We start from the raw sequence: 56,559 nt of genomic DNA on the forward strand, positions 1-56,559 counted from the left end.
CCCCCCCCCCCCCCCCCCCCCCCCCCCCCCCCCCCCCCCCCCCCCCGGGCTCCTACAGGAGGGTATTCACCTAACTGCCTTTGTTGCCTTTTTCATGCGCCGGGTCGTAGACCTTGGTCAGGTCACCCCCCAGGCGGAACGTCTTGAACGGTTGCATGCCGTGCTTGCGCTCCACCACATCCGGGGCGCAGGTGTAGAGGGTGCAGAAAGGTTCGAGCCAGGCGAATTTCATGTCCTGCTTCAAGTCCTTCATGTCCTGTTCCTTGCCGTTCTTCTGCTCGAAGATGTCCGGGTCTTTGACCCCGGCCAGCACCTTGTCGCCCAGGCGCTTGAGTGCGCTGTTGTTTTCCTGGCGCAGATCCACACCGTTGACCAGGGCAAAACTGGCGATCATCGACAGCGGCGGCAGGGCGTAGTTGTGGTACGACAGGGCGCGTTGCTGACGCTTCAATTCGTTGGGCAGGAAGCCCTGGTCATCGACCTGGTTCACGCCGACCTTGTATTCCTTCACCGCCCAATCAAACAGGTCGCGACGGTTGGTGGCGACGGACGTTGCCATCACCGACCACGCAGCCCAGTAGGAGTGGTTGTTGGTTTTTTCCAGAGGCAGGTTGTCCCAGTCGCTGACGACCTGATCGGCGAGTTTGTTGAACCATGCCTCGATCAACTGCGATTCCTGCTGGTGGTTGGCCAGCGGGTGGGAGTCGGAAAACTTCAGGCGCACATAGGCCGACGCCATGCTGCCCAGCGCCCATTTGCGCATGGACTTGCCGGTGTGGTTGAAGTCCTTGGACATCAGCGCATCCGCCTTGGCCCAGCTGGTCAGCCAGTTCAGGGTGCATTCCAACTGCTCCGGGCGACCGTCGCGCATGAACTGCATCACGCGCTTGCTGGTGTCTTTTTCCAGCTTGGTGATGTCGGCCGTGCTGTCGCGAAAGGCTTTTTCAGATTGCACGTTCAGCGTGGCGCGAGCTTTGTCCGAACCTTCGTACTTGCTGCGAAATTGCAGCGAACCGGTGTACGGCGCCGGCATGGCGTCGCAGTCATTCTTGAAGTCGCCGGTCTTGAACGCCTCGATCGGGGCGAAATAGCCCTGAGGCGGGCGCAGTGGCGCGGCGGCGTTGACCGAGCCTGCGAAGATCGCAAGGCCCAGTAACGTAGGGATCAATAACTTCTGCATAGGTAACCTCATTGCCCAGTTGAAGCGGTCTGTTGACCACCGGCTGGGAATACGTTGCGTGTGCAAATTTTCGCTTCAACCTTCTGCGCGGCCTGGCCTGCTTCGGGGCCCTGGACTTCCACGGCCAGCAAGTTCTGCGAGGCCCAGTCTTCATCGGTGCGCAGTTCGAAGGCGAAACGCCCGTCTGTATCGGATGTTTCGGGTTTTTCGATCTTCAGGTCCTCGTGGCGCCCGTTCATGTACCAGAGGGTGGCTTGCAAGGTTTTCACCGACGGGTCGGCGAAGCGGATATCAACCTGGTGACTGGCGTTACGCAGGTCTTTGTTCGAACTGTTGACCAGCAATTCGTTCTTGCCGGGTTTCAAGGTGGTGCTGGAGGTCATCTGCGCGGTCTTGCCTTCGCAGCCGTTGTCGAGCAACGCCATCATCTGGCGGTAGATGGTTTCCTGGTCCAGGCGGTACAGCGGCGAGAATTCCCAGATGAGGATTTTCGGCGGGCTCTTCTGGAATTCATCGCTGCCCAGGTACTGGATCATCGAGCCTTCCAGGCCACCGCCCGGGAAGGCGACGTTGAGGATGTCAGCGCCGATTTCCTGTTCCAGGAAGCCCGCGAAGTTGTAGTTCTTGCCGCTGTGGCTGGTGCCCACCAGGGTGATCTGCGGGTTGCCCGAATCGCCGAACAGGTCGCCGTCACCCGCTTCGCCCTTGGGCTCGGTGGTGAACTGGTCCATGTACTGGATCGCGTAGCTGGTGCCACACAGTTGCCCGGCCATATTGTGCAGGGTGCCGGTCTTGCCCATGCGCCCGGAGCGCTTGGTCTCGAATTCGCGCTTGGGAATGTCGGCGAACTCAGGCATGGCGCGCACTTTTTCACCGACGATTTTCGCCGTGCGTTGGGCGCCGTACGGCGTCCAGTGTTGGTCACCACGGAAGTAGAAATCGTGGGCCGGCAGTTCATCCGGCAGTTGCTCGTTGGTCAATGGCGACAGGTCCGGCACCACGTAGCCCATTTTGGCGAAACGGCCGAGCATGGTTTTGTAGTTGGCCAGGGCCTTGTCGAAATCGAACTTGGCTTTTTCTTCAGGATTGAGCTTGTTGCGGTTCACCAAACCACGGGTCGGCTGGTAGACCACCACCAGTTCCACGCCCTTGGCCTTGAACGCATCGTGCAGTTGCTGCATGCGCTTGTAGCCGGCCGGGCTGGTGTCGAACTCGGTGCGCAGGTCTTCCTGGGTACGGAACAACCAGTCGCCCTGGGCTTGCACCAGGGTGGTGAAGTTCTGCTGGTAGCGCGTGGTGTAGTTGCGCGCATCGTGGGCGGCCGGGCACAGGCTGCAGCAGGGTTCGGCAGTAAAGGTCGGGGCCTTTACTTCATCGGCGCGTACGCCCTGGCTGGCCGCCAGCAGGCCGAGGGTCAGACCCGAGAGGCTCAGCAGTTTGATCATGTTTGGGTGCATAAGGGTCATCCTCAGTCCTGCATTTCGGTCTGGCGTTCGACAGGGTCGATCAGCACGGCTTTCTGCTGGCGCACCAGCAGGTCGAGAATTTCTTCCTGGCGATCACCAAGAACGCCGGAGAAGCTGATGCCACTGGATTTGGTCGGCGCCAGCATCGACACGCGGTACAGCTCGATGCTCAACGGCGAGTCGATCGACAGCGGCCCGCTGCCGTTACCGGCCAGCTCGCCTCCCACCAGGATCAGCGAGACCTTGGCGTCGAACGGGTCGAGGGCGATGTCGCGGTCGGTGTCGGTCAAGTCCTTGATGTGGCCGTACACGCCGGTGAGGCCGTTGGCCATGGCGGTGTTTTCGTACAGCTTGATGTTCACGCTGTTACGCACGCGGATGCCGTGGCGACGGTTGCTGATCACCTTGTTGCCCCACAGCAGGTTGTCGCCGCTCTCATAGAGGGTGATGCCGTCGGTGTGGTTGCGGTAGATCTCGTTGTCGGCGATCAGGTTGTTCACGCTGTTACGGTCGATCACCAGGCCCGACAACTTGTTGTCGTAGCTGCGGTTGTTGAAGATGAAGCTGTCGTTCACTTCCCGCGAAATGATGATGCCGTGCTTCTTCTTGGTGCCGTACACGGTGTTGTCCGCAATGATCAGGCCGTGGGAACGGTCGTGGGGGTCAATGCCGTAGACGATGTTGTCTTTGTAGGTATTGCCCTTGAGCACAAAGCCGGTGGTTTCGTAGCAGTAGAAGCCGTACCACATGTCCGAGAACTCGGAATCAATAATCCAGCCAGTCGGCTCCGGGCGCTTGAGCACCTTGGCCATGTTCGGCGTGTACTGGGAAATACTCACCCCGTACGACTTACTGTTGGCGTAGCCGAAGCTGGCCATCTTGCTGTTGGCGACGTAGGTTTCGGTGCCGCCCCAGGCCAGCAGGAACGGGCGGAATTCCTTGGGCGACTTGAACAGCGCCGGGCCGTTGGCCTTTTCGCTCCAGCCGGTAATTTTGGTGTCACGCACAAACAGCTGGCCGTCGTTGATCAGGAACGAACCGGCCTCTTGGGACAGGTGCAATTCCTGGGTCTTCTTGTCGATTTCCAGGATGCCTTTGCGCCCGACCACAATCGGAAGCTTGGCCAGGAACACACCCGGTGAGGTTTCGCTGAAGTACTGCTTGGGCACCTTGCCCAGCAGGTCCTTGAGGTTCATGTAGCCGTCATCGACGAAGATCGCCTGGGGAATGCCGTGCTGGCGCACCACCCATTCGGCCATCTTGTTGTCACCGCCGATAAAGTCCTTGAGGGCGTCTTCCTGCATCATGCGGCGCAGGCTGATTTTGCCCGGCTTGGTCCGCACGATTTTCTTTTCCATCGCCGCAGCGGTGTAGCCGGACAGATCAGGCAGGGCCGGTTTATCCATTTCCAGTGGCGCCGTCGGCGGGCTGGAAATGGTGTAGGTCTTGGCCTGTTGCAGCTCTTTGGCGATGGTCGGCGCCTTCACCGCCGCACCGTCGGCAAAGGCCGAAGTGCTGGCCAGCAGCATGGCTGCGACCAGCAGGCTGACCGAGCCTTTGAGGGCTTGAGGGTTCATCGCGCAGGCTCCCATCAGAATTTCCAGATCACGTCGACAAAGGCGCGGTGCATGTACGAGTCCACCTGGCTGCCATAGGCGTCACCCGGTTTGAACACGCCTGCACGAAAGCGCACCAGGGCCGACGGTTCGTCGATCGACTGGCTGAGCGCGGCCGGCAGCAGGCCTTTTTTGAAGTACTTGGTGACGACCAGGTCCATCTCTTGGCCCAGGTCTTTTTTGCCGTCTTCAAGGGGCAGGGAGGTGCTGGACAGGATCGCGCCGGTCACGTCATCGGTGTTGTTCTGCACCGCATCGATGCCGTTGCTGCCCACTGGCTTGTTGCCGTCGACACGCCAGAACTTGTGGTACACCAGGCTGGCGTCGTAGTCCTCGCGCAGCTGCCAGGAACCGAAGAGGCTCATGGACTGCATGTTGTTCATCTCGCCACGGAACGCTTCGCCGAAACGGTGCAGGCGCGATTGGGTGCCGGTCCAGTTGGAGCGGTTGCTTTGCAGGCCGTTCTGTTCGTACTCGGCGCTGGCGCGGGCATAGGCCGCGCCTACTTGCCATTGCGGGTCCAGACGCAGGCGGATACCCAGGTCGGTGGCCCAGCCGTTCACGTCATCGCTGCGCTTGGCATTCGTTGGGCGGGTGCCGTCGGCGTTCAGCGCGTTGACCGTGTCACGGTTGCCCTGCATGCCGGTGACGCTGGCCCAGTAGTTGACGGTGTTGGTGTTACGCCAGTTGTAGGCATCGCTGTTGGCTTCGATGCCGAGCCAGGTCAGGTCGCCGTTTTCGCGCTTGTCCAGCGGGTCGGAAGCCACACCCGGTTCGGCGTAGTCGAGCTTGCCGTCGTCATGGGTGTGGTGACCGCGCAGGCCGATCCACTGGCCCGGCGTCCACTGGTAGGCAGCGTCGGCGTAGAAGTGTTGGCGGTCTTTGTCCTTGGGCGACAGTTCCTTGAGGTCGGTGCGGTATTCGCTGAAGCGTTCAGCGGCGCCGATATTGGCCTTGAGCAAGGTGGTGTCGAAGGTCCAGTTCAGCGCCTCGATGTTGGTGTCGCGCCATTGGCCGTCGTCATTGCGCAGGCGCTGGCGACCGAACTTGAGGATTTCGCCGGGGTAGGGCGTGAAGCCGCTGTAGCCGACCCAGAATTCGCGCAGGGCCAGGTAGTTTTTCTTGGCTTTGCGGTCATCGTTGCTCGACTGTTCTGTGGTGTCATCGGCCGACTGTTGCAGGGTGTCGGTCTCGATGATGTCGCTGGAGGTCACGGCCTGGCCCATGGCGTAGGCGCTCCACGCGCCGCTTTCGCCATAGATCCACGGGCGCAGGTCGAGGCCGATGCCGTTGACGTCGCCGCCTTTCTGGGTGCCGAGGTCGCGGTCATCTTCGGACTGCGCGGTGGCTTTGACTTCCAGGCCGAAGTTCTTGGCTTCGGTGAGCGCAGCCAGGGTCGGGCACGACCACAACAAGGCGAAGGTCAGGCCGATACCGGCCTTGACGAATGGGTTGAGCTTCATAGGGATTCCTCGCCGTCTTCTTCATCCAGGGCGTGCAGTTGCAGCGTGCTCTGGGCCAGGGTGCCGCGGGCGGCCAGCTCTTGTTGCACCAGGCGTTGGCCCTGGGTGCGTTGCTCCGGGGTCAGCGGGGCTTCGAGTTGCGTGGCCAAGTCGTTGGCCTCTGGCGTGTCCTGGGCTTTAGCCAACTGGCTGAAGACATAGGCGTTCAATGGGTCGGGCTTGGTGCCCTTGCCTTGGGAAAACAATTGGGCGATGGCGAAGTCGGCGCTGTTCTGGCCATTGCGCGCAGCGGTCAGCAAGTGATCCAGGGCTTTTTGCGGGTAAACCTTGCCCAGGTAGCCACGGCGGTAGATCTGGCCGAGGTAGTAATCGGCGGCCACTTCCTTGCCCACGGCTTTTTCGAAGTGCGCTTCGGCGGCCTTGGCATCGGCCGGCACCCACTTGCCTTCGTAGTAGAGCTTGCCCAGCAACAGCTCGGCGCGCGGCTGGTCGGCGGCGCGGCCGTTGTCCAGGTACTTCATCATCTGGTCGACGTCGCCCAGTTCCGGGAAGTCGTAGAGCAGTTGCGCCAGGCTGACCCAGGACGCCGGGTAGCCAGGGGCGATTTTTTCCAGCAGGGCCTGGGCGGTTTTCTCGTCTGGCTTGCCCAGGGAGGCATCGCCGAGTACGCGAGCAACGCTGTCGACCCGTTGTGCAGTGACGGTGCCACGGCTGTAGCCGGCTTCCATTTGCTTGAGCAGTTCGGCCTGTTTTTCCGGCTCGGCTTTTTTCTGGTAGACCGTGGCCAGCTCGACGTAGCAGATATCGGTGGTGTTCAGCGCGGCCTTGCAGATGCGCTCCACATCATCCAGGTGCTGGTCGTAGGTGCCTTGGGTGCGATACAGCAGCACCTGGGCCAGACCGGCTTCCGGATAACCCGCGGCCTGCCACTTGCTGATCTGCTGCTGGGCGTTCACGTTCGGGAAACTGTGAGGGTATTGCAGGTAGAGCATCGCCAGCGGGATCAGGGTGTTGCCTTCGCCATTGGCAAAAGCCTTTTTCAACAGGCCTTCGGCTTCGTGTTGCTCGGCTTCGGTGGCACCGGGCTTGGCCACCAGCAGACGGCCGAGGCGAGCCTGGGCACGCGGCGACGTGTCAGCGGCGGCGCGGTAGGTGGCTTCGGCCTGGCGGATCTGCTCGGGGTCACGGGTGGTCACCTGGATATCGGCCAGGCCCACTTGGGCCTCGCTGTAACCCAGGTCAGCCAGTTGCTGGTAATTCTGCTGGGCGGTGACGGTGTCGCCACGCTTGAGCGCTTCATTGGCCAGGCGCTGGTCGGGCAGGCCGGCGCAACCGGCGAGGCTGACGGCCAGTGCCAGAGCACAATACACGGCGGCTGCATGCGATCTGCCTTGTGTGGGAGCTGGCTTGCCTGCGATGCGGGCACCTCGGTGTATCGGGTGTACCGAGTCGATGCCATCGCGGGCAAGCCCGGCTCCCACAGAGGGGAGTGGTGTGTTTGGGAGAGTCATCACAGGCATGTCCTCTGCTTACAGACCGTTGGCCATGGCTTTATCGATCAGCCAGTTCAGCGAAGGGCCACGGTCGCTGGTCACTTCCACCGGGCGGCCGGCGTAGGTGCTGTCCAGCGGTGCGTCAGGCTTGATCTGTACGCGGATGTCGGAGGACAGGTCGGCGCTGTTCAGGCTGGTGCTGCTGACGATGGTGCCGGTGCGGATCTGTTCTTCGTCGGCCACCTGGAAGCTCACCGGCGTGCCTGGGCGCACGTCAGCGAACTGGCGATAGGTGAAGCGCGCTTCCACGTTGGCCTGGCTGCCGCGTGGCACCAGTTGGAAGATCACGTCGCCTTTGCTGGCGTATTGGCCGTCGGCGACCATTTGCTGGGCTACCACGCAGTCGCACGGCGACGTCAGGGTGCCGGTCATTTGTTTGCCGAACAGCTCTTCAACCTTGGCCGGTTGCAGTTGGTCTTCGTCCAGGTGGCCCTTGAGCACATCGAGCATGCTGGTGCTGAAGGTGGCGAGCGGCGCGCCTTTGGCAGCCACGGCGTCACCTTTGAGCAGGCTCTGCACGGTGCCGTCGCGTGGCATGGTCACGTTCATGCCGGGCACGCTGACCAGGCCGGCCTGGGCGTGGCTGACGAAGTACATGCCGTACACCGACTTGAACACGAAACCGAACGCGGCCAGGCCGACGATGAAGATACCGGCGCTGAAGGTCACCGCACGCAGGCGGCCAAAGGCGGTCATGCCACTGCCACTGTCCTTGACCTTGCGCGCCTTGGTGAAGTTGTCGCGTTGCAGGGTCGCCAGCACGTCGCCCATGGTCACGATGTCACCGGACAAGTGCGAAGTGATCAGGTGGCGCAGGGTGGAAATATCCTGGGGTTCCAGGTTCTGGAACTGGCAACCGGTGCGGCCGGTCTGGCGGTCGTAGGAGCGGATTTGCAGTTCCACGTCCATGGCCAGGCCCAGGTTGTCGATCACAAACTGCAGGCGGCCCTTGTGCACTTCGCCGACGGTCAACGGCTGGGTGGAGGTGAAGGCCAGGCCGCCGGCAGACAGGTCGATGACCCGTGCTTCGGTCGGTGTGCGGTCAGTGTTGAAAAAGCGCAGCTTGGCCGGGATTTTCACGCGGGCATGTTGGCGCTGGGCTTCGGATTCGTGGACAACGTTGACGTTTGCTTGGCTATTCATCGGTGTAATTCCTAGGTTAATTCAGGCTTGGCAGGGTCAGACCATCATCAGCAACACGGCGACGAAAATGCTGCCGGCGGAGAAGGTCATGGTCCGAGACGACCAGGTGTTGAACCAACGTTGAAAGCTGGCCAAATCGCGGGTCAGTTTGGTGTCCTGGCGGGTCCAGGACTGTTGATCAAGGCGGAAGAACACGTAGATCTTCACCAGCGCGCCCATGATCTGGTTGTAATAGAGAATCACCGGGTAGGCCGGGCCGATCTTGTGGCCGGAACACGACAGCAACAGGGTGAGAATCAGGCGGGTGATGCCGATCCACAGCAGGTAAGCGAGGATGAACGCGCCGCCGTACTTGAAGGTGGCGATGAACGCGACCGTCAGGCCGAGCAGGGACGTCCACATCGACACACGCTGGTCGAACAGCACGATGCTGGTGAACAGACCGAGGCGGCGCACACCCAGGCCCAGGGCGCGGGAGTTCTGGCGCAGGTTGTTGCCGTACCAGCGGAACATCAGCTTGCGGCTGGCCTTGATAAAGCTTTTTTCCGGCGGGTGTTCCACGGTGTTGATCGCGGCGTCCGGTACGTAGAAGGTGTCGTAGCCCAGGCGCATCAGGCTGAACCAGCTGGACTTGTCGTCACCGGTGAGGAACTTGAAGCGGCCCAGGCGCCAGTGTTGCAGCGAGTCGCTTTCCACGTCGGCGATAAAGCCCGGGTCAGTCACTACGCTGGCACGGAACACCGACATGCGACCGGTCATGGTCAGCACGCGCTTGGACAGGGCCATGGAGCACATGTTGATGTGGCGTTGGGCGAAGCGCAGCTTGTGCCATTCGCTCATGATGTAGCCGCCACGCACTTCGCAGAATTCGTTGGTGGTGAGGCCACCGACGTTGCCGAACAGCTGGAACCACGGCACGGTCTTGCGCACGACGCCTTCGGCGAGCACGGTGTCGCCATCGATCACGGCGACCACGGCGCGGTCATCCGGCAGGTGGCGGGAGATGGCACGGAAACCGAAGGCCAGGCCGTCACGCTTGCCGGTACCGGCGATGCGCACGAAGTCGAGCTTCACGTGCTCCGGTGGGTTCATGCGTTCCCACAGGCTTTTCACCAGCAGTTCATCGGACATTTCCACCAGCGAGCACACCACGGTGGTGGGGAAACCGCATTCGATGGCTTCGCGGATCACCGAGCTGTAGACCTGCGCGGTGGTCAGCGCGTCGATACGAAAACTGGTGACCATCAGGAACACATGGGACGGGTCGGCGGCCTTGCCCAGTTTGCGCACTTTGCGGCGCAGGTGCGGGTAGACCACGTACAAAAACAGCATGCCGCGAAAGAAATGCGTAGCACCCATCGAGTAGCGCCAGATACCGACGGCGCCAATCAGGAAAATAAAATTCTTCGACTCCGAGTCGAACGTACTCGCCGGCAGCAGCAGGGCGAGTCCCATCAGCAGGCTGAGGAAGAACAGCCAGCCGGCGGATTGCAGTAGTACATGTTTTAACTTGGACATAAGCGTCATCCGAAGGTGAAGGAGGTTCCAGGCGGCAGGCGCTGGGGATGGAAACGCCTGCCGCCTGGAACTTGCCGTTGCTGTTACCAGCAAATGCCTTCGGTACGACCGGTCGCACAGGTGGCCTTGGACATGAAGCCCACCAGGTCGATCACTTGCTTGCCGTGCGGAGCGTTCTGCGCCAGGGCGCGGAATTTCTCGTCGCGGTTGCCGAGGATGATCACGTCGGAGTTGTTGATCACATCATCGAAGTCCGAGTTGAGCAGGGACGACACGTGCGGGATCTTGCCCTCGATGTAGTCCTTGTTCGCGCCGTGGACACGGGCGTATTCGACGTTGCTGTCGTAGATGCTCAGGTCGTAGCCCTTGCCGATCAGCATTTCGGCCAGGTCAACCAGCGGGCTTTCACGCAGGTCGTCGGTGCCGGCCTTGAAGCTCAGGCCCAGCAGCGCGACTTTGCGTTTGTCGTGGCTGGAAACGATGTCGAAGGCGTTCTGTACCTGGGACTCGTTGCTGCGCATCAGCGAGTTGAGCAGCGGCGCTTCCACGTCCAGAGAGCCGGCACGGTAGGTGAGGGCGCGCACGTCTTTGGGCAGGCACGAACCGCCGAAAGCGAAGCCTGGGCGCATGTAGTACTGGGACAGGTTGAGGGTCTTGTCCTGGCACACCACTTCCATCACTTCACGGCCATCGACGCCGACGGCCTTGGCGATGTTGCCGATCTCGTTGGCGAAGGTCACCTTGGTGGCGTGCCACACGTTGCAGGTGTACTTGATCATTTCGGCAACGGCGATGTCCTTGCGGATGATCGGTGCATCGAGTTCTTCGTAGAGCGACTGCAGGACATCGCCGGAGGCTTTGTCGAACTCGCCGATCACGGTCATCGGTGGCAAGTCGTAGTCGGCGATGGCGGTGGACTCACGCAGGAATTCCGGGTTGACCGCGACGCCGAAGTCGACACCGGCTTTTTTGCCCGAGCAGTCTTCGAGGATCGGAATCACCACGTTGGCCACGGTGCCTGGCAGCACGGTGCTGCGCACGACCACGGTGTGGCGGGTGGTTTTGTCACGCAGGACAAAACCGATCTCGCGGCACACGGCTTCGATGTAGTCGAGTTCCAGGTCACCGTTTTTCTTGCTCGGCGTACCGACACAGATCATCGACAGGTCAGTGTCACGGATGGCGTCGGCGAAGTTGGTGGTACCGCGCAGTCGACCGGTTTCGATCCCCTGGCTCAACAGTTCACCCAGACCCGGTTCAACGATTGGCGATTTGCCCGCATTGATCAGGTCGATCTTTTCCTTGGAGATGTCTACGCCCACCACTTCGTGGCCACGGGCAGACAGGCAACCGGCACACACTGCGCCAACGTAACCCAAACCAAATATGCTGATGCGCATCGCATTTACCTCTTGTCATTGAAGACGATTTTAATCATGCCAATTAGATGGCCGGAGTTCATGTTTGCAAGCGTCACTGTTGCCGCGGAAGTTAGACGAATAGACGCCGACTTACCGCGTACAGGCATGTTAAATAGCGAGTGACTAACTATTGCACTCAAGTTGTGCGCAACTTGGCCTTGTTATTGGGGCTTGCCCTGAAATGCAGCCGGGCTACCTTTGAGAAGGGCCCGACGCCGGTGCCGCAGGGGCTTGATAGAGGCTTAAAGCCCTTAATTATCAATCACCTGGGTGTCACCACCGACACATTTAGGTAAGCGCTGCGTTGGCCTATAGGGGATAGCAACCAGTCCTTATCGCCGCCCTCAACTCAATTCAGTTGATGATATGACCCGTGAGTCAAAGTTGATGGGGCAACTTTGCTACTTCCTTGGGTCGCTATGTAAGTCATCTCCTACAGAAACAGAGAATTTCGTTACCGGTGGTATGAGCCGTGCGTTTTGGCGAAGTTCCAGGCCGCTCATCCTGTTTCCGGAAATTTCTTGAAATATTAGGAAAGATGGCACTAGTACTATAGTGATAGCACTTGCTATTTGGGCCAGTAGTTGTGGGGAGTTGGTGCGGGGAGATAGTTTTGTGCCACTACTGTTTAAAAAAAGTGGTGCCACTACGAAAAAAAATGAGAATTGTCGAGTGAAAGATTCGTTAGGAATGCGTCAAGATATTTTTTGACGCCAAAATGATGACGGTTCGGTGGGCGAAATGCGGTTAAAAAATGTGGGAGCTGGCTTGCCTGCGATGGCGGTGTTGAATTCACCGACGCTATCGCAGGCAAGCCAGCTCCCACATTCGAACATCTGTGCTTTCGAGGGCTTTATTCCGGTGCGTGATCGCGCAGGAACACCAGGTTGTCGGGCTTGGACTGCTCGGCATTGAAGCGATAGCCCTGCACGTCAAACTCCATGAGCCTGGCCGGGTCGTTGATGCGTTCTTCGATCACGAAGCGGCTCATCATGCCCCGGGCCTTCTTGGCGTAGAAGCTGATGATCTTGTACTGGCCGTTCTTCAGGTCCTTGAACTCGGTGTTGATGATCCGCGCGTTCAGGGCCGTGCGCTTGACCGCCGAGAAGTACTCGTTGGACGCCAGGTTCAGCAGCACGTCATCGCCTTGCTCGGCCAGGGCGTCGTTCAGCCACTCGCTGATACGGGTGCCCCAGAAGGCGTACAGGTCCTTGCCACGGGCGTTGGGCAGCTTGGTGCCCATTTCCAGGCGGTACGGCATCATCAGGTCCAGGGGGCGCAGCAGGCCGTACAGGCCCGAGAGCATGCGCAGGTGGTCCTGGGCGTAGGTGAAATCGGCGTCGCTGAAGGTTTCGGCGTTGAGGCCGGTGTACACGTCGCCCTTGAACGCCAGCAGCGCCTGCTTGGCATTGGCCGGGGTGAACGCCGGGGTCCAACTGCCGAAACGGGCAGCGTTGAGGCCGCCGATCTTGTCGGACACGTGCATCAACTCGCTGATCTGCGCCGGGCTCAGCGTGCGCAGCTGCTCGATCAGTTCCTGGGAGTGGTCCAGAAATTGCGGCTGGGTAAAGCGCTGGGTCGCAGGCGCGGTCTCGAAATCGAGGGTCTTGGCGGGTGAAATCACCGTCAGCATGAAGTCGTCTCCTTAAATCGTGGGGGGATTCTAGGGGGTTGAGGCGTTCGACTCCACCTATGGCAACGATAGAGATCGAAACTGTAGGAGCCGGCTTGCCGGCGATGGCGTCCGCAAGATCACTTCAAGTCTCCAGGGCCTCATCGCCGGCAAGCCGGCTCCTACAGGGGGCGTGGTGGATCGGCTATAGTGGCCGACGACTCTGGAAAGGGAGACCCTTTGTGCGAATTGCGCTTTTATTGTCCGCCTGCCTGTTTTGCCTGGGCGCCCAGGCCGCACCTGTGGACGTGGCCAGCCTGGACCGCGGCACCTGGCCTGAAAAGCTCAGCAGCCCCGCGCTGTTCGATGTGGCCTCACGCGCCGAAATCCTGATGTTCGCCCACAGCCTGCTGGCCAGCGAAAGCCAGGACGAAACCGCGCTCAAGCAGCGCCTGGGGTTGAAGATCATCAACCTGGCGTCCATCGACGACCTGCGCCGCCAGCTGTGGCAACGTTTGTTGGAGAACTACACCTTCGCCCAGCAGAGTTGCGAGGAGGACGCCTCGTTTTGTTACCTGGTCGAGAACATGGACGACCTGCGCGAGCAGGCTGGCAAGTTCCAGGTCAGCGAAAACTCTTTCTATATAGGCTGGGCCGGCCCGAGCCATAATTTCCACGAACGCTACCTCGATGAGTTGCTGCGCAAGGCCGCGCTGTTCCCGCAGATCAGCAGCGAAGTCGCGCGTTTTGGTGACCATGAGCGCAATGGCGATGAGCTCAACGACCGCTTGTTCTTGCTGACGTTCGACGGCGGCCCGGCGCCAGTCAGTGGCAACACCGACTGGCTCACCGATTACTTGCGCAAACAGAAGATGAACGCGACGTTCTTTGCCCTCGGCAGCAGCCTGCAGACCCGTGTGGAGCGCAGCTCTGCCGCTGATGTGCAGGCCTTGTACCAAGGCCAGTGCGTGGGTATTCAGGGCTGGCAGTACCGTTCCCACAGCCATTGGGTCGACTGGCAAAGTTCGATCACCCGCACGGCGTCGCTGGTGCAAAACCTGATGCCGGAGAACTACGTACCGCTGTTTCGCCCGCCCTACGGTCAGCGCCGGGCGGACAGCCAGGGGTTTTTCCAGTCCCAGGGGCTGCAAGTGGCGTTGTGGGACATCGACTCCCAGGATGACCCGGGCAAGCTCAAGCCCGACGAGTCGGCGCAGCGCGTGCTGACGTTGATGCTGCTGTGGCGCAAAGGGGTGATTGTGTTCCACGACACCCAGGACAAGGCGCGGGTGGCATTGCCTTTGTTGATGCAGGCAACGGCGCAAAGCGGGCTGGGTTGGCAGGACTGCCGTGAGGCGTTTCGCTGAAAAGACGAAGTGCCCGGCCCTGTTGGGGATGAGGCATTTCTGGGGCGATTTTCGAGGGTGTTTCGATGCAGGCGGACTTCCGACTTTAACGGGGTCGCTGGCACTCGGCTAGTGCTATTCGTCATCCTGAAAAATAAACTTCAAAAAAGCGTCAAAGTGCTTTTTCCTGTCATGGCTTTTGCGGTATTACGAAGTCAGATCGCCGAAACCTGCAGCACAGGTGGCGTCTTCCAAGACTCCTCATGTGGGCACTGCGCTTGACGTCACTTCAGGTGCAGTCGGTGGTCGAATCGAGGCGCAGCACCGCCCAGGTATTGCGTCGACTGGCTCCCACAAAGGTGACCGAGTATGGATGATCATGGACGTAACCCTTCTTCCGACCAGCCAATCCTTTATGTGCTTGATACCAACGTACTGATCCACGATCCAAACGCGCTGCTTAACTTCGAAGAACACCACGTCGCCATCCCGATGATCGTGCTTGAGGAGCTCGACAAACTCAAAAGCGGGCACCACAGCGTGGCCGCCGAATGCCGCCAGGCCATTCGCCTGATCGACAAGACCTTGGGCGAAGCATCGCCCGAAGACGTTGAAGTCGGTGTGCCGATCCAGCGAGGCAAAGGCGGGCCCAAGGGCTTGTTGTCGATTCTGATGAGCAAGCGCAGCGAGCCCAACAGCCTGCTGCCGGAAAACCTGAACGACAACAAAATCATCAACCAATTGATCGACCTGCACGCTCGCGACAAGGACCTGCGCGTGGTGCTGGTGACCAAAGACATCAATATGCGCCTCAAGGCACGAGCGTGTGGGATCGCTGCCGAGGACTACAGCACCGACCAACTGGTCGACGACGTGTCGATGCTCTCCCGGGGTTATCACATGATGACCGGCTCGTTCTGGGACCGCGTCAGCAAGGTCGAAACCCGTCAGGACCATGGCCGCACCTGGCACCAGGTTCAGCTGATCGACAACCTGCCGGCCGTGCACATCAATGAATTCATCGTCGACGAGCAGGGCTTCGTGGGCTGGATCAAAGAGATTCAGGTCGACAAGCTGCTGATCCTCGACCTGCATCAGGAACCCCTGTTGCACCAGGAAGCCTGGGGCCTGAAACCGCGTGATATCTACCAGAGCCTGGCGCTGTACGCGCTGCTCGATCCGGACATCCACCTGGTGAACCTGACCGGTGCTGCCGGTTCCGGTAAAACCATTCTCGCCCTGGCTGCCGCCATCGAGCAGACCATGGTGACCAAGCGCTATCGCCGCATCATCGCCACCCGCAGCGTGCAAGGCCTGGACCAGGAAATCGGTTTCCTGCCCGGCACCGAGGCGGAAAAAATGGAGCCGTGGCTGGGGGCGATCACCGACAACCTCGAAGCCTTGCACATGGATGACGAAAACACCCATGGCAGCGTCGACTACATCCTCAGCAAAGTGCCGTTGCAGTTCAAATCCCTCAACTACATTCGAGGTCGCAGCTTCCAGCAAAGCCTGATTTTGATCGATGAATGCCAGAACCTCACGCCGCACCAGATGAAAACCATCATCACCCGTGCCGGCGCCGGTTCCAAAGTGGTGTGCCTGGGCAACCTGGCACAGATCGACACCCCTTACCTGTCCGCGACCAGCTCCGGGCTGACCTACCTGACGGAACGCTTCAAAGACTTCCCGAACGGCGTGCACATTGCGCTGCAAGGGGTTCCACGTTCGATCCTGGCTGAATACGCCGAATCCCACCTGTAACCGATCCATAGGGACCGGGCTTTTTGTGGGAGCTGGCTTGCCTGCGATAGCATCACCACGGTGTAGCTGATACACCGCGGTGCCTGCATCGCAGGCAAGCCAGCTCCCACATTTGTTATGCGTTAGGTTTACAATCGCTGCTCCTGATCAGGAGTATCCCTGTGCTGACTCATCTCGATTCCCAAGGTCGCGCCCACATGGTCGACGTCACCGACAAAGCCGTGACGTTCCGTGAAGCGGTGGCCGAAGCGCGGGTGCGCATGTTGCCCGAGACCCTGAAAATGATCGTCGACGGCGCCCACCCCAAGGGCGACGTGTTTGCCGTGGCCCGCATCGCCGGGATCCAGGCAGCAAAAAAAACCAGCGACCTGATCCCCCTGTGCCACCCGTTGATGCTGACTGGCGTCAAGGTGGAACTCAGCGCCGACGGCGTGGACGCGGTGCACATCCTGGCGCGCTGCAAACTCTCCGGCCAGACCGGCGTAGAGATGGAGGCCCTCACGGCCGCCAGCGTCGCCGCACTGACCATTTACGACATGTGCAAAGCGGTAGACCGCGGCATGACCATCGAAAATATCCGTCTGCTGGAAAAGCTCGGCGGTAAAAGCGGGCACTTCAAGGCGGACCAGGCATGAGCATCAACGTATTGTTTTTCGCACGCTACGCCGAGGCGGTGGGGTTTGACTCGCTGGAGATGGAGGGCGACTTTGCCACCGTCGATGCCGTACGGCAGGCCCTGGCCAGCGACCCTGAGTTTGCGGTGCTCAACGAAGCCAGCCTGATGTGCGCGCGCAACGAAGAATTGTGCGGCCTCGATGAGCCCGTGCAAGCCGGCGATGAAGTGGCGTTCTTCCCGCCCGTGACCGGAGGCTGACCATGGCCATTCGTGTGCAGGCCCAGGCGTTCGATCCCGGTGCCGAAGTCAACGCGATGCACGCGGCCAATGTCGGCGTCGGCGCGGTGGTGAGCTTTGTCGGCTATGTACGCGACTTCAACGACGGCTTCGATGTGGCGGGGATGTTCCTCGAGCATTACCCCGGCATGACCGAAAAAGCCCTGGCCAAGATCGCCGTGGAAGCCGAGCAGCGTTGGCCGTTGCTCAAGCTGGAAGTGCTGCACCGCATTGGCGCCCTGGAGCCGGGCGAGCCTATCGTCTTCGTGGGTGCCGCCAGTGCCCATCGCCAGGCGGCGTTTGATGCCTGTGCGTTTGTGATGGATTACCTCAAGACCCGTGCGCCGTTCTGGAAAAAAGAAAACACCAGCGCAGGCCCGCGCTGGGTGGAAGGGCGCAGCAGCGATCACGCTGCCGCAGACCGCTGGAAATAACCCCGTAGGAGCCGGCTTGCCGGCGATAGGGCCCTTGAGCCTTGTGCCCAACCAGAGGGCCTCATCGCCGGCAAGCCGGCTCCTACAGGGTGGGTTTCAATCGGGCCGGCGACAGCATCGCCTCGGTCAACCCAAGCCCGGTCAGTGAGTCGGGCAACGGCTCCCCTCGCACCAGCGCCGCGCTGGCCTGCCCCATGGCCGGGGAGGTCTGGATGCCGTAACCGCCTTGGGCGGCCACCCAGAACAACCCTTCCACGTGTGAATCAAACCCGCACACCAAGTCGCCGTCACTGACAAAACTGCGCAGCCCTGCCCACGTGCGGGTCGGGCGGCGGATGGTCAGGGTGGTGGCTTCTTCGATGTGGTAGATGCCCATGGCAATGTCCAGTTCTTCGGGCTGCACGTCGTGGGGGTCTACCGGGTCGGCGTTGGCGGGTGAGCCAAGAAACATGCCGGCGTCCGGCTTCATGTAGAACGAACCGTCCAACGCCGCCAGCTCGGGCCAGGCGTTGATATTCACATCCCCGGGCGGGGCGAAGATAAACGCGCTGCGGCGCTTGGGTTGCAGGCCGATCGGGCGTGCACCAACCAAGGCGCCGATCTGGTCGGCCCAGGCGCCGGCGGCATTGATCACCACCGGCGCGGTGAACATGTGGTGCGCCGTGTGTACTTGCCAGTGGCCTTGGCTGTCGCGGTGCAGCTGTTGTGCTTCGCTGTCGGTGTGGATCTCGCCCCCATTGCGCCGAATACCGCGCAAGTAGCCTTGGTACAGCGCGTCGGTGTCGATATCGCAGACGGTCGGGTCGTAGATCGCGCCGTGTACTTTTTCCGGGCGCAGGATCGGCATCATCTCCAAGGCGTCATCGGCGTCCAGCAAACGGGTAGCGGGCACCAAAGCCTTGGCGCTCTGGTAGTGGCGCTGCAGCTCCTCGGCGTCACCCACCAGGTCGACGATGATTTCGCCACGGGGTGTCAGCAAGGGATGCTCGGTAAAACCGGTAGGTGGGTGGTCGAAGAAGGCGCGGCTGCCGAGGGTCAGGGCGCGTACCTGCGGTGTGCCGTAGGCGGCGATGTAGAGCGCGGCAGAGCGGCCGGTGGAGTGGTAGCCCGGCATGGACTCACGCTCCAGCACGATGACGCGGGCGTGTTGTGACAGCCAGTAGCCGGTCGAGGCACCGGCAATGCCGCCGCCGATGATGAGGTAGTCGGCGTGGTTCATGGTTCCTCCTGGAATCCTCATTTCTAAGCAGGAACCCGATCCACTGCAGGAGCCGGCTTGCCGGCGATAGCTACCCCAAGGCCAGCGGCGATCTTGGGGCCCTCATCGCAGGCAAGCCAGCTCCCACACAAGCCAGCTCCTACAGGTCGAGTGCATTCCAGCCTTTAAGGGCGTTTGCGCTCTACGGCCCGCAACAGGTGCGTCGGCGGCGTCTCGCAACTGATCTTGCGGCCCAGCAGCGCCTCGATCGACGGCAACTGGTATGAGTCATCTTCACCGGCAAAGCTGATCGACACACCCGCAGCGCCCGCCCGACCAGTACGGCCGATGCGGTGTACGTAGTCATCCGGCACTTCCGGCAGGGTGAAGTTGATCACGTGGCTGATGCCGTCGATGTGAATGCCGCGACCGGCCACATCGGTGGCCACCAGCACGCGGATCTTGCCTTCGCGAAAACCTTCCAACGTCTTGATGCGCTTGTGCTGCGGCACATCGCCCGACAGTTGCGCGGCGTTCACACCATCGCGCACCAGGCGCTCTTCGATGCGACGCACTTCGTCCTTGCGGTTGGCAAACACCATCACGCGCTCCCAACCGTTGTCGTTGACCAGGTTGTAGAGCAGCTTGTATTTGTCGGCGCCGGCCACGGCGTAGATGTGTTGCTCGACGTTTTCGCTGGCCACGTTTTCCGCTTCGATCTCGACGATGGACGGGTCAGTGGTCCATTGCTTGGCCAGGTTCATCACGTCATCGGTGAAGGTGGCGGAGAACAGCAGGGTCTGGCGCTCGGATTTCGGCGGGGTCTGGCGAATGATCTGGCGCACTTGCGGGATAAAGCCCATGTCGAGCATGCGGTCGGCTTCGTCCAGCACCATCACTTCGACCATGTCCAGGTGCACGTCGCCGCGCTGGTTGAAGTCGAGCAGGCGGCCCGGGGTGGCGACCAGGATGTCGCAATGGCGCGCTTCGAGGTGCTTGAGCTGCTTGTCGAAGTCCATGCCGCCCACGAACGTCATGACGTTGAGGCCGGTGTACTTGGTCAGGTCGGCGGCGTCCTTGGCGATCTGCACCACCAGCTCCCGGGTCGGGGCGATGATCAGCGCGCGGGGTTCACCCATGTAGCGCTCTTTCGGCGGCGGCGTCTGCAGCAGCTGGGTGATGATCGAGATCAGGAACGCGGCGGTCTTGCCGGTGCCGGTCTGGGCGCGGCCGATGGCGTCTTTGCCGGCGAGGGTGAAGCCCAGCACCTGCGCCTGGATCGGCGTGCAATACGGGAAGCCCAGGTCCTGGATGGCGTGCATCAGTTCCGGGGCGAGTTTGAAATCATGGAAGCGGGTCTTGCCTTCCTGGGGTTCGACGACGAAGTCTTCGAGTTTCCACGGCTTGACCGGTGGTTTTGGCGCACGTTCGCGGCGTGGCTTAGGCGCTGGCGGCGCGGCTTCAGCGGGTTTTGCCTGCTCTGGCGGTGTCACCGTAGGCGTTTCAGGCTGAGCGACAGGTGCAGTCCGGTCGGGCTGTTTACCGTCATTGCGGCTGCCAGCAGTGGGGGCAGGGGCAGTGGGAACAGGCGCGAGCGGCTCGGCCTCGCTTTTGCCGAACATCTTCTTGAGTGCTTCGAGCACGGTGATCTCATTAATTGGTTAAGGAATGTACGCCGGCCAGTGTAATGCAAGAATCGGGCGCGGCGTAGTGCGTCTGTCATGTGGCTACATAATGTGTGGTTTTCAGCCCAGGCGAGCGGTCAACCAAGCACCTATATCGCGTATCTCTTCGGGTAACACTTCGTGGCCCATTGGGTATTCCTGCCATGTCACGGTGACACCACGGCTCTTCAAATGCTCGTAGGCGCTGCGACCCATGGCGTTCTGGACCACGTCGTCGTACTGGCCGTGCAGGCACAGGGTTGGAATGCGTTGCTGGCTGGCGGACAACTCCAGCTCGTCACCGAAGGTAGGCGCGTAGGTGGAGAGGGCGATCACGCCACCCAACGGGCCTTCCCAATTCAAAAATGCGGTGTGGTAGACCACGGCGCCACCTTGGGAAAAACCGGCGAGGAAAATCCGCGAAGCGTCTATTCCGGTTCTCTTCTGCGCTTCGATCAAATCCGTGACGGTTTTTGCCGACACTTCCAGCTCTTCCAGGCTGATGGAGCGGGCCGGGCTCATGGCCTTGATGTCGTACCAGCTCGGCATCTCGTAACCGCCGTTGATGGTCACCGGGCGGGTCGGCGCCTGGGGCAAAACGAAGCGGGTAGTCAGCAAGCTTTCCTGCAGGGCTTCGGCCACCGGCAGGAAGTCGTAGCGATCGGCACCCAGGCCATGCAACCAGATTACGCAGGCGTCTGCGGGCTTGGCGGGCTGAAGAATCAAGGGTTCGGTCATGTCTGCTCCATATATGTGCGCGCGCTCCGATTGAGTGCGTCGGAACGGTGCGCGACGGGTTGATCTGTTAAGAGAATGTCGCACGGTTGAATCTTTTTCTATTGACCATGGGCTGAAACGACTCAGCCAGCACTCTGGTACGGGCCTTGCTATGTGTAGGTCGATGTCAGAACTAACCCAGGACGGTAACACTATCAGTGACTGCCGCTTGTGGGATAGCAACTGGAATTATTGCGAAAGCCTCATGCCGCTCGACCTAAAAAAAGCCAACACAGGTCGATATCGCCTCATAAGGGTGCGCTGGGGTTCGAGCTCCGACACAACAAGAGCAAAACTGGAGGTTTGAATGAAGGTATTGAAATCCACCCTGGCCATCGTGTGTGCGGCGGCCGTGCTGGGTGTTAGTGGTTTCGCCCAAGCCGGCGCCACCCTGGACGCCGTGCAGAAGAAAGGCTTTGTGCAATGTGGCGTGAGTGACGGCCTGCCGGGTTTCTCGGTACCGGATGCCAGCGGCAAGATCCTGGGGATCGACGCTGACGTATGCCGCGCTGTAGCCGCTGCCGTTTTCGGCGACGCTACCAAGGTCAAATTCAGCCAGTTGAATGCCAAGGAGCGTTTCACCGCGCTTCAGTCCGGCGAAGTCGACATCCTGTCGCGTAACACCACCATGACCAGCTCCCGCGATGCGGGCATGGGCCTGAAATTCCCAGGCTTCATCACCTACTACGACGGTGTTGGCTTCCTGGTAAACAACAAGCTGGGCGTGAAAAGTGCCAAGGAACTGGACGGTGCAACCATCTGCATCCAGGCCGGTACCACCACTGAGCTGAACGTTTCCGACTACTTCCGCGCCAACAACCTCAAATACACCCCGATCACCTTCGACACCTCCGATGAAAGCGCCAAGTCGCTGGAATCCGGTCGTTGCGACGTGCTGACCTCCGACAAGTCGCAGCTGTTCGCACAGCGCAGCAAGCTGGCTTCGCCGAAGGACTACTCGGTTCTGCCGGAAACCATTTCCAAAGAACCACTGGGCCCAGTCGTGCGTAACGGCGACGACGAGTGGCTGGCCATCGTGCGCTGGGTTGGCTACGCCATGCTCAACGCTGAAGAAGCCGGTATCACTTCGAAAAACGTTGAAGCTGAAGCCAAGTCCACCAAGAACCCGGACGTTGCACGTCTGCTCGGTGCTGACGGTGAATACGGCAAAGACCTGAAACTGAAAAAGGATTGGGTTGTACAGATCGTCAAGCAAGTCGGTAACTACGGCGAAGTCTTCGAGAAAAACCTCGGCAAGAGCACCCCGCTGGAAATCGACCGTGGCCTGAACGCGCTGTGGAACAACGGCGGCATTCAATACGCACCACCTGTGCGCTGATCGCTGATGGTTCTGTCACCCGGTGGGCCAACCGCCGGGTGATGTTCTGTTCCATTCTTTCCGGGGCACTTCATGCAAAATCAAATCGGCGCACCAAAGCAGAAGCTCAGCTTCAGCGATCCCAAAGTGCGTGCGTGGCTCTTCCAGATCATCACGATTGTGGCGGTGGTCTCGCTGGGCTGGTACCTCTTCAACAATACCCAGACCAACCTGCAACACCGGGGCATTACCTCGGGTTTCGACTTTCTTGAGCGCAGTGCCGGCTTCGGCATCGCGCAGCACCTGATCGACTACACCGAATCGGACAGCTACGCCCGCGTGTTCGTGATCGGTTTGCTCAACACCTTGCTGGTGACCGTGATCGGTGTGGTGCTGGCAACGATCCTCGGGTTCATCGTCGGCGTCGCGCGCCTGTCGCCGAACTGGATGATCAACAAGCTGGCGACGGTGTATGTGGAAGTGTTCCGCAACATTCCGCCGCTGCTGCAAATCCTGTTCTGGTATTTCGCGGTGTTCCTGACCATGCCAGGGCCGCGTAACAGCCACAACTTCGGCGATACCTTCTTTGTCAGCAGCCGTGGCTTGAACATGCCGGCAGCACTGGCCGCTGACGGTTTCTGGCCGTTCGTGGCGAGCATCGTGGTCGCCATCGTGGCCATCGTGTTCATGGCCCGCTGGGCCAACAAGCGCTTTGAAGCCACCGGCGTGCCGTTCCACAAGTTCTGGGCGGGCCTGGCGCTGCTCATCGTGATCCCGGCGTTGTGCGCCCTGATCTTCGGCGCCCCCCTGCACTGGGAAATGCCGAAGCTGCAAGGGTTCAACTTTGTCGGTGGCTGGGTACTGATCCCCGAACTGCTGGCACTGACCCTGGCGCTCACCGTCTACACGGCCGCGTTCATCGCCGAAATCGTGCGTTCGGGCATCAAGTCCGTCAGCCACGGCCAGACTGAAGCCGCACGCTCCCTGGGCCTGCGCCCTGGGCCGACGCTGCGCAAGGTCATCATCCCGCAGGCCCTGCGGGTGATCATTCCGCCGCTGACCAGCCAATACCTGAACCTGGCGAAGAACTCGTCGCTGGCCGCCGGTATCGGTTACCCGGAAATGGTTTCGCTGTTTGCCGGCACGGTACTCAACCAGACCGGCCAGGCCATTGAAGTCATTGCCATCACCATGAGCGTGTACCTGGCGATCAGCATCAGCATTTCCCTGCTGATGAACTGGTACAACAAGCGCATTGCGCTGATCGAGCGGTGAGGAAACACCCATGAGTACGCATACTTTCAAACCTGATATGCCGCCGCCGAGCAAAGTCTTCGGCCCGGTGGCATGGATGCGCGCCAATCTGTTCTCCAGCTGGCTCAACACCCTGCTGACCTTGTTGGCGATTTACCTGGTGTACCTGGTGGTGCCACCGATCCTGCATTGGGCCATCATCGATGCCAACTGGGTGGGCACCACCCGCGCCGACTGCACCAAGGAAGGCGCCTGCTGGGTGTTTATCCAACAGCGCTTCGGACAGTTCATGTACGGCTACTACCCGGGCGACCTGCGCTGGCGCGTGGACCTGACCGTGTGGCTGGCCATCGTCGGCGTGGCGCCGTTGTTCATCTCGCGCTTCCAGCACAAGGCGATTTACGGCCTGAGCTTCCTGGTGCTGTACCCGATCATTGCCTACTGCCTGCTGCACGGCGGTGTGTTCGGCCTGACCAACGTGGCGACCAGCCAATGGGGCGGCCTGATGCTGACCCTGGTGATCGCCACCGTCGGTATCGCGGGCGCCTTGCCGTTGGGCATCGTGCTGGCGCTGGGGCGGCGTTCGAATATGCCGGCGATTCGAGTGGTCTGCGTGACCTTCATCGAATTCTGGCGCGGCGTGCCGTTGATCACGGTGCTGTTCATGTCCTCGGTGATGCTACCGTTGTTCCTGCCTGAGGGCATGAACTTCGACAAGCTGCTGCGGGCCCTGATCGGTGTGATCCTGTTCCAGTCGGCCTACGTGGCCGAAGTGGTGCGCGGCGGTCTGCAAGCCATTCCCAAAGGGCAGTACGAAGCTGCTGCGGCGATGGGCCTGGGTTACTGGCGCAGCATGGGCCTGGTGATTTTGCCGCAAGCCCTGAAGCTGGTGATCCCGGGCATCGTCAACACGTTTATTGCGCTGTTCAAGGACACGAGCCTGGTGATCATCATCGGCTTGTTCGACCTGCTCAACAGCGTCAAGCAAGCGGCTGCCGACCCGAAATGGCTGGGCATGGCCACTGAAGGCTATGTGTTCGCCGCCCTGGTGTTCTGGATTTTCTGTTTTGGTATGTCGCGCTATTCCATGCATCTGGAACGCAAGCTCGACACAGGCCACAAGCGTTAGGAGTTCTTTTATGAGCGAAGCAATCAAAAAGCCTGTGGGCCCTGAAGGCATTATCCAGATGCAGGGCGTCAACAAGTGGTACGGCCAGTTCCACGTGTTGAAAGACATCAACCTCAACGTCAAGCAGGGCGAGCGTATCGTGCTGTGCGGCCCGTCGGGTTCGGGCAAGTCCACCACCATCCGCTGCCTCAACCGTCTGGAAGAACACCAGCAGGGCCGCATCGTGGTCGATGGCGTGGAGCTGACCAACGACCTCAAGCAGATCGAAGCGATCCGCCGTGAAGTCGGCATGGTGTTCCAGCACTTCAACCTGTTCCCGCACCTGACCATCCTGCAGAACTGCACGCTGGCGCCGATGTGGGTGCGCAAGATGCCCAAGCGCAAGGCCGAGGAAATCGCCATGCACTACCTGGAGCGCGTGCGCATTCCGGAGCAGGCCCACAAGTTTCCAGGGCAGCTGTCCGGTGGTCAGCAACAGCGTGTGGCGATTGCCCGCGCACTGTGCATGAAGCCGAAAATCATGCTGTTCGATGAGCCGACCTCGGCACTCGACCCGGAGATGGTGAAGGAAGTACTCGACACCATGATCGGCCTGGCCGAAGACGGCATGACCATGTTGTGCGTAACCCACGAAATGGGTTTTGCGCGCACCGTGGCCAACCGCGTGATCTTCATGGACAAGGGCGAGATCGTGGAGCAGGCGGCGCCGAATGACTTCTTCGACAACCCGCAGAATGACCGGACCAAGTTGTTCTTGAGCCAGATTCTGCATTGATCGATGGGTGAATAAATAAACCCGGCCCTGTGCCGGGTTTATTTTTGCCTGCGTTTTTTTCAGGACGCCTGAGCCGCCAGTAGCTGTGCATCCCTGGCGATGAGCAGTTGGTTCAAGTCTTTCCCCGCGTTGAGGACCTCGATTTCAGCCAGCAGGTGTGGGTGTTTATCCAGAAGGCGCATTAATGTGAGCAACGGTTCCGGCGGAAAAATTTCAGCCCGTTCGTAGCGTGAAAATGCATTGTGCCCACGGACGGTGAAGAGCCTCACCGCGTCTTTTTGCGTGAGGTGCAGTTTGCGGCGGATTCGCTTCATTTCGGCGGCGATGATTTTGCGTGCGTCGATCAACAGCAGATCAGAGGCCTTGCAATAACGCTCTGCACTGTCGTCGTCGTGATCGAATTCAACTTCATGGCAGACCTCGCATTCCCAGCCTGCAATGTCGGGGATATCTCGAACCATTCCCCGTGTGTTGATCGTGAAGGTGCGACCTTCGAAGTGCTGCATTGCGTCATGGGTTCCGCAGCTCATGCATTGCTGGGTTCTCATAGGGTTTTCTCCTTGAAGGAGATTACGGGAGGACCACCGCCTGGGCGGTAAGTGACCTTGATGTAAATCTCCGTGCCGTAAATCTTGATCAGGTAGACGTCCTGCCATACCCGATGGTCTGCATAGGTCGTCATCGATTTGCACAACATTCGGCGCTCAAGGGCGCAGACCACCTGTTGCATTTGGTCCAGGCTCAATTCGAGCTGTCGAGCTCCCTCTCGGGCAGTTGCGGTGAACGCCCTGAAACCCAACTTAATGACCTCAGCCTTAACCAACGCCAAATCGTAGTGAGGTGTGTACTTTTCCATAAGACACCTGAGTCCAATAATTACCCTCAGAGGGTAATTTTACCAATCGAAAATACTGCTCCTTTTCCTGCTTAAGAACCGTAGTGCGTTGCCTTTGTAGGCAACTCCGAATAGGCTGTAGGAAAATTCATCCTATGATTGGACGAAAGCTTAAAACCCATGACAGACATCGCCCCCTTGATCAAACGCTCTCTGGTCGACCAGGCCCTGGAGCAGCTGCGCCTGCGCATCAGCCAGGGCACGTGGGCCATTGGCGAACGCCTGCCCACCGAGCCCGAGCTGTCTGCCGAGTTGGGCATCAGCCGCAATACCGTGCGCGAAGCCATGCGTGTGTTGGCGTTTTCCGGGTTGATTGAGATCCGCCAGGGCGATGGCAGTTACCTGCGCTCGATGACCGACCCGTTGGGCACGATGCGCGCGTTGTCCCACTGCACGCTGGAGCAGGCGCAGGAGACGCGGCAGATTCTGGAGGTGGAGGCGATCAGCCTGGCCGCGTTGCGCCGCACCGACGAAGACCTCAAAAGGCTGCGCGAGGCCCTCGACGCCAGCGCGGCGTTGTATCACGGCGACCTGGAGGCCTACATCAGCGCCGACCTGATCTTTCACAAGCACTTGGTGGACGCCGCGCACAACCCGGCGCTGAGCGAGTTGTACCAGTACTTTTCCGCCATCGTCGGTGCTCAGTTGCGCCAGACCTTGAACATCACTCCGCGCCGCCAGGCAGTGTTCGACCTGCATATCGCCTTGCTCGAAGCCGTCGAAAAACAAGACCCGGAACGCGCCAAATCCCTCTGCCGGCAGCTGATCAATGAACCCTGAAACCAAACTCGAAGAACTGTTGATCGACGCCGAAGCCGACGACGAAGTGGTGCAACACACCCCACCCGCGATGAGCCGCCCATGGCTGCTGATCCTGGGGCTGGTCCTGGTGGCGATGAACCTGCGCCCGGCGCTGTCGAGCCTGTCGCCGTTGCTCAATGACGTCTCGGCCAGCCTGGGCCTGTCGGCGGCCAAGGCCGGTCTGCTGACTACCTTGCCGGTGATGTGCCTGGGCTTGTTCGCGCCACTGGCGCCGATCCTGGCCCGGCGTTTTGGTGCCGAGCGGGTAGTGCTGGGGATTTTGCTGACGCTGGCCGGCGGCATCATCCTGCGCAGCTCGTTCGGCGAGGCCGGGCTGTTCGTTGGCAGCCTGATTGCCGGCGCCAGTATCGGCATCATCGGCGTGCTGCTGCCGGGCATCGTCAAGCGTGACTTCGCCAAACAGGCGGGCACCATGACCGGCGTGTACACCATGGCGCTGTGCCTGGGCGCGGCGCTGGCGGCGGGGGCCACGGTGCCGCTGAGCCACTTCTTCGGCGACAGCTGGACCTTCGGCCTGGGGTTCTGGATCGTGCCCGCGCTGGTTGCGGCGTTGTTCTGGTTGCCACAGGTGGGGCAAAAACATGGCGCTCATCAAGTGGCTTACAAGGTGAAGGGGTTGCTGCGCGACCCGCTGGCCTGGCAAGTGACCTTGTACATGGGCCTGCAATCATCCCTGGCCTACATCGTGTTCGGCTGGGTGCCATCGATCCTGATCAGCCGTGGCCTGAGTGCCACCGAAGCCGGCTTGCTGTTGTCCGGTTCGATCATCGTGCAACTGCTCAGTGCTTTGACGGCGCCATGGCTGGCCACCCGTGGCAAGGACCAGCGGCTGGCCATTGTCGTGGTGATGCTGCTCACCCTCGGCGGCCTGTTCGGCTGCCTGTATGCGCCGCTTGATGGCCTGTGGGGCTGGGCGATTCTGTTGGGGTTGGGGCAGGGCGGTACGTTCAGCCTGGCGCTCACTTTGATCGTGTTGCGCTCACGCGATTCTCATGTTGCGGCAAACCTGTCGGGGATGGCTCAGGGCATCGGTTATACGCTGGCCTCATTGGGCCCGTTGGCAGTCGGTGTGCTGCATGACTGGACCGGTGGCTGGGGCGCCACCGGCTGGGTGTTCGGCGTGATCGGCCTGGGCGCGATCATCGCGGGGCTGGGGGCCGGCCGCGCCCGATACGTAGACGTACAGAGCGAGGCCGTCCCTGTCGCAGGGCCTTGATTTACAGGTAGTTCACGGTGATTGTTGCGGAGCCGTCGATTGCGACCTCTTTATCAAGGGTCAGATTTTTAGTGGGTGCAATTCTCAGATAGGACGACATGTCGGCACTCAGCACTTGCACCGGGATTGGGGCCAGGCTGCCGGTGTTTGCAACCGAGATCAATGTAGTGGTTGCAAGGACCCGCCCCCCATACCAGGCTCCACCGTCGTCGGACGCGATTGTGCGTACCGCCACGCCATCGGCAATGGGGTTATCCACACGCAACTCAATACCGCCCAATTTTTCGGTGCCATTGATCAATCCCAGGCCGAAGTCGTACGGGTTGTCCTCTTCGAAGTGGGTACCTGCCCGATTGTCTTTGCCCGAGACTGCCATCAGTGTCGCGGCATCGCAGGTGACGGTCAGTTTGATGAGGGGGGTAGGAATATGAGTCGGCAGGTTAGCATTGAGCGCCTTTGTGGAAATCTTGCCGATATCAATGACCCCGCCGTTACCCAGTGTGGGTGTACAGGCGCTGGGGGTGATTGTGCCTTTGACGCTCAGGTCGACGCTGGACGCGGCGAGCGCATGGCCTGCGCTCATCATTAGCGCGGTGATCAACAGGTTACGGGTGATCCTTATGGTATTGCTCCTACAGGGTTGGGAAAAAACGCGAATTACAGGTACACAACGTCCAACGTGGCCGACCCGCCCATCGGCGTTTCCACGCTGAGCGTCCAGGTTCTGTCGGGCGTTGTGTGGCTTCCAGCTTCAGGCGGCTGGTCAGCGTCTAGGGGATTGGCGACAAGGGTCAGAGGTAACGCACGGTCAGCGTGACCGAGCCGTCAATGGGTACTTCTTCGGTCAGAGTCAGGTTTTTGGACGCCGCGATGACAGCGATGACCTGCAGGTCCGTCGTCAGTTGTTGCGTCGGCAAAGGGGTCATCCCGTTCGTCTCGGCAACGGTGATCAAGCCGTCATCCATAAAGGAGCTCTCACGCTCCCAGGTCGTGCCGCCGTCTCTTGAGCCGATAGCTCTGGCGGCAACCCCGTCCGCCTGGGGCCCCGACATGCTGACCGTGAGGTAGCCCAGTTTTTCGCTGCCATTGATCAGCCCGAGGCCGAAGTTGTAATAATCGTTGCTGGACTCGGAGCCTTCGCGGTTGTCTTTTGAAGCAATGGCAAACAGCGTCGCGGCCTCGCACGTCACCGTCATTTGCATGTTCTGCCTGGGCAGGTAAGTGGGTTGATCCACTCGCAAATCCTTGGCGGAAATTTTGCCGAAATCTGCCACGCCGCCGTTGGACACCGCAGGCGTGCAGGCACTCGGGGTAATCGTCCCTCTGACGCTCAGGTCGACGCTGGACGCGGCGACCACATGGCCTGCGCTCATCATCAGCGCGGTGATCAACAGGTTACGGGTGATGCTCATGGTATTGCTCCTACAGGGTTGGGAAAAAACGCGAATTACAGGTACACAACGTCCAACGTGGCCGACCCGTCCATCGGCGTTTTCACGCTGAGCGTCCAGGTTCTGTCGGGCGTTGTGTGGCTTCCAGCTTCAGGCGGCTGGTCAGCGTCTAGGGGATTGGCGACAAGGGTCAGAGGTAACGCACGGTCAGCGTGACCGAGCCGTCAATGGGTACTTCTTCGGTCAGAGTCAGGTTTTTGGACGCCGCGATGACAGCGATGACCTGCAGGTCCGTCGTCAGTTGTTGCGTCGGCAAAGGGGTCATCCCGTTCGTCTCGGCAACGGTGATCAAGCCGTCATCCATAAAGGAGCTCTCACGCTCCCAGGTCGTGCCGCCGTCTCTTGAGCCGATAGCTCTGGCGGCAACCCCGTCCGCCTGGGGCCCCGACATGCTGACCGTGAGGTAGCCCAGTTTTTCGCTGCCATTGATCAGCCCGAGGCCGAAGTTGTAATAATCGTTGCTGGACTCGGAGCCTTCGCGGTTGTCTTTTGAAGCAATGGCAAACAGCGTCGCGGCCTCGCACGTCACCGTCATTTGCATGTTCTGCCTGGGCAGGTAAGTGGGTTGATCCACTCGCAAATCCTTGGCGGAAATTTTGCCGAAATCTGCCACGCCGCCGTTGGACACCGCAGGCGTGCAGGCACTCGGGGTAATCGTCCCTCTGACGCTCAGGTCGACGCTGGACGCGGCGACCACATGGCCTGCGCTCATCATCAGCGCGGTGATCAACAGGTTACGGGTGATGCTCATGGTATTGCTCCTACAGGGTTGGGAAAAAACGCGAATTACAGGTACACAACTTCCAACGTGGCCGACCCGTCCATCGGCGTTTCCACGCTGAGGTCCAGGTTCTGGCGTGCGTTGAGCGTGGCTTCCAGCTTCAGGGTGCTGGTCAGCGTCTGGATGGCCGAGGGGCCGGCAGTGCTGCCGACCACATCGGTGAAACCGAGCAGGCTGCGCGAGCCGACGTCGATGGGGTTGAGGTTGGCGGTGCGCCAGGCCAGGCCACCGGTGGTGGACTCGGTGCCGAACACCACGGCCAGGTCATCGACCACGGTTTGCTTGGGGTCGAAACTCACCGAGTACACCCCGATCTTGTTGCCGCTGGTGTCCAGCCCCAGGCCGTAGAAAATCTCGCTGTTGACGTGGGCGGTGCCGTCGCGGTTGTCACGCATGCGCAGGGCGAAGCGGCCGGGCGCGTTGCAGTTGACGGTGAGGGTCAGGTACTTGTGGGGCAGGCGGGTGCCGTTGGTGAGGTTGAGGTCATTGCGCGAGATCTTGCCGAAGTCCACCAGCCCGCCGCCGGACAGCAGCGGCGTGCAGGCCATGGGCGTGATCAGGCCGGTGACGGCCAGGTCAACGGTGGAGGCGGCGTGCGCAGTGCCCGACAACAACGTCAAGGCAATCAGAAGGTGTTTCATGGGAAGGCTCCTAGAGGTAGTTGAGTTCGAGGGTGGCGGCGCCGTCGAGGCGCACTTCGCTGCCCAGGTCCAGCGTGCCCAGCGGTGCGATCACCGCTTCCAGGCTCGTGGTGGCGCTGAGTTGTTGAATCGGCACGGGGCCGCTGGTGTTGCCGACGCTGGTGCTGAACCCCAGGAAACGGCTGGCGCCAATCGCCAGCGGGTTGGCGCTCGCGCTGCTCCAGGGCGCGGTGCCGGTGGGGGAGTCGGTTCGGTAGAGCCCGGGGAAACTGTCGGCGGTGGTGCGCGCAGGGTCGAAGACCAACCGGTAACGGCCGATTTTTTGTTGTTGGGCGTCGAGCCCCAGGCCGTAGGTGCTGTCGTCTCCCGGGCCGGTGGCCGAGCCTTGGCGGTTGTCCTGCAGGCGCAGGCTGAACGCGGTCGGTGCGTCGCAAGCCACGCTGACCACCAGTGGTCGTGCGGGCAGGGCCGTCTCTTTGTCGACGCTCAAGTCCATCACCGATAACTTGCCGAAGGCCACCGTGCCGCCGTTGGACAGGCTCGGCGTACAGGCCGCAGGGGCGAAGCGGGCTTGCAGGCGCAACTCCCGCGAGCGTCCCGTGTGGAGGGCATCGACGACGCCGCAGGTGTCCCAGGTGACGGTATCGCTGACGCGCAGGGCGTCTTGACTGGCCCAGGCGCTGACCTCCAGTTGTAACGACAAGCTGCGCCCGCTGACCGGCACGCCGGCACGCATCGGCACGATGCCGTGTTCAGGACGCCAGCGCAGGGCTGCGGCGCTGCTCACCGGCGGCTGACCACTGCCGGGCACCAGGCCCAACTCCACGGGCTGGCCGTCGAGCAGTGCGTCGCTCGCCCGCAGGCTGTAGCTGCCACGGCGGGTGAATTGGAAGCGCTCGGTGCCGGCTGCCAGCCCGCGATAGAACAGGCTCAAGTCAGTGGGCGTGGGGCAGTTCAGCGTCAGGCTCAGGCGCCGTTCGCCCAACAGGTGCTCGGCCACGGCTACCGGCGACACCGCCCGGTTTACGAGGCCGAAATCCACGGCGGTTTCGCTCAGGTTCAACTGGCACTCATCCATGCCCCACGCGTTAGCGCCCAGCAACAGGCTGGCGGACAACAAGGCAGGTTTCAGGCCCATGGTTAAGTTCCTCATGGTAGGCACCGCGCCGGTGCGGTTTCGTAATACACCTCGGGATCGCCCCGTTCGGGCAGCTCGAAGTCCAGGCGGCAGCGGGGTTGACCAGGGGCGCTGACCCACAATTCGCGGCGGTCCAATACGTCCGGCAAGAACACCTGGCTGCCGTCCTGAACCAGGGTTACGAACTCACCGTTGGCGGTGCTGACGGCGGCGCCGCGGGGGAGAGGCTGGCCGTTGGCGTCGGTTACGCTCAACAGGGCCCGGCGTGTGAGCGCCACGCCGAACTCGACGTTGTCTACGGCGCCACGTCCGGCTGACAGTACTGCCAAGCCATTGCTGATGTCGGCGTTGCGCGGCAACGAGCGGGTTTGCACTTCCACCGGGCTGCGCCCATAGGGGCTGAGTTGCGACACCACAGCCTGGCCTTGCCAGTCGGTCCACACCGGGCCACTGGGGGTGCTGACCTTGATGCCGGCCATGTCCCCCACCGACATCAGCGCAAAGGTCTCGCGCACCGGGTAGGGCGAAAAAGTCAGCCCATCGCCGTGCAACACCACGCCACCGCGTGCGCCACCTTGATAGCTGGAACGTTCCTGATTGTTGCGGGTGTAGTTGAAGTCCAACTGGCTGTAATACGGCAGCGTCGAGACACCGATGGATGACTCCACCTCACGGTCACGGCTGTCGCGTTCAATGCTTGCCTGGTAGCTCAACTGGTCGTTGATCTGTTCGCTGACCCCGGCCCCGATGCGGTGATCGCCTCCGGCATTGCGCGCCCAGGCACGACCGCGGCGGCTTTCGCCCAGGGGCACGCTGATGTTCAGGTACACACTGTCATCGCTCTGCTGGCGGCCGCCCACTTGCCACTCGGCGCTGGCGGACACCGAAACACGCCCAAAGCTGGTGCCCCACGATGCCAGCGCGCGGCTGCTGCTCTCACCGGTAAACGAGGATGAGCGCGAGATGCCGGCGCTGAATGCGCCGAGCATCGGGTGTGACCAGGATGCGGTCGCGCTCTGTTGGTCGCGGTAGCGCGACTGGCGTTGCTCGCGGGTTTCGGTGAGGTAGGTGGAGTCTTCCAGGTCGCGATAACCCAGGGTGCGCCAGGAGCCCGCCGTGGTGATTGCCCAACGTTCGGACAGGCGTTGCGACCACGACAGATCGGTTTGTACACCCCGTTCGTTGCCATTGCGCGTGGCCTGGGCGATTTGACTGGACAGTTGGAGCTGGCTGTCCTGCCAGGGCAACCAACCCAGGCTGGCACCGACCGCGCGATAATCCTCGGCGCCCAGCGCGCCGGCACCCACACTGACTTGCGGGTGCAACGCACCGCTCCAGCCACCACTGACCACCCAGGGTTCGGCGCCTTCACCGACACCGAGCTTGCGCACGCGTCCCGCCGCCACCGAGTAACCCGGCGCAGGCAAGCCCAGGCCAAGCATGGCGGCAGGCACGGTGAAGCGACGTTCCTCGCCGCTGCTTTCCTTGACCGTGACTTCCACGTCGGAACGGCTGTTCAAGCGTCGTACATCGGTGAGGGAGAACGGCCCCGCCGGCACCACGGTGGAATGAATCAACGTGCCGTTCTGACGGATCTCCACCTGGGCCGGGCTGTTGGCGATGCCGGTGATGGTGGCGCCCTGGTTCTGGTCCTGCAGGGCCGTCTCGGTGAGCACCTGCGCCCCGGTGATCTGTGCGCCGGCCAATACCGGGTTGTACAGGTTGATCTGCCCGGCCTGGAACACTGCTTGCTGTTCGGCAAAGGTGCGCTGGGCGTAGGCGTCCAGGTGGGTGGTGCGCGACACCTTGTCTTGCCAGGTGCGTACCTGGCGACTGCGCACGATCCAGTCGCCGGCGTTGAAACCGACCTCGGTGTTGGCCGAGCCGAAACGGCTAGTGTCGTCGCCGAATTCGTTGTACAGGCCGCTCAGGTCATAGTTGAGCAGCCCGGCGAACCCGCCGGTCTGGTAGCCGGACACATCGCGCACGGTCGGACGCAGCGCATCGGTGGGCACGACCAGCGACAGGCTGAGGGTGGCGGGATCCTGCTCGATCAAGGTCTGCGGGTATGCCTCGAGAAAGGCATGGCATTCGCCATCGTCGGCCGGTACGCGCAAGTGGCCTGCATCCAGTAGGGTCTGGTTGAAACACAACGCGCCTTGCCCGTTGAACAGCATGTCCACCCGCCCACGTCGCTGGCCGTTCACGGTGAGGTTCAGGGCGTGGCGCCCGGCCGGGAAGCGCGGGGCTTCCAGCAACAGGTTGGCCAATTGCGGGTCAATGCCCCGTTGGGCCAGGGTTTGTGGATCAAATGAGCCGGCGCCTTCTTCGGCCAGGGAGGCAGCCGTTGGCAGCACGGTGCCCAGGCTCAGCGCAACGCCCGCCAGCCATTGGCGCGCCCGGGGTGATGAAACACCAGGCACGGCTTCGCCGTCGCGATCAGTCATAACTGTGCTCACAAGTCGTACTCGAATAATGGAGTCTGGCCCGCGCCATTCCATCGTGGCGGGAGAGCTCCCGGCGGCCTTCAATGAGAGGCCACTTCGTTATCAGGGCGCCGGCATTCGGCCCGCCGGCGCTGCGATCAAAGGGTGATCGGTGCTTCGTAAGGCGCGACCGCAAATCCGTAGACGGTGGCCGGTTGTATCTGCACGGTGCTGGCCTGGGCCTGGCTGGCGGCCACGCTCAAGGTCTCGCCGGGTAGCACGTAGGTGCGTGGCAGCAAGGCTGAGCCTTTGCCGGGCAGCAAGGTCAATTCCTGAGCCAGGCGGACCACGTAGGGCGTCGGGTTATTCACACTCAGTTGCTGGTTCTTCAGGCTCCAGACCAAGCCGGTCCAGGGCGTGCGATTCGGTGCGAGCCCCTTGGGGTGCAGAATCACCGGCAGGTTCTGGCGCACCGTCACGCCCACTCGCGCATGCCCGGCCTGGCCTTCGGCGCGGCCCTGGGGCATGCCTTCGAAGATCACCCGTTTCAAGCGCTGGGTGGTCAGTGGCGTGGCAGATTGCAGGATGAAGCGGATCAACTGGCTCTTGGACGGCTCGACCCGTGTGAGCGGTGGCGTGACAAACAGCAGGGGCGACGGGTCTTCGGGAATGTCTTCGAGGGTGACGTGCAGCAGGGCAAGCTTGGCGTCAGTGTTGGTTACCGACACCGAGGCTTCGCCATCGGCCTCATTGACGATCACCACCGAAGTGTCCGGCACCATGCCGTCGGCGAGCACAAGGGTGGGGCCCCACAACGTCAGCGCCAGCGCGGCGAGGTAGAGGGAGGCATAGCGAACCAGGTTGAACACCCGTGTAATTGTTTTGGCAACGTAAGGGAAGGGGAACATGACTACAGATACCTCAGGTCTAGCACGATGGAACCGTCCAACGGCACCTCTTGGTCGAGGGTCAGGTAGGCGGCGGCGTTGATCGATGTTTTGATGTCCAGCTTGGCGGTGAGCACGCTGTGCGGATCGGGCACCAGGGTGCCGGGGTGCGCGAAGCCCATGTAGTTGTCCGGGTAGGCGTTGGTTTCGGGAAACCAGGTCAGGCCGCGGTTGCTGGAGGCCAGCACAATGGCGCGCTGACCATCGCCCACCACTTCGCGAATGGCCAGGGCCACCGAGCCCATGCGTTCGGCCGGGGCATGGATGTTGTTGCCCAGGCCGTAATAGAAGCCTGGCCCCACGGAGGAGTCGGCACGGTTATCCACACCCACCAGCACGAACAACACGGGTTGGTTACAGGTGACGTTCATGTCCAGCGTGCGCATGGGCAGCTCGGTGAACTCGTACTGATTGAGCGAGCGGGCTGGCACCCGCCCGTGGTCGACGATGCCGCTGGGCGACAGGACCGGCGTGCAGGCGCTGGGGGTGATGCTGCCGGTCAACGTCACGTCGACCTTCGAGGCACACAGCGCGGAAGTGGCGGTCAGGCAGAGACCGAGCGTCATCAAGCGGAGTGAGAGCGTGTTCATGGTCTGATGTTGGAACCGTGTTGAGGGACATCCGTGAGTGCGGCGCTGGGCGCAGCGCGCAAAGGCTGCGCCCGTTTTCCATTACAGGTACTTGACGGTCAGGGTCGTCGAACCGTCGATTGGCACTTCCTCGGTCAGGGTCAGACTGTTGGCCGGGGCAATGAAGGGCGAGACGGTCAAATCGGCCACCAGTGACTGCACCGGAACGGGCGCGACGGTGGCACTGTTGGCGATGGAGGTAATGCCGTTGTTGATCATGGACACCAGGAGTGCCCAGGTCAGGCCATTGTCACGCGAAGCAATGGGATCCACATTGACGCCATCGGCCACCGCCGATCCCAAGGTCATTTCGAAGTAGCCCAGCTTTTCGTTGCTATTGACCAGGCCCAAGCCAAAGGCGGTGTCTTTGGTGACCGAGGCCGAACCTGCACGGTTGTCCTTGGGCTCAATGGCCATCAAGGTGGCGGCGTCACAGGTGACGGTCACTTGCAGGGTGTGATCCGCCAGCGGGGTTTCTGTATTGGCATTGAGGTCCTTGGCCGAAATCTTGCCGATATCCACATTGCCGCCGCCGGACACGCTTGGCTCACAGGCACTCGGAGTGATCAATCCACGTACGGTCAGGTCCACGCTGGAGGCGGCGAGGGCCGTGCCGGTCCCGGTGAGCAGCAGGGTGGCGAACAGGGCATTCAGGGCTTTCATGGTGTTGCTCCTATCAAGGTAAGTTGAGGGAAAAGGGTCACAAGTACTTGAGTTGCAGCGTGGCTTGGCCGTCCAGTGGCACCTCATCGAGCAAGGTCAGGTCGGTGGCGGGCACGATGATGGTGAATGCGCGCAGACGGGCATTCAGGATTTTCAGGGCGATGGGCGTATTGGGGCCGTCGAGGGCCGCAAATGAGGTCAGTGCCTCATGCCCCAGGTAGATCGAAGCGGCCCAATTGGCGCCCCCGTTGCTTGACGTGATCACCTTGACCGGTTTGTCATCGGCCACCGGGTCGAACAGCGAAAACGCCACGCTGCCCAGTTTTTCTTTCTCGGCGGTCATGCCCAGGCCGTGGTGCCTCGGGTTGATGGCGGAGGTGCCCGCGCGGTTATCCACGGTGGTCAAGGTAAAAAAGGTCTCACCCTCGCACTGCACTTCAAGGCGCATCTCGGCTGGATCGAGCAACGTCGGGGAGCTGGGTTGCAGGTCCTTGGAGGTCATCTTGCCGTGGTCGATCACGCCACCGTTCGACAGCACGGGTGCGCAGGCGCTGGGTGTGATGGTCCCGGAGACGCTCAGGTCCGTACTGCTGGCAGCGAACGCGCCAGGCGCAAGGGCGGCTAGCAGGAAGGCGAGGGTGGGTCTGTCCATGGGCACAAGTCCTTGTAAGGTAGGGTTAAGGGTGAAGGCGCTATAGGTAAATCAGGTCCAGAGTGGCTGAGCCGTCCAGTGGCACTTCACGATCCAGGGTCAGGCCCTGGGCCGGTGCGATCAGCGTGCTCACACGTATTTGCACACGCAGTGCCTGGATCGGCAGCGGGCTCCAGACGCCGGAAGAAGCGTCCCCGAACGCGGCCAGTCGCAGCGGGGGCAAAGCGACGTTTTCTTCAACCACGCTCCAGCTTTGGCCGTTGTCTGATGACTGCAATTGAGTGATGGGTGCGTTCTCTGCCAAGGGCGTGTGCAAGATGGTGTGGTACACGCCGATCCGTTCGCTGGCGTGGGTCAGTCCGAGCCCGAAACCGAAGGGCTCGGAGGCGCTGGAGCCGGCGCGGTTATCGGTGAGCCTCAAGGCGAACAGGGTTGGGGCCTGGCAGTTGACGGCCGCAGGCAACTGGGTGAGCGGCAACGGGGTGAAGGACTCGCGGTTCAGATCGCGGGCGGCGATCTTGCCGTAGTCGATCAGCCCCTCCTGGGCCAGGCTCGGGGTACACGCGCTGGGGGTGATGATGCCGCGTACCGTCAGGTCCACGTTGCTGGCGGCGAACGCCACAGGGGCCAGGTTGAGCACGAGGCCGAACGTGCCGCAACGGCACAGTGTCGAGGCCTTCATAGGTAGCGCAACTCGAACGTGGCGGACCCGTCCAGGGGAATGGTTTCGCCTGCCGGGATCTGGCTTTTTGGAAAAATGTAGGGTTGGACAATCAGGTCCAGCGCTACATCTGTCAGGGGAACGGGGGCGCGTGTGCCGGACGTCTGATTGCCGAAAGCACTGAGTGTGTTGGCCGGTACCTGCCGTTCGGAGTTGTAGATCCAGGTCGAGCCGTTATCCAGGGAGTAGATCGGGTAGGCGGTGGGGTCGTCGGTGACCACGTTTTCCATGGTCAGGAAATACGTGGCGATCCAGTTTGTCGGGCTGATCCGCCCCAATACGAAGGAGGCGGCGGGGCCCGCCACTGACGATCGATTGTCCTGGGCGTTCAGCCCGAACAGGCTCGACCCTTCGCAATTGACCGCCAACTTGAAGAGGGTCCTGGGCAGTTCGGTGACCCCGGTCGGGTCCAGGTCCTGGGTCGAGATCTTGCCGTAATCCACCAGCCCGCCATTGCTCAGGCTAGGCGTACAAGCGCTCGGGGTAATGGCACCTTTGACCGAAAGGTCCACGGAGCTAGCGGCCAGCGCCGTACTGGCGTGGGCGATCAGCAGGGCTCCGGCCAGGGCGGCGAGAGAGTTTTTCATCACAGTCGGTATTCCTATGCACGGATCAGGGGCAGAGCGGCGCGGTGAAGTTACCCAGGGTTTTATGTTTATTGAGGGCACGCGCCGTTACAGGGAAAGCGGGGGAGAATTTATCGCAGGGATACAGGGCGGGAAATGCAACTAATACGAATGACAGGGTGGCAATGACAGAAGGGGGCGGGGCTGTTGAAATAATAGGTTTTATTGGGTGTTGTCGTAGTTGTTGTATCGCTGACGGCTATGTATTCGGATATTTTTCGCGATCTTTGATTGCCCGGATCCCTTTATAAGGATCGGGGTCATTGTTTAGTTGCGAAAAGTCCGGGCGAACTGATCGCCCCTTTCGAGGGCGCCATGCCTGGTCAGTTTTCTGCACGCGATTCGAGCGATTCATTTTCTGCTGTCGATGTGTCTCGGGCGCGTGTTCTCGTAGTGGATGACCACCCCGCCTATCGTTTTCTGCTGGGTTCGCTGTTGGAACGACTCGGCGTCGCTTATCAGTGTTGTTGCAATGGTCAAGAGGCTCTGCAATGGCTGACTACCGAGTGTTTCGACCTGATGATCAGTGACTGCCGTATGCCGGTGATGGACGGATACGCCCTGACTCGTGAACTGCGAATGCGTGAGCAGGCCCAGGGGCGGCTTCCTCTGGTTGTTCTGGGGCTGACAGGCGGCCTGGGGCCGGAAGAAATCCGCCAGTGTGTGGCCTGTGGAATGGACGGCTGGCTGATCAAACCCGTAGGGTTTGCCCAGTTGCGTGAAGTGCTGTGCTACTGGCTGGCGTCGCCGAAGCCCTTGCCTTCGGCGGGGCTACCCGCAGGGGCTGCGGCTTTGCCCGGTGGCACTGTGCCCAGTCGCGTCAGTTTGATCGAGGCGTTTGGTACGTGGGAGGTTGTGGAGCCGCTGTTGCTGAGCCTGGTTCAGGAGGCCGATGCGGACCTCGCCGTGCTGGCTCACGCGCAGGCCACTCAGGACGCGACTATGGCTGCCCAACGTTTGCACCGGTTAGTGGGCAGTGTCGCGTTTTTGGGGGCGACTGGCCTGGATGCGAGGGCGGTGGACCTGATCAAACGGGTGCAGGTAAACGGTGTGGCAATCAATACACCGGCATTGAGAGCGTTCTGTCACGATGTCGAGCGGTACCTGAATTATCTTACGCAACTTTGAAGGAATACATACTTTGCCGTGTAGTACTTTTCTGTATTCCATTTCTCTTAATTGTGTAGGTATTAGTTCGCGGTGCTTTAAACACGGGGTGGCGCGCTTAATGATGAGTTATTACCTGTTGTTGCAGAAAAGCGATCGGGGTATTTTGCCAGTCTCAAACTGCCATCATGGAAAAACCAATGATCCGCATCATTATTGCTGACGATCACCCCATTGTTCGTGTTGGGCAAAAAGTGGTGATTGAGGCAAGTGGCAAGTGCAAAGTGGTCGGCGAAGCCGACGGGCCCGATCAATTGTTGGCGTTGGTCAGCCGTGTACCCTGCGACGTGATAGTAACCGACTTCGCCATGCCGGGAAATCAGCAGGCCGATGGGTACGGCCTGTTGGGTTTGTTGAACCGAAAGTACCCGGCGTTACCGGTAGTCCTGGTGACCATGTTTGCCAATGTCGCTACGCTGCGCGCAGCGTTCAGCCACGGCGCGCGAGGCGTGATCGCCAAGAGTGCTTCCGCCAGGGAGCTGCCTCAGGCGCTGAATGCCGTGGTGCAGGGCCGACAATTTGTCAGTGAGTGCTTGCGTGTGCAGTTGGACCAGGTGTGTGGTTCGCAACCGACCCAGACGCCAACACTTTCCGGCAAGGAACAGGAAGTTGTACGCATGCTCGCCAGCGGTATGACCGTCAGCCAGATTGCTGCGCGGGTTAATCGCAGTATTTCGACGATCAGTAAGCAGAAGAGTACGGCGATGCATCGGTTGTGCATTACGACCGATGTTGATTTGTTCGCGTATGCTCGGGATGTCGGGATGGTGCCTTGATGATGCCTGGTGGAAGACTTTATTAGAGTAATTACTTGAGTTTTTGTGTTCGTATTACTTGTATGTTAGTTGAGTGTTGGCTGCTCTAGATTGTTGGGGTGTTCTCGTTAAGTGTATGGCTTGAACATAATATCCCTAGTCTGTTAACCGAATCGATGGTTGAGAGGGCGACGCAGTAAAAGTGCGTCGACTGTTTCAATTAAATAATCGATCAGAAGAGAGCATTGTTATGAAGTTGCTGATTAAAACTGTCGTTTTGGCATCTGCCTTGGCTGGCGCGTCCCATACATTCGCCGTTTCCAGTATCGACCTGACGGTCAAGGGCATGATCACCCCGGCTGCCTGCACGCCGCTCTTGTCAAATGGCGGCTTGGTGGAGCATGGCAAGATCTCGGCGAAAGACCTGCACCCCACTCTGACCACGGTGCTACCGGATGCCGCGCTGCAATTGTCGATCAACTGCGAAGCTGCGACGTTGGTAGCGATCAAAGGGACGGATAACCGTGCAGGTACTTCCGCAGAGTGGAGCGGTGCCCTTCCAAACTATGGGCTGGGTCTGGCGTCCGGTGACAAAAAGATCGGCTGGTACCTCTTGAGAATGACCAACACTACTGCCGACGGTGTTTTGCGTGATGTGATCGAGTCTCCAAATGGTCAAGTCTGGATGGACGCCCCCGGCAGCACGGTTTGGCAGCCCGACTGGATGCGTACCGTCAATGGCGCGAGCAACACAGCGCCGGTACCGTTGGCGCTGACCACGTTGAAAACCGATGTTCTGATATCCACCACAATCCAGAGCCGGAGCGACTTGCCAATCACCGAAGAAATCCTGATCGACGGCAGTGCGACCCTGGACATCGTCTACCTGTAATCCCATCGGGCATCACTCATTCCTGTGGCGAATGGCCATGGCTTTCCCCGCCACTGCAGATTATCGTGCAGCACACCTAACGTTATCGCGGAGCTTGCCCATGAGTGATGCCCACACCACCCTGATCACCCGTTTCTATGAAGCGTTCCAGCGCCTGGATGCCGAAGCCATGGCCGCCTGCTACACCGATGATGTGGTGTTCAGTGATCCCGCGTTCGGTGAACTGCGCGGGCGTGATGCCGGTGACATGTGGCGCATGCTCACTACGCGCGCCAAAGACTTTTCCCTGACCTTCGACAACGTGCGCAGCGATGACCGCAGCGGTGGCGCCCATTGGGTCGCCACCTATTTGTTCAGTGCCACGGGCAACACGGTGGTCAACGATATCCAGGCGCGCTTTGTGTTTCGCGACGGCAAGATTTGTGAGCACCACGACAGCTTCGACCTGTGGCGCTGGTCGCGTCAGGCGCTGGGCACCAAAGGTTTGTTGCTGGGCTGGACGCCGCTGGTGAAAAACGCCGTGCGCACCCAAGCCCTGCGTGGTTTGAAGGCGTTCCAGGCCAGTCGTTGATAAGCTGGGCGCTCTTCTGGTTTTGCCGGCTCGACTTGTGACTGAAACTTCTGAACCCAAACCCTGGTTTGTCTACCTGGTACGCGCCGCCAATGGCTCGTTGTACTGCGGCATCAGCAATGACCCGGTGCGCCGTTTTGCCATGCACCAGCGTGGCAAGGGCGCGCGGTTCTTCCTGTCCAGCCCGGCCGTGGCGCTGGTGTATACCGAGCAGTGCGCGAGCAAGGCTGAGGCACTGCGCCAGGAGCGCTTGATCAAGAAGCTGAAGAAGAGCGCCAAGGAGTGCCTGGCGGCGAGCAGCCCATTGATTTGACTGATGGGTTCCCATCGTCCCCATTGCGCGTGTTGCAGGCTAAGCTAGCGGCTCACTTATCGAGCGGAGCCTGGTATGTCTGAGTTGATTCTTCACCACTATCCCCAGTCCCCTTTTGCTGAAAAAGCCCGCCTGCTGCTGGGTTTCAAAGGCTTGTCCTGGCGCTCGGTGCATATCGCACCGGTGATGCCCAAGCCCGACCTGATGCCTTTGACGGGTGGCTATCGCAAGACGCCAGTGCTGCAAGTGGGCGCTGATATCTACTGCGACACCGCACTGATCGCCCGCCGTCTTGAGCAGGAAAAAGCCGCGCCGACGCTGTTCCCTCAAGGCCTGGAAGTTGTCACCCAGGGTTTTGCCGCGTGGGCCGATTCGGTTGTGTTTTCCCATGCCGTGGCGCTGGTGTTCCAGCCTGAATCCCTGGCGGTGAAATTTGCCAAGGTGCCACCAGAGATGATCCAGGTGCTGGTCGCCGACCGTAAAAAACTGTTCAGCGGTGGCACGGCGGCGCGGGTGCAACTGGAACAAGCCCTGCATCAGTGGCCGGCGATCATCAGCCGTATTAATCAGCAATTGCAGCATCAGGCGGGGGATTTTCTGTTCGGCGAGCCTTCGATTGCCGACTTCTCCCTGGCTCACCCGTTGTGGTTCCTCAAAGGCTCTTCGGTGACCGCGCCGTTGGTGGATGCCTATCCCGCTGTGGCTGCGTGGCTGGATCGCGTGCTGGGCTTTGGCCATGGCACGTCCACCCCGATGAGCGCCGAGCAAGCCCTGGAAGTTTCGCGCAATGCCACCCCGGCGGTGCTGCCCGATGAACTCTTCGACGACTTGAATGGCTTCAAAGTGGGGCAGCAGGTGACCATTTCGGCGACCGACTACGGCACCGACCCGGTGGCTGGTGAACTGCTGTTTGTCGGGCGCGAAGAGCTGATCCTGCGCCGTACCGACGAGCGTGCCGGTACCGTGCATGTGCATTTCCCGCGCATGGGTTTTTGCATCCAGGCGCAATAAATAAAAATATTTGCATACAGAGGTGAGGTAAATCGCCAGCCCATCCGTGTAGTGCTTGAAACTGCGATCTATTCGCATTAACAGCGTTTTCTACACGGGTTCTCACAGCATGAAGTCGACGGCGGGCGGTTGGGTAAAACAGTGGCTGGGAGCCTCGGTATTGGCGGTTTCGGGGCTGGCATTGCTGCCCCTGAGCATTGCACAGGCGCAGGAGCAACAAAGCGCCCAGTTCAACTTTGCCCTGGCAGCCAAACCGCTGCCCCAGGCCTTGAGCGACTTCAGCCGGGTCACCGGTATCAGCGTGATCTACACCGATGAGGCGCCCTACGGCCTCAGCGCCCCCGCCGTCAGCGGGCAGATGAGCGCGACCCAGGCCCTGCAACGCCTGCTGGGCAAGTCCGGCTTTACCTTCCGCCAGATCGACGCCCGCACCCTGGCCCTGGAACCTGTGCCGACCGAAGGCGCGGTGAACCTCGGCGCCACCACCATCAGCGGTGCCGGCCAGACCCAGGACACCACCAGCTACCAGCCGCCGCCCACCAGTTCGGTGATGCGCTCCCACGGCCTGCTGTTGGAGACTCCGCAAACCGTCAACGTGGTGCCCGCCCAGGTGCTGCGTGACCAGACCCCGCGCAACCTGGATGACGCTCTGGGCAATATCAGCGGCATCACCCAGGCCAACACCCTGGCCAGCACTCAGGACGCGGTCATGCTGCGTGGCTTTGGTGACAACCGTAACGGCTCGATCATGCAGGACGGCATGCCCATCGTGCAGGGGCGTGCGCTGAACTCCACGGCCGAACGTGTCGAAGTGCTCAAGGGCCCGTCGTCATTGTTGTACGGCATCCAGGACCCGGGCGGCGTCGTCAACATCGTCAGCAAGAAGCCTGAACTGGTGCAGTCCACCTCGTTGACCGCTCGCGGCTCGACCTTTGGCGACGGCAAGAACGGCAGCGGCGGCAACCTCGACACCACCGGCCCGATTGGGGACAGCGGCTTGGCCTATCGCCTGATCGTCGACCATGAAGACGAAGACTACTGGCGCAATTTCGGCACCCACCGCGAGACACTGGTGGCGCCGTCCCTGGCCTGGTACGGCGACACCACCAAGGTGGTCTTCGCCTATGAACACCGCGAATTCCTCTCGCCGTTCGACCGTGGCACCGCCATCGACCCCAAGACCAATCATCCGCTGGACATCCCGGTGACCCGTCGTCTGGACGAGCCGTTCAACAACATGGAAGGCCGCTCCGACCTGTACCGTCTGGAAGTCGATCATGACCTGAACGACGACTGGAAAGCCCACTTCGGCTACAGCTGGAACCGCGAGACTTACGACGCCAGCCAAGTGCGCATCGTGACCGTTAACCCCAACGGCACGCTGACCCGCAGCATGGACGGCACCGGAGGCGCATTGACCACCGACCGTTTCTCCACCTTCAGCCTGGAAGGCAAGGTCAACGTGGCCGGCATGCAGCACGACCTGGTGTTTGGCCTGGATGACGAGTACCGCAAGATCTACCGCGCCGACCTGATCCGCCAGGCACAACGCAGTGCCTTCAGTTACCTCAACCCGGTGTATGGCCGGGATGTGGAAGGCACCACTGTCAGCGCCAAGGACAGCGCCCAGACCGACCTGCTGCGCAGCGACTCGCTGTTCTTCCAGGACGCGATCCACCTGACTGACAAGTGGATCCTGGTGGGCGGTGCGCGCTACCAGATGTACGACCAATACGCGGGCAAAGGCGTGCCCTTCACCGCCAACACCAACGGCAACGGCCAGGCCTGGGTGCCCCGTGCCGGCCTGGTGTATCGCTACACCGACGAGCTGTCGTTCTACGGCAGCTACACCGAGTCGTTCAAACCCAACTCCACCATTGCGGCCCTGGCCGATGGCAGCAAGTTGACCGGCGACCTGACGCCCGAGAAATCCAAGTCGTGGGAACTGGGTGCCAAGCTCGACATGCCGGGGCGCATCACCGCGAGCGCGGCGTTGTTCAATATTGAAAAACGCAACGTGCTGGTGTCCGTCGGTTCCGGCGCCAACACCATCTACAGCATCGCCGGTCAAGTGCGTTCCCGTGGCCTGGAACTGGACGCCACCGGCCAGTTGACCGATCAATGGAGCCTAATCGGCAGCTACGCCTACACCGATGCCCTGGACACCAAGGACAAGGACCCGACCCTCGAAGGCAACCGCCTGCAGAACGTCGCCAAGAACACCGCGTCGCTTTCGGCAGTGTATGACTTCGGCAATGTTTTTGGCGGCGACCAGCTGCGCGTGGGCGCCGGTGCCCGCTATGTCGGCGAGCGCGCAGGCGATGCGGCCAATGACTTCACCCTGCCGGGCTACACCGTGGCGGATGCGTTTGCCACCTACGACACCAAGATCGAAGGGCAGAAGGTCAAGTTCCAGCTCAACGTGAAGAACATGTTCGACCGCGTCTACTACGCCTCGGCGGCCAGTCGGGTGTTTGTGTCCTTGGGCGATGCGCGCCAGGTGTCGGTCTCCAGCACGTTGACCTTCTGATGAAGGCCTACGCTTGGCTACTGGCCCTGTTCATCACCACCACGGCGGTGGCGGATGATGCCGTCGCCCACCGTGAACACCGGGTGACGTTGCCCGGTTCCGGCCACAGCTGGGGCTTTGTCGGCCTGGACCCGACGCGCCCCTACCTGTTTCTGGCCCGGCGTGAAAACGGCCTGACGGTGTTTGATGTGCAGCACCAGAAAACGGTCAAGACGGTGGCGCAGTCGCAAGGCGCCAACGGCGTGGTGTTCGTGCCTGAGTTGGACCGCGTGTTCGTCCTCAACACCGACGGCAGTTTGAGCGTGGTGCAGCTGTCCACACTCAAGCCGCTCAAGCGCATCGATGTGGCGCAGAGCAACCTCAACAGCGCGGTATACGAGCCTTCGACCGGCAAGGTGATCATCGTCAGCGGGCGTCGTGCAGACCGTTCGACGTTGTTTGAGTTTGACCCGACGCTGGAGCGCATCACCGGTGCCCATGAGCTGGCGGTGAAGAAGATCGACCCGCTGCTGCTCAAGGGCGACGGCAGCTTCTTCCTGCCCATGCGGGATGAAGGCAAGGTCGCGCGTTATGCCGCGAGCAACTTTGCGCTGCTCGACACCTGGCAGTTTGCCGACTGCCCCAAGCCCAGCGCATTGGCCCAGGATGTCGAGCGGCAACGCTTGTTTGTGGCCTGTCGAGGTGACACGCCGTTGTTGATCGTGGCGGACCGCGAGACGGGTGAAGTGAAGGTCAGGTTGCCGATCGGGCGTGACGTCAACGCCGTGGCCTACGACGCACAGCATCGCCGCTTGCTGATCCCCAGCGGTGTGGACGCCAACCTTGTGGTGATCAACCAGAGGGATGCCGACCATTACGCCGTGGCAGCGACCATCAGCACCTTGCCGATGGCCTACAACATGGCGTTCGACGCGCAGCGCCAACGGGTTTACTTGCCGGCCATGGACTACGTGTTGCCCGCCGCCGAGCCCAAGGCAGACCCGCAGTTTCAAGCGGGAACATTCTCTATCACCACCCTGGTACTTGATTGAATGCAGTGAATTACCCAAGCTGCGCACTTTCTTAGATTCAGGAATGCCAGGGTTATGCGGTTGGGACGATGGATACAGGCTGGCGCGATGGCGCTGGGTTTGGGTGTGTTGCTCGGCGGTTGCGCCACGTCTTCGAACACCGCGAGCGGGCAGCGCCTGGACCAACTGCTGGCCGACCCGGCGCTGCATGGCGCCACGGTTTCCCTCACGGTGCGGGATGCCCGTAGCGGCGCCACGCTCTACCAGCACAACCCGCGCACACGGCTGGTGCCAGCCTCCAACCTCAAGTTGTTGACCACGGCGGCGGCCATGGATGTGCTGGGGCCGCAGTATCGGTTCTCCACTCAGCTCTTGAGCAGCGGCCAGCAGCAGGGCGATCGCCTGACCGGCAACCTCTACCTGCGCGGCCTGGGCGATCCCACCCTGCAGTTTGCCGATTACCAAGTACTGGCCGCGCAACTCGCCAGCCGGGGCGTGCGCGAGGTGCAGGGCGACCTGGTGTTCGACGACACCTGGTTTGACGCCGAGCGGCTGGGCGTCGACTGGTCCCATGACGATGAAAGCACCTACTACGGCGCGCAGATTTCGGCGCTGACCGTCTCACCCAACAGCGATTTTGATGCGGGCACCGTGCTGGTGACTGCCAAGGCCCCGTTGCGTGCAGGCCAGCCGGTGGGGGTGGAGATCTTCCCGCCCACCGACTACCTGCAATTGAGCAACCGCGCCGTCAGCGGCCCGGGCAATACCTATGGGATCAACCGCCGTCATGGCACCAACCTGCTGCAGCTCAGTGGTGCGGTGGCGCCGGGCAAACAGAGCCAGCAGTTGGTGAGTGTCTGGGAACCGACGCAACTGGTGGCCAACCTGTTTGAACAGGCGTTGGCCCAGCAGGGCATCCGCGTGTCGGGTCGTCGGGTGATGGGCGGCACCAGCCCGGCAACCGCCAGCGTGCTGGCCGAACACCAATCGGCACCGTTGCAGGAACTGATCACGCCGCTGCTTAAACTGTCGAACAACAACATGTCCGAAGCCTTGCTCAAGGCCATGGGGCGCCAGACCGCCAATAGCGGCACGGCGGCGGCGGGGGCGCTGGCGGTGGCCGGGTTTCTCAAGCGCCAGGGCCTGGATGCGGCCGCGCTGAATCAAGTGGATGGTTCCGGTTTGTCGCGACGCAATCTGGTCTCTTCGCAAACCCTGACCGACCTGTTGCTGGCGGCCAGCAAACAACCCTGGTTCAACGCCTGGTACAACGCGCTGCCGATTGCTGGCAACGCCGACCGCATGACGGGTGGCAGCCTGCGTTACCGCCTGGTCGGCACGCCGGCCGAGAACAACCTGCATGCCAAGACCGGCTCCATGGGCGGTGTGTCGTCACTCAGTGGCTACATCAATGATGCGCGCGGGCATCGGTTGGTGTTTTCGATGGTCACCAACAACTACGTGGTGACCGGGGCGCAGGTCAAGGCCGTGGAAAACCGCGTGGCCGTAGCCCTCGCCGGTTGGGACAACTGATTCAGGGCTGGTAGCCCATGCGCCAGCTCACGGCCCGGGTCGCCGCCAGCAAGTGCTGGGCCGCCGGGCCATCTTCATCAGCATGGAACAGGGAGGTGGGGCCGACCACGGTCATCACCGCCGCCACCTGCCCGACCGCGTTGAACACCGGCGCCGACAGCGCATCCACCCCGGGCATCAGCAAGCCATGCACAAAGTGCAGGCCCCGGCTGCGGATCTGTTCGCAGGCGGTGGCGTAGGCCTGGTCGTCCGCCAGGGCGTGGGCAGTGCCCGCCTGGATTTCGCGCTCGCGCAACTCCACGGTCTCCCGTGACGGCAAGTAGGCGCTGAACACCAGCCCGGTGGAGGAACTGAGCAGGGGCAGTACCGAGCCCAACTGCGTCACCACCGTCACCGCACGCACGGCGGGTTCGATCTGCACCACGGTGGCGCCCAGGTTGCCCCACACCGCCAAAAAGCAGGTTTCGTTCAATTCATCGCGCAGCTCCGCCAGAGGCATCGCGCCGACTTTCAGCACGTCCATGCTGCCCAGCGCGGCCAGGCCCACGCGCAACGCTTCGCGGCCCAGGCCGTAATGGTTGGTGGCGGTGTTCTGTTCGGCAAACCCCGAGGCGATCAGCGCCTGTAAATAGCGATGCACCTTGCTGGCGGGCATCTGCACGTGCTCGGCCAGGCGTGACAATGACGTGGCGGGGGACAGTTCGGCCAGGGCCTTGAGGATGTCGGTGCCCACTTCGGCCGAGCGGACTTTCTGTTTACCGGTGTCGCGGGGCTTTTCCATGGGGCAGCGGGAATCCGAGAGATGAATGGGCGTCTTTATAGCTTGACGGTCGATAGTGATCAAATTACGTTATGCGTAACTGGATTACGATAAAAACAACTTCCGCTCAGAGGACGATCCATGACCCTCGAATACCTGTCGGGCTTCGGCAATGAATTCGCCAGCGAAGCCCTGCCCGGCGCACTGCCCGTCGGCCAGAACTCCCCACAAAAAGCGCCCTACGGGCTGTACACCGAACTGTTCTCCGGCACCGCGTTCACCATGGCGCGCAGCGAAGCCCGTCGCACCTGGCTGTATCGCATCCAGCCGTCGGCCAATCACCCAGCGTTTATCAAGTTGGAACGGCAGTTGGCCGGTGGCCCGCTCGGCGCGGTGACGCCTAATCGCTTGCGTTGGAACCCACTGGATATTCCGGGCGAGCCGACGGACTTCATCGATGGGCTTGTCGGCATGGTTGCCAACGCCGGGTCGGAAAAACCGTCTGGCATCAGCATCTATCACTACCGCGCCAACCGCTCCATGGAGCGTGTGTTCTTCAACGCTGATGGCGAACTGTTGATCGTGCCCGAGCAGGGCCGCCTGCGCATCGCCACCGAACTGGGCATGCTGGAGGTGGAGCCGCTGGAAATCGTCGTGCTGCCGCGTGGCCTTAAATTCCGCATCGAGCTGCTGGACGCCCAGGCGCGTGGCTATGTCGCCGAGAACCATGGCGCACCGCTGCGTCTGCCAGACCTGGGGCCTATCGGCAGCAACGGTCTGGCGAACCCACGCGACTTCCTGACGCCGGTGGCCCATTACGAAGACCTCAAGCAACCGACCACCCTGGTGCAGAAATTCCTCGGTGAGCTGTGGGCCTGCGAGCTGGATCATTCGCCGCTCAACGTCGTCGCCTGGCATGGCAATAACGTGCCGTACAAATACGACCTGCGCCGTTTCAACACGATTGGCACCGTGAGTTTCGATCACCCGGACCCGTCGATCTTCACCGTGTTGACCTCGCCCACCAGCGTGCACGGCCTGGCCAACCTCGACTTCGTGATCTTCCCTCCGCGCTGGATGGTGGCCGAGAACACCTTCCGTCCGCCGTGGTTCCACCGCAACCTGATGAACGAATACATGGGCCTGATCCAGGGCGCCTACGACGCCAAGGCCGAAGGTTTCCTGCCGGGCGGTGCGTCGCTGCACAGCTGCATGAGCGCCCACGGCCCGGACGGCGAAACCTGCACCAAGGCCATCAACGTCGAGTTGGCGCCGCACAAGATCGATAACACCATGGCCTTCATGTTCGAGACCAGCCAAGTGCTGCGCCCTACACAGTTCGCCCTGGAATGCCTGCAACTACAAAACTCTTACGACGCGTGCTGGGCTTCGCTGCCCGCCACCTTCAACCCGAACCGGAGATAACCCATGACTCAGCCCACACTTACCCGCAGCTGGGTGGCCTCCGCCAACGGTCACACCGACTTCCCCCTGCAAAACCTGCCGTTGGGGGTGTTCAGCATCAACGGTTCGGCACCGCGCGCTGGCGTGGCGATTGGCGATTCGATCCTCGACTTGCAGGCAGCCATCGACGAATTCGAGGGTGATGCCCGTCGTGCCGTCGAGGCAACGGCCAGCGGCCAATTGAATGCGTTTTTCGAACTGGGCCGTGGCCCGCGCGTGGCCTTGCGCGAACGTCTACTGGAACTGCTCGCCGAAGGCAGCAAGCTGCAAACCCGCGAGGCCCAGGTGCTGCACCGCGCCGCCGACTGCCAGATGCACGTTCCGGCGCGCATCAACGACTACACCGACTTTTACGTCGGCATCGAACACGCGCAGAACGTCGGCAAACTGTTCCGTCCCGACAACCCCCTGCTGCCCAACTACAAATACGTTCCGATTGGCTACCACGGCCGTGCCTCGACCATCCGCCCCTCGGGTGTCGACGTGCGCCGTCCAAAAGGCCAGACCTTGCCGGCCGGTCAGGCCGAGCCGACCTTTGGCCCGTGTGCACGCCTGGACTACGAGTTGGAACTGGGCATCTGGATCGGCCAGGGCAACGACATGGGCGATTCGATTGCCATTGGCGACGCTGCCGAGCACATCGCCGGTTTCTGCCTGCTCAATGACTGGTCGGCGCGGGACATCCAGGCCTGGGAATACCAACCGCTGGGGCCGTTCCTGTCGAAGAGCTTTATCACCACGATTTCCCCATGGGTGGTCACCGCCGAAGCCCTGGAACCGTTCCGCAAAGCACAACCGGCGCGCCCTGAAGGCGACCCACAACCACTGTCGTACTTGCTGGACAAACGTGACCAGGCCGCGGGTGCACTGGACATTGAACTTGAGGTGCTGCTGACCACCGCCGCGATGCGTGAGCAGAACCTGCCGGCGCATCGCCTGGCCCTGAGCAACAGCCTGCATATGTACTGGACCGTCGCGCAGTTGGTGGCCCACCACAGCGTCAACGGTTGCCAGTTGCAGGCCGGCGACCTGTTTGGTTCGGGTACTTTGTCCGGGCCGGAAGCGGGCCAGTTCGGCAGCTTGTTGGAGATGACCGAAGGCGGCAAGAAAGCCGTCGAGCTGCCGTCCGGCGAAGTGCGCAAGTTCCTTGAGGACGGTGACGAAATTATCCTGCGCGCCCGTTGCCGCCGCGAAGGGTTTGCCTCCATCGGCTTCGGCGAATGCCGGGGCACCGTGATCGCAGCGCGCTAAGAGGGCAGGGCGATGGAACTCTATACCTACTACCGTTCCACCTCGTCGTACCGGGTGCGCATCGCGCTGGCCCTCAAGGGCCTGGATTTCACCGCGATACCGGTCAACCTGCTGGTGCCACCGGGTGGCGCCAACCGCCAGCCGGAGTACCTGGCGATTAACCCCCAAGGCCGCGTGCCGGCCTTGCGCACCGACGAGGGCGAACTGTTGATTCAGTCGCCCGCGATCATCGAATACCTGGACGAACGTTATCCACAGGCGCCGCTGCTGTCAGAGGACCTGGCGACCCGCGCCCATGAGCGTGCGGTGGCGTCGATCATCGGCTGTGATATCCACCCGCTGCACAACTCCAGCACCCAGAACCTGCTACGCCAGTGGGGGCATGACGAAGCGCAGTTGCTGGAATGGATCGGCCATTGGATCAGCCAGGGGCTGGGCGCGGTGGAGCAATTGATTGGCGACCGAGGCTTTTGCTTCGGGGAACAGCCGGGGATGGCTGACGCGTTTCTGATTCCCCAGCTGTACGCGGCTGAACGCTTCAAGGTGCCGTTGACGGCGTACCCACGCATCGGTCGCGTGGCGGCGTTGGCGGCGCAGCATCCGGCCTTTATCCAGGCGCACCCCGCCAACCAGCCTGATACCCCCTGACCCTGTGGGGCCCGATTGGCTGGCGATGGCGGTGTGTCAGGTAGACCGCTAGCGCCGGCAAGCCGGCTCCTACAAGGTTGCGCGTGGCCATAAAAATAAAATAATAGGTACCTTGCGATGCACTCTCAGATTGCCAGCTTTCGTGCGGCACTCGACGCCCGTCCGGTGTCGCGCTACCAGTGGTTGATTCTCTTGTTGCTGGCCTTGCTGCTGGTGACCGATGGCTACGATGCCCAGGTGCTGGGTTACGTGGTGCCGGCCCTGGCCAAGGATTGGGGCCTGGAAAAGGCTGCGTTCGGCCCGGTGTTCAGCGCCAACCTGTTGGGGCTCACCTTGGGCTCATTGCTGGTGACGCCCCTGGCCGACCGGTTCGGCGTGCGGCGCATCCTGCTGGGCTGCGTGCTGATCTACGCGACCCTCACGGTGTTGATGGTGTTCGCCAACTCACTGACCACCCTGATGGTGGCGCGGTTTATCTGCGGCATTGGCATGGGCGGCGCGATGCCCAGTGCCATGGCCTTGATGTCGGAGTATTCGCCACCGCGCCTGCGCACCCTGATGGTGACGTTGGCGGCCTGCGGCTTTTCGTTTGGCGGCGCGGCGGGTGGGTTCGTGGCGGCCGGGTTTATCGAAGGCTACGGGTGGCAGGCGGTGTTCCTGGCGGGTGGCGTGACGCCGTTGTTGCTGTTCCCTTTCCTGGTGTGGCTGTTGCCCGAGTCCTTGCCACGTTTGCTGCGTGACGCGCCGCCTTATGCGCGCCTGCAAAAGGTCACGGCGCGCCTGTTGCCGGGCTGGCAGCCGCCGTTGGCGAGTGCTGCAGACAACCTGCGAGAACAAGGCAGCAAGCTGACGGTCGTGGAGCTGTTTCGCCACGGTTATGCGCGCCCGACCGTGCTGATCTGGGCGACGTTTTTTGTCAGCCTGATCCTGCTGTATTTCATGATCAGTTGGCTGCCGTCGCTGTTGCTGGAAAGCGGTTTGGCGTTGAAGGAAGCCAATCTGGTGACGTCGATGTTCCTGTTTGCCGGCACCTTGGGCGCCATCGGCATGGCCTGGTTCGCCGACCGCTTGAAAAGCAAGGTGCGCCTGCTGTCCGGTGTTTTGGCGGCAGCCGCGGTGTGCACGGTTTTGCTGGGCCTTAACCACGATAACCCACGCTACCTGGTGGCCTGCGTGTTCGCCGCCGGGTTCTGCATCATCGGTGGGCAACTGACTTTGAATGCCTTCGCCAGTAACTTCTACCCGGCGCATGTTCGCGCAACGGGCACGGGTTGGGCACTGGGGGTAGGGCGGTTTGGTTCGATCCTGGGGCCGTTGTTTGGCAGCTTGTTGCTGGCGATGCACATTCCGGTGGAGCAGATTTTCTTCTTCTGCGCGATTCCGGCAGTGATTGCGGCGCTGTTGATCATTCAAGTGCGTTCGCCAGGCATGGATGTGCCGAAACGCTCATTGCCCGGCGATATTCTAAAAGCGCCGGGCAATCACTGATTCACCGCCGCTCATTTGTAGGAGCCGGCTTGCCGGCGATAGCGGAGTGTCATTAACGGTTTTTCCGACTGTCCCACCGCCATCGCCGGCAAGGCAGCTCCTACAGGCCGGGTGCTAATGCACTATGGCATTAGGTGGCAAATGCCCCAGCCGTTCGGTCAGGCGCAGGCGCTGGATCGGGTCTTCGCTGAGCAGCAACGCATGCTCCAGGTCAAAGCGCTCGGCACTCGGGCAATCCAGGCGCTGGTACAGGCTGGCGCGTGCCAGGTAGTCGGCGGCGCTGGCGTTGCCCAGTTCCAGCACGCGTTCGGCGTCGATCAGGGCGTCCAGCGGCGCATCATTGGAAAGGTGCAACTGGCGCAGGTTACGTGACAGCCGTTGCAGGATCGAACGGGGTTCGGCGGTGTGCAGGTGCTCGGACTGCAACTTGAGGTTCGGCCCGTACTGGCGGTGCAGCAGCTCGCGGCAATCGTTGGGGTACAAGCGCCGGCCGCCACACGGGTCCAGCAAGTGGTCGGCGCCCGGCACCCGCAGCAGGAAGTGGCCGGGAAAATTCACCCCGACCATCGGAATGTTCAGGCGTCGCGCCAATTCCATCGCGATCAACCCCATGGCCAGCGGCTGCCCGCGTTTGCGCTGCAGCACCTTGTCCAGTAAGGCGGCGGCGGGGCGCAGGGGGGTAAAGTCGTCCTGGGCAAACCCCAGGTCATTCAAGCGCCGCAGCAGGGGCTGGCCCAGTTCGTCGGCGGGCAACATGGGCATGCCGATGCTGACCTGTTGTTGCAGCAGGGTGAGTTCTTGCAGGATCACTTGCGGCTGCACCGCCGGATCGTGCTCGGCCGCAATCCACAGCGCAGCTTCGAACAGCGCAGGGGGTGAACGTTCCAGACAGGCAAAAAAGGCTGTGCGGGGATTCATTGCGTTCTCCGGCAGATGCCCCCGTTTTAGCCTTGCTGAGAATTTTCGTCCAGCACATTGGGGAAATATCCCACGGTCTTATGTCGCAAGGCCTGCAAAACCGGGCGGCTTATTCCAGCGCGCTTCGGCAGTTTTTTACCGTAAGCCTATACTTGGGCCTCTACCAGAAGTGATTCGGGAGCTCATTGATGTTTGCGCTCATGCACAGCACCCGCCTTGAATCGCTGCACCTGAGCGTCGACCCGGCCACCGGGCTGAAGGCGGTCATAGCCATCCACAACAGCCGCCTGGGCCCTGCTTTGGGCGGTTGTCGCTACCTCGCTTACCCCGACGATCAAAGTGCCGTGGCCGATGCTGCGCGCCTGGCCCAAGGCATGAGCTACAAAGCCGCCCTGGCCGGTTTGCCGGTGGGCGGTGGCACGGCGGTGATCATCCGCCCCGTGCATGTGGAGAGCCGCGCTGCCTTGTTCGAAGCCTTCGGCCGCTGCATCGAAAAACTCGACGGCCGCTTCATCACGGCCATCGACAGCGGCACCTCGGTGGCCGACATGGACTGCATCGCCCAGCACACCCGCTTCGTCACCAGCACCACCGCCGCCGGCGACCCGTCGCCCCATGCCGCCATGGGCGTTTTCACCGGCATCCGCACCACGGCCATGGCCCGCCTGGGCAGCGACAACCTGGAAGGCTTGCGCGTGGCGGTCCAGGGCCTGGGCAATGTCGGGTTTGCCCTGGCCGAACAGCTGCACGCGGCCGGCGCTGAACTGCTGGTGAGTGACATCGACCACGGCAAGGTGCAACTGGCCATGGAACAGCTCGGCGCCCACCCCATCGCCAACGATGCCTTGCTGAGTACGCCCTGCGACATCCTTGCGCCCTGCGGCGTTGGTGCGGTGTTCAATCGCCACAGCGTCGGCCAGTTGCGTTGCGCCGCCGTGGCCGGTTCCGCCAGCGCCCAGCTGACCAACCTCGACATCGCCGACCAGTTGGAAGGGCGCGGCATCCTCTACGCCCCCGACTATGTGATCAACTCGGGTGGGCTGATCTACGTCGCGCTCAAGCACGGTGGCGCAGAGCTGGCGGATATCACCGCACACCTCTCGAACATCGGCGCACG

53 protein-coding genes (1 of these 53 running past the window's edge) are annotated in these 56,559 nt (G+C 61.4%); 25 read left to right on the forward strand and 28 right to left on the reverse strand.

What is annotated here, in order from left to right; genetic code table 11:
- Window positions 1-70: 70 nt before the first annotated feature.
- The 9 genes from AC07SU_RS12930 to yaaA all read right to left on the reverse strand — a co-directional run bounded on the left by AC07SU_RS12930 (window position 71) and on the right by yaaA (window position 12,993).
- A complete protein-coding gene (locus AC07SU_RS12930; RefSeq protein WP_494997228.1) occupies window positions 71-1,180 on the reverse strand; it encodes a mannuronate-specific alginate lyase in 1,110 nt (369 codons plus the stop codon).
- A gap of 8 nt (window positions 1,181-1,188) precedes the next feature.
- A complete protein-coding gene (locus AC07SU_RS12935) occupies window positions 1,189-2,637 on the reverse strand; it encodes an alginate O-acetyltransferase (protein ID WP_494997286.1) in 1,449 nt (482 codons plus the stop codon).
- Window positions 2,638-2,648: 11 nt separating this feature from the next.
- The gene (gene algG, locus AC07SU_RS12940) at window positions 2,649-4,238 is read right to left on the reverse strand and encodes a mannuronan 5-epimerase AlgG (protein WP_494997229.1); all 1,590 of its coding nucleotides are present in this window, start codon (window positions 4,236-4,238) and stop codon (window positions 2,649-2,651) included.
- On the reverse strand, window positions 4,238-5,725 hold the full coding sequence (locus AC07SU_RS12945) for an alginate export family protein (protein ID WP_176995001.1): 1,488 nt from the start codon (window positions 5,723-5,725) through the stop codon (window positions 4,238-4,240). The genes algG and AC07SU_RS12945 overlap by 1 nt, the downstream gene beginning before the upstream one ends.
- Window positions 5,722-7,236: an alginate biosynthesis TPR repeat lipoprotein AlgK gene (algK, locus tag AC07SU_RS12950; RefSeq protein ID WP_494997230.1), complete on the reverse strand. Its 1,515-nt coding sequence runs from the start codon at window positions 7,234-7,236 to the stop codon at window positions 5,722-5,724. The genes AC07SU_RS12945 and algK overlap by 4 nt, the downstream gene beginning before the upstream one ends.
- Window positions 7,237-7,254: 18 nt before the next feature.
- Complete coding sequence (locus AC07SU_RS12955) at window positions 7,255-8,421, reverse strand: alginate biosynthesis protein Alg44 (RefSeq protein ID WP_176994999.1); 1,167 nt, start codon at window positions 8,419-8,421, stop codon at window positions 7,255-7,257.
- 36 nt (window positions 8,422-8,457) lie between these two features.
- Complete coding sequence (alg8, locus tag AC07SU_RS12960) at window positions 8,458-9,939, reverse strand: mannuronan synthase (protein ID WP_176994998.1); 1,482 nt, start codon at window positions 9,937-9,939, stop codon at window positions 8,458-8,460.
- An 83-nt stretch (window positions 9,940-10,022) separates the two neighbouring features.
- On the reverse strand, window positions 10,023-11,339 hold the full coding sequence (locus AC07SU_RS12965) for a nucleotide sugar dehydrogenase (RefSeq protein WP_176994997.1): 1,317 nt from the start codon (window positions 11,337-11,339) through the stop codon (window positions 10,023-10,025).
- Window positions 11,340-12,213: 874 nt separating this feature from the next.
- Window positions 12,214-12,993, reverse strand: coding sequence for a peroxide stress protein YaaA (yaaA, locus tag AC07SU_RS12970; protein ID WP_494997231.1), 780 nt, complete (start codon window positions 12,991-12,993; stop codon window positions 12,214-12,216).
- 221 nt (window positions 12,994-13,214) lie between these two features.
- Between yaaA and AC07SU_RS12975 the strand changes: the two genes are divergently transcribed.
- The 5 genes from AC07SU_RS12975 (at window position 13,215) to moaE (ending at window position 17,408) form a co-directional block, all read left to right on the forward strand.
- Window positions 13,215-14,339 carry a polysaccharide deacetylase family protein gene (locus AC07SU_RS12975; RefSeq protein ID WP_494997232.1) on the forward strand — a complete coding sequence of 375 codons (1,125 nt, stop codon included), beginning with the start codon at window positions 13,215-13,217 and terminating at the stop codon, window positions 14,337-14,339.
- Window positions 14,340-14,687: 348 nt separating this feature from the next.
- Window positions 14,688-16,082 (forward strand): PhoH family protein, encoded by a 1,395-nt coding sequence (locus AC07SU_RS12980; protein WP_003188745.1) that lies wholly within the window; start codon window positions 14,688-14,690, stop codon window positions 16,080-16,082.
- 161 nt (window positions 16,083-16,243) lie between these two features.
- Window positions 16,244-16,717, forward strand: coding sequence for a cyclic pyranopterin monophosphate synthase MoaC (moaC, locus tag AC07SU_RS12985; protein WP_176994994.1), 474 nt, complete (start codon window positions 16,244-16,246; stop codon window positions 16,715-16,717).
- Entirely contained in the window at window positions 16,714-16,956 is a 243-nt protein-coding gene (gene moaD / locus AC07SU_RS12990; protein ID WP_176994993.1) for a molybdopterin converting factor subunit 1, read from the forward strand. Before moaC ends, moaD begins: the two co-directional genes overlap by 4 nt.
- A gap of 2 nt (window positions 16,957-16,958) precedes the next feature.
- Window positions 16,959-17,408 carry a molybdopterin synthase catalytic subunit MoaE gene (gene moaE, locus AC07SU_RS12995; protein WP_494997233.1) on the forward strand — a complete coding sequence of 150 codons (450 nt, stop codon included), beginning with the start codon at window positions 16,959-16,961 and terminating at the stop codon, window positions 17,406-17,408.
- Between the two features lie 82 nt (window positions 17,409-17,490).
- Here moaE and AC07SU_RS13000 read toward each other — a convergent pair whose 3' ends face one another.
- The 3 genes from AC07SU_RS13000 to AC07SU_RS13010 all read right to left on the reverse strand — a co-directional run bounded on the left by AC07SU_RS13000 (window position 17,491) and on the right by AC07SU_RS13010 (window position 21,008).
- Entirely contained in the window at window positions 17,491-18,627 is a 1,137-nt protein-coding gene (locus AC07SU_RS13000) for an NAD(P)/FAD-dependent oxidoreductase (protein WP_494997234.1), read from the reverse strand.
- A 164-nt stretch (window positions 18,628-18,791) separates the two neighbouring features.
- The gene (gene rhlB, locus AC07SU_RS13005) at window positions 18,792-20,255 is read right to left on the reverse strand and encodes an ATP-dependent RNA helicase RhlB (RefSeq protein ID WP_176995250.1); all 1,464 of its coding nucleotides are present in this window, start codon (window positions 20,253-20,255) and stop codon (window positions 18,792-18,794) included.
- A 96-nt stretch (window positions 20,256-20,351) separates the two neighbouring features.
- Window positions 20,352-21,008, reverse strand: a complete 657-nt coding sequence (locus AC07SU_RS13010) for an alpha/beta hydrolase (protein WP_494997235.1) — start codon at window positions 21,006-21,008, stop codon at window positions 20,352-20,354.
- Window positions 21,009-21,354: 346 nt separating this feature from the next.
- Here AC07SU_RS13010 and AC07SU_RS13015 point away from each other — a divergent pair, with 346 nt between their 5' ends.
- The 4 genes from AC07SU_RS13015 (at window position 21,355) to AC07SU_RS13030 (ending at window position 25,523) form a co-directional block, all read left to right on the forward strand.
- Entirely contained in the window at window positions 21,355-22,386 is a 1,032-nt protein-coding gene (locus tag AC07SU_RS13015; RefSeq protein ID WP_178922834.1) for an amino acid ABC transporter substrate-binding protein, read from the forward strand.
- Window positions 22,387-22,458: 72 nt separating this feature from the next.
- On the forward strand, window positions 22,459-23,640 hold the full coding sequence (locus tag AC07SU_RS13020) for an amino acid ABC transporter permease (RefSeq protein ID WP_494997236.1): 1,182 nt from the start codon (window positions 22,459-22,461) through the stop codon (window positions 23,638-23,640).
- Between the two features lie 10 nt (window positions 23,641-23,650).
- Window positions 23,651-24,748 carry an amino acid ABC transporter permease gene (locus AC07SU_RS13025; protein WP_494997237.1) on the forward strand — a complete coding sequence of 366 codons (1,098 nt, stop codon included), beginning with the start codon at window positions 23,651-23,653 and terminating at the stop codon, window positions 24,746-24,748.
- 10 nt (window positions 24,749-24,758) lie between these two features.
- Entirely contained in the window at window positions 24,759-25,523 is a 765-nt protein-coding gene (locus AC07SU_RS13030; RefSeq protein ID WP_003221897.1) for an amino acid ABC transporter ATP-binding protein, read from the forward strand.
- Between the two features lie 59 nt (window positions 25,524-25,582).
- Here the strand turns inward: AC07SU_RS13030 and AC07SU_RS13035 are convergent, their stop codons facing one another.
- Together AC07SU_RS13035 and AC07SU_RS13040 are read right to left on the reverse strand one after the other, a co-directional pair.
- Window positions 25,583-26,071, reverse strand: coding sequence for a type II toxin-antitoxin system MqsA family antitoxin (locus AC07SU_RS13035; RefSeq protein ID WP_176994986.1), 489 nt, complete (start codon window positions 26,069-26,071; stop codon window positions 25,583-25,585).
- Window positions 26,068-26,379, reverse strand: coding sequence for a type II toxin-antitoxin system MqsR family toxin (locus tag AC07SU_RS13040; RefSeq protein ID WP_494997238.1), 312 nt, complete (start codon window positions 26,377-26,379; stop codon window positions 26,068-26,070). Before AC07SU_RS13040 ends, AC07SU_RS13035 begins: the two co-directional genes overlap by 4 nt.
- Before the next feature lie 159 nt (window positions 26,380-26,538).
- Here AC07SU_RS13040 and AC07SU_RS13045 point away from each other — a divergent pair, with 159 nt between their 5' ends.
- Window positions 26,539-27,198: a FadR/GntR family transcriptional regulator gene (locus AC07SU_RS13045; RefSeq protein ID WP_176994984.1), complete on the forward strand. Its 660-nt coding sequence runs from the start codon at window positions 26,539-26,541 to the stop codon at window positions 27,196-27,198.
- On the forward strand, window positions 27,188-28,456 hold the full coding sequence (locus tag AC07SU_RS13050; protein ID WP_494997239.1) for a CynX/NimT family MFS transporter: 1,269 nt from the start codon (window positions 27,188-27,190) through the stop codon (window positions 28,454-28,456). The genes AC07SU_RS13045 and AC07SU_RS13050 overlap by 11 nt, the downstream gene beginning before the upstream one ends.
- Before the next feature lies 1 nt (window position 28,457).
- Here the strand turns inward: AC07SU_RS13050 and AC07SU_RS13055 are convergent, their stop codons facing one another.
- From AC07SU_RS13055 to AC07SU_RS13110, 12 genes are all read right to left on the reverse strand, one after another.
- Complete coding sequence (locus AC07SU_RS13055; RefSeq protein ID WP_494997240.1) at window positions 28,458-29,057, reverse strand: DUF1120 domain-containing protein; 600 nt, start codon at window positions 29,055-29,057, stop codon at window positions 28,458-28,460.
- A 190-nt stretch (window positions 29,058-29,247) separates the two neighbouring features.
- A complete protein-coding gene (locus AC07SU_RS13060) occupies window positions 29,248-29,868 on the reverse strand; it encodes a DUF1120 domain-containing protein (RefSeq protein ID WP_494997241.1) in 621 nt (206 codons plus the stop codon).
- A gap of 169 nt (window positions 29,869-30,037) precedes the next feature.
- A complete protein-coding gene (locus AC07SU_RS13065; protein ID WP_494997241.1) occupies window positions 30,038-30,658 on the reverse strand; it encodes a DUF1120 domain-containing protein in 621 nt (206 codons plus the stop codon).
- Between the two features lie 35 nt (window positions 30,659-30,693).
- Window positions 30,694-31,329 (reverse strand): DUF1120 domain-containing protein, encoded by a 636-nt coding sequence (locus AC07SU_RS13070; protein ID WP_494997242.1) that lies wholly within the window; start codon window positions 31,327-31,329, stop codon window positions 30,694-30,696.
- 10 nt (window positions 31,330-31,339) lie between these two features.
- A complete protein-coding gene (locus tag AC07SU_RS13075) occupies window positions 31,340-32,467 on the reverse strand; it encodes a DUF1120 domain-containing protein (protein WP_494997243.1) in 1,128 nt (375 codons plus the stop codon).
- 11 nt (window positions 32,468-32,478) lie between these two features.
- Window positions 32,479-34,914 carry a fimbria/pilus outer membrane usher protein gene (locus AC07SU_RS13080; protein WP_494997244.1) on the reverse strand — a complete coding sequence of 812 codons (2,436 nt, stop codon included), beginning with the start codon at window positions 34,912-34,914 and terminating at the stop codon, window positions 32,479-32,481.
- A gap of 137 nt (window positions 34,915-35,051) precedes the next feature.
- Window positions 35,052-35,801, reverse strand: a complete 750-nt coding sequence (locus AC07SU_RS13085) for a fimbria/pilus chaperone family protein (protein WP_494997245.1) — start codon at window positions 35,799-35,801, stop codon at window positions 35,052-35,054.
- A gap of 2 nt (window positions 35,802-35,803) precedes the next feature.
- Window positions 35,804-36,430: a DUF1120 domain-containing protein gene (locus AC07SU_RS13090; protein ID WP_494997246.1), complete on the reverse strand. Its 627-nt coding sequence runs from the start codon at window positions 36,428-36,430 to the stop codon at window positions 35,804-35,806.
- A gap of 81 nt (window positions 36,431-36,511) precedes the next feature.
- Window positions 36,512-37,132, reverse strand: coding sequence for a DUF1120 domain-containing protein (locus AC07SU_RS13095; protein ID WP_494997247.1), 621 nt, complete (start codon window positions 37,130-37,132; stop codon window positions 36,512-36,514).
- Between the two features lie 37 nt (window positions 37,133-37,169).
- A complete protein-coding gene (locus AC07SU_RS13100; protein ID WP_494997248.1) occupies window positions 37,170-37,784 on the reverse strand; it encodes a DUF1120 domain-containing protein in 615 nt (204 codons plus the stop codon).
- Between the two features lie 40 nt (window positions 37,785-37,824).
- Window positions 37,825-38,466: a DUF1120 domain-containing protein gene (locus tag AC07SU_RS13105; RefSeq protein ID WP_176994973.1), complete on the reverse strand. Its 642-nt coding sequence runs from the start codon at window positions 38,464-38,466 to the stop codon at window positions 37,825-37,827.
- Entirely contained in the window at window positions 38,463-39,092 is a 630-nt protein-coding gene (locus AC07SU_RS13110; RefSeq protein WP_494997249.1) for a DUF1120 domain-containing protein, read from the reverse strand. Before AC07SU_RS13110 ends, AC07SU_RS13105 begins: the two co-directional genes overlap by 4 nt.
- Before the next feature lie 354 nt (window positions 39,093-39,446).
- Between AC07SU_RS13110 and AC07SU_RS13115 the strand changes: the two genes are divergently transcribed.
- The 9 genes from AC07SU_RS13115 (at window position 39,447) to dacB (ending at window position 48,913) form a co-directional block, all read left to right on the forward strand.
- The gene (locus tag AC07SU_RS13115) at window positions 39,447-40,259 is read left to right on the forward strand and encodes a response regulator (RefSeq protein WP_494997250.1); all 813 of its coding nucleotides are present in this window, start codon (window positions 39,447-39,449) and stop codon (window positions 40,257-40,259) included.
- A gap of 179 nt (window positions 40,260-40,438) precedes the next feature.
- Complete coding sequence (locus AC07SU_RS13120; RefSeq protein ID WP_494997251.1) at window positions 40,439-41,074, forward strand: response regulator; 636 nt, start codon at window positions 40,439-40,441, stop codon at window positions 41,072-41,074.
- 229 nt (window positions 41,075-41,303) lie between these two features.
- Window positions 41,304-41,945 (forward strand): DUF1120 domain-containing protein, encoded by a 642-nt coding sequence (locus AC07SU_RS13125; protein ID WP_494997252.1) that lies wholly within the window; start codon window positions 41,304-41,306, stop codon window positions 41,943-41,945.
- Window positions 41,946-42,045: 100 nt separating this feature from the next.
- Window positions 42,046-42,516 (forward strand): nuclear transport factor 2 family protein, encoded by a 471-nt coding sequence (locus AC07SU_RS13130; protein ID WP_176994969.1) that lies wholly within the window; start codon window positions 42,046-42,048, stop codon window positions 42,514-42,516.
- Between the two features lie 37 nt (window positions 42,517-42,553).
- Window positions 42,554-42,829: a GIY-YIG nuclease family protein gene (locus AC07SU_RS13135; RefSeq protein ID WP_176994968.1), complete on the forward strand. Its 276-nt coding sequence runs from the start codon at window positions 42,554-42,556 to the stop codon at window positions 42,827-42,829.
- A 75-nt stretch (window positions 42,830-42,904) separates the two neighbouring features.
- A complete protein-coding gene (locus AC07SU_RS13140) occupies window positions 42,905-43,840 on the forward strand; it encodes a glutathione S-transferase family protein (RefSeq protein ID WP_494997253.1) in 936 nt (311 codons plus the stop codon).
- Window positions 43,841-43,949: 109 nt separating this feature from the next.
- The gene (locus AC07SU_RS13145) at window positions 43,950-46,370 is read left to right on the forward strand and encodes a TonB-dependent siderophore receptor (protein ID WP_494997254.1); all 2,421 of its coding nucleotides are present in this window, start codon (window positions 43,950-43,952) and stop codon (window positions 46,368-46,370) included.
- Window positions 46,370-47,401, forward strand: a complete 1,032-nt coding sequence (locus AC07SU_RS13150) for a YncE family protein (RefSeq protein WP_494997255.1) — start codon at window positions 46,370-46,372, stop codon at window positions 47,399-47,401. Before AC07SU_RS13145 ends, AC07SU_RS13150 begins: the two co-directional genes overlap by 1 nt.
- Before the next feature lie 54 nt (window positions 47,402-47,455).
- A complete protein-coding gene (gene dacB / locus AC07SU_RS13155; RefSeq protein ID WP_494997256.1) occupies window positions 47,456-48,913 on the forward strand; it encodes a D-alanyl-D-alanine carboxypeptidase/D-alanyl-D-alanine endopeptidase in 1,458 nt (485 codons plus the stop codon).
- Window position 48,914: 1 nt separating this feature from the next.
- Here dacB and AC07SU_RS13160 read toward each other — a convergent pair whose 3' ends face one another.
- The gene (locus AC07SU_RS13160; RefSeq protein WP_494997257.1) at window positions 48,915-49,694 is read right to left on the reverse strand and encodes an IclR family transcriptional regulator; all 780 of its coding nucleotides are present in this window, start codon (window positions 49,692-49,694) and stop codon (window positions 48,915-48,917) included.
- A gap of 120 nt (window positions 49,695-49,814) precedes the next feature.
- On the opposite strand from AC07SU_RS13160, the gene hmgA reads away from it, so the two are divergent.
- The 4 genes from hmgA to AC07SU_RS13180 all read left to right on the forward strand — a co-directional run bounded on the left by hmgA (window position 49,815) and on the right by AC07SU_RS13180 (window position 54,524).
- Window positions 49,815-51,098 carry a homogentisate 1,2-dioxygenase gene (gene hmgA / locus AC07SU_RS13165; protein ID WP_494997258.1) on the forward strand — a complete coding sequence of 428 codons (1,284 nt, stop codon included), beginning with the start codon at window positions 49,815-49,817 and terminating at the stop codon, window positions 51,096-51,098.
- Window positions 51,099-51,101: 3 nt separating this feature from the next.
- Window positions 51,102-52,388: a fumarylacetoacetase gene (fahA, locus tag AC07SU_RS13170; protein ID WP_494997259.1), complete on the forward strand. Its 1,287-nt coding sequence runs from the start codon at window positions 51,102-51,104 to the stop codon at window positions 52,386-52,388.
- Window positions 52,389-52,400: 12 nt separating this feature from the next.
- Window positions 52,401-53,036, forward strand: a complete 636-nt coding sequence (gene maiA, locus AC07SU_RS13175) for a maleylacetoacetate isomerase (RefSeq protein ID WP_176994960.1) — start codon at window positions 52,401-52,403, stop codon at window positions 53,034-53,036.
- A 117-nt stretch (window positions 53,037-53,153) separates the two neighbouring features.
- On the forward strand, window positions 53,154-54,524 hold the full coding sequence (locus AC07SU_RS13180; RefSeq protein ID WP_494997260.1) for an MFS transporter: 1,371 nt from the start codon (window positions 53,154-53,156) through the stop codon (window positions 54,522-54,524).
- Window positions 54,525-54,638: 114 nt separating this feature from the next.
- On the opposite strand, the gene AC07SU_RS13185 is transcribed toward AC07SU_RS13180, so the two are convergent.
- Window positions 54,639-55,442: a SirB1 family protein gene (locus tag AC07SU_RS13185; protein ID WP_494997261.1), complete on the reverse strand. Its 804-nt coding sequence runs from the start codon at window positions 55,440-55,442 to the stop codon at window positions 54,639-54,641.
- A gap of 188 nt (window positions 55,443-55,630) precedes the next feature.
- Here AC07SU_RS13185 and AC07SU_RS13190 point away from each other — a divergent pair, with 188 nt between their 5' ends.
- On the forward strand, window positions 55,631-56,559 hold the 5' portion of the coding sequence (locus tag AC07SU_RS13190) for a Glu/Leu/Phe/Val dehydrogenase family protein (protein ID WP_494997262.1). Its footprint extends 91 nt past the window's final position; the window shows 929 of its 1,020 coding nt (coding positions 1-929); its start codon is at window positions 55,631-55,633; the stop codon falls past the right edge of the window.

It is taken from the genome of Pseudomonas sp. GW821-FHT05H12, from assembly GCF_059419385.1.

Coding starts and splice junctions, on each gene's coding strand:
- AC07SU_RS12930 (WP_494997228.1), bottom strand. CDS start 1,180: ATGCAGAAGTTATTGATCCCTACGTTACTGGGCCTTGCGATCTTCGCA.
- AC07SU_RS12935 (WP_494997286.1), bottom strand. CDS start 2,637: ATGCACCCAAACATGATCAAACTGCTGAGCCTCTCGGGTCTGACCCTC.
- algG (WP_494997229.1), bottom strand. CDS start 4,238: ATGGGAGCCTGCGCGATGAACCCTCAAGCCCTCAAAGGCTCGGTCAGC.
- AC07SU_RS12945 (WP_176995001.1), bottom strand. CDS start 5,725: ATGAAGCTCAACCCATTCGTCAAGGCCGGTATCGGCCTGACCTTCGCC.
- algK (WP_494997230.1), bottom strand. CDS start 7,236: ATGACTCTCCCAAACACACCACTCCCCTCTGTGGGAGCCGGGCTTGCC.
- AC07SU_RS12955 (WP_176994999.1), bottom strand. CDS start 8,421: ATGAATAGCCAAGCAAACGTCAACGTTGTCCACGAATCCGAAGCCCAG.
- alg8 (WP_176994998.1), bottom strand. CDS start 9,939: ATGTCCAAGTTAAAACATGTACTACTGCAATCCGCCGGCTGGCTGTTC.
- AC07SU_RS12965 (WP_176994997.1), bottom strand. CDS start 11,339: ATGCGCATCAGCATATTTGGTTTGGGTTACGTTGGCGCAGTGTGTGCC.
- yaaA (WP_494997231.1), bottom strand. CDS start 12,993: ATGCTGACGGTGATTTCACCCGCCAAGACCCTCGATTTCGAGACCGCG.
- AC07SU_RS12980 (WP_003188745.1), top strand. CDS start 14,688: ATGGATGATCATGGACGTAACCCTTCTTCCGACCAGCCAATCCTTTAT.
- moaD (WP_176994993.1), top strand. CDS start 16,714: ATGAGCATCAACGTATTGTTTTTCGCACGCTACGCCGAGGCGGTGGGG.
- moaE (WP_494997233.1), top strand. CDS start 16,959: ATGGCCATTCGTGTGCAGGCCCAGGCGTTCGATCCCGGTGCCGAAGTC.
- AC07SU_RS13000 (WP_494997234.1), bottom strand. CDS start 18,627: ATGAACCACGCCGACTACCTCATCATCGGCGGCGGCATTGCCGGTGCC.
- AC07SU_RS13010 (WP_494997235.1), bottom strand. CDS start 21,008: ATGACCGAACCCTTGATTCTTCAGCCCGCCAAGCCCGCAGACGCCTGC.
- AC07SU_RS13015 (WP_178922834.1), top strand. CDS start 21,355: ATGAAGGTATTGAAATCCACCCTGGCCATCGTGTGTGCGGCGGCCGTG.
- AC07SU_RS13020 (WP_494997236.1), top strand. CDS start 22,459: ATGCAAAATCAAATCGGCGCACCAAAGCAGAAGCTCAGCTTCAGCGAT.
- AC07SU_RS13025 (WP_494997237.1), top strand. CDS start 23,651: ATGAGTACGCATACTTTCAAACCTGATATGCCGCCGCCGAGCAAAGTC.
- AC07SU_RS13030 (WP_003221897.1), top strand. CDS start 24,759: ATGAGCGAAGCAATCAAAAAGCCTGTGGGCCCTGAAGGCATTATCCAG.
- AC07SU_RS13035 (WP_176994986.1), bottom strand. CDS start 26,071: ATGAGAACCCAGCAATGCATGAGCTGCGGAACCCATGACGCAATGCAG.
- AC07SU_RS13040 (WP_494997238.1), bottom strand. CDS start 26,379: ATGGAAAAGTACACACCTCACTACGATTTGGCGTTGGTTAAGGCTGAG.
- AC07SU_RS13045 (WP_176994984.1), top strand. CDS start 26,539: ATGACAGACATCGCCCCCTTGATCAAACGCTCTCTGGTCGACCAGGCC.
- AC07SU_RS13050 (WP_494997239.1), top strand. CDS start 27,188: ATGAACCCTGAAACCAAACTCGAAGAACTGTTGATCGACGCCGAAGCC.
- AC07SU_RS13060 (WP_494997241.1), bottom strand. CDS start 29,868: ATGAGCATCACCCGTAACCTGTTGATCACCGCGCTGATGATGAGCGCA.
- AC07SU_RS13065 (WP_494997241.1), bottom strand. CDS start 30,658: ATGAGCATCACCCGTAACCTGTTGATCACCGCGCTGATGATGAGCGCA.
- AC07SU_RS13070 (WP_494997242.1), bottom strand. CDS start 31,329: ATGAAACACCTTCTGATTGCCTTGACGTTGTTGTCGGGCACTGCGCAC.
- AC07SU_RS13075 (WP_494997243.1), bottom strand. CDS start 32,467: ATGGGCCTGAAACCTGCCTTGTTGTCCGCCAGCCTGTTGCTGGGCGCT.
- AC07SU_RS13080 (WP_494997244.1), bottom strand. CDS start 34,914: ATGACTGATCGCGACGGCGAAGCCGTGCCTGGTGTTTCATCACCCCGG.
- AC07SU_RS13085 (WP_494997245.1), bottom strand. CDS start 35,801: ATGTTCCCCTTCCCTTACGTTGCCAAAACAATTACACGGGTGTTCAAC.
- AC07SU_RS13090 (WP_494997246.1), bottom strand. CDS start 36,430: ATGAACACGCTCTCACTCCGCTTGATGACGCTCGGTCTCTGCCTGACC.
- AC07SU_RS13095 (WP_494997247.1), bottom strand. CDS start 37,132: ATGAAAGCCCTGAATGCCCTGTTCGCCACCCTGCTGCTCACCGGGACC.
- AC07SU_RS13100 (WP_494997248.1), bottom strand. CDS start 37,784: ATGGACAGACCCACCCTCGCCTTCCTGCTAGCCGCCCTTGCGCCTGGC.
- AC07SU_RS13105 (WP_176994973.1), bottom strand. CDS start 38,466: ATGAAGGCCTCGACACTGTGCCGTTGCGGCACGTTCGGCCTCGTGCTC.
- AC07SU_RS13110 (WP_494997249.1), bottom strand. CDS start 39,092: ATGAAAAACTCTCTCGCCGCCCTGGCCGGAGCCCTGCTGATCGCCCAC.
- AC07SU_RS13115 (WP_494997250.1), top strand. CDS start 39,447: ATGCCTGGTCAGTTTTCTGCACGCGATTCGAGCGATTCATTTTCTGCT.
- AC07SU_RS13120 (WP_494997251.1), top strand. CDS start 40,439: ATGATCCGCATCATTATTGCTGACGATCACCCCATTGTTCGTGTTGGG.
- AC07SU_RS13125 (WP_494997252.1), top strand. CDS start 41,304: ATGAAGTTGCTGATTAAAACTGTCGTTTTGGCATCTGCCTTGGCTGGC.
- AC07SU_RS13130 (WP_176994969.1), top strand. CDS start 42,046: ATGAGTGATGCCCACACCACCCTGATCACCCGTTTCTATGAAGCGTTC.
- AC07SU_RS13140 (WP_494997253.1), top strand. CDS start 42,905: ATGTCTGAGTTGATTCTTCACCACTATCCCCAGTCCCCTTTTGCTGAA.
- AC07SU_RS13145 (WP_494997254.1), top strand. CDS start 43,950: ATGAAGTCGACGGCGGGCGGTTGGGTAAAACAGTGGCTGGGAGCCTCG.
- AC07SU_RS13150 (WP_494997255.1), top strand. CDS start 46,370: ATGAAGGCCTACGCTTGGCTACTGGCCCTGTTCATCACCACCACGGCG.
- dacB (WP_494997256.1), top strand. CDS start 47,456: ATGCGGTTGGGACGATGGATACAGGCTGGCGCGATGGCGCTGGGTTTG.
- AC07SU_RS13160 (WP_494997257.1), bottom strand. CDS start 49,694: ATGGAAAAGCCCCGCGACACCGGTAAACAGAAAGTCCGCTCGGCCGAA.
- hmgA (WP_494997258.1), top strand. CDS start 49,815: ATGACCCTCGAATACCTGTCGGGCTTCGGCAATGAATTCGCCAGCGAA.
- fahA (WP_494997259.1), top strand. CDS start 51,102: ATGACTCAGCCCACACTTACCCGCAGCTGGGTGGCCTCCGCCAACGGT.
- maiA (WP_176994960.1), top strand. CDS start 52,401: ATGGAACTCTATACCTACTACCGTTCCACCTCGTCGTACCGGGTGCGC.
- AC07SU_RS13180 (WP_494997260.1), top strand. CDS start 53,154: ATGCACTCTCAGATTGCCAGCTTTCGTGCGGCACTCGACGCCCGTCCG.
- AC07SU_RS13185 (WP_494997261.1), bottom strand. CDS start 55,442: ATGAATCCCCGCACAGCCTTTTTTGCCTGTCTGGAACGTTCACCCCCT.